We start from the raw sequence: 55,305 nt of genomic DNA on the forward strand, positions 1-55,305 counted from the left end.
GCATGGCGCCGGGCGAGCTCGGCGGCCGATTGCAGTCGTAAATAAGTCGCGAAAAACGCTGGTAGATGAGCGTCGCATCGAGCGCTTCCGATATGCCGCGGGCGACCGAAAGAGCGCCGGGGTCCCAGGCAATATGGCTTAATAGCGCTTCGCTGGGCAGGCCAAGATCGCCGAATTGGATGGGAAGTGTATACGAAGCGTGCTCGCAGACGAGAAGCACCGGGCTCCGGCCGCCGGCGCGCTCGATCCCGACGCAATCACCGTCGGCTTCACTGAGGATTATCGGCCGGGCCAGCACCAAAGGCGCCACTCCTTAATAAATTCCTTATAAGAAAAGAATTCTTCAGGTTCAGGCGAGTGTCAAGCATTCTCTGAAAATTTCTTTTCACGACACCAGTTGACATGGATTGTGACAGCGTTGTTAACTTCGATTGGGAAAATGGCGCCAGACCATCCCGGGGAGCAGATTAGGTGACAGTTGCGTCGAAGACGGTTTCGGACGTCATACACTCGCATTTCGGGGTGCTGACGCGTGCTGAAAAGCAACTGGCAGAAAGCCTTCTCGACAATTATCCAGTTTCCGGCCTCGGCAGCATCACCACCATCGCCGAGAATGCCGGCGTCTCGACGCCGACTGTGGTGCGCATGGTGCAGAAGCTGGGCTTCAAGGGCTATCCGGACTTTCAGGCGCATCTGCATCTGGAGGTCGAGGCGACGATATCGAACCCGATCGCCAAACATGACCGCTGGGCGCAGAACGCCCCGGGCACCCATATTCTCAACCGTTTCGCCGATGCCATTATGGGCAATCTGCGCCAGACGCTGACTGATCTCGATACCGCGACCTTCGACAGCGTCGCCTCGCTGCTCTCCGACCGCAAGCGTGGCCTCTATTTCGTCGGCGGCCGCATCACCGGCGCGCTTGCCGAATATTTCTTCACCCATATGCAGGTCATCCGACCGGCGACGACGCTTCTATCGGCGAATTCCAGCAGTTGGCCGCAATATGTCCTCAACATGAATGCCGGCGACATCCTGATCATCTTCGACATCCGCCGCTACGAGCAGGAAATGGTGAGCCTTGCCACCGCCGCCCGCAAGCGCGGCGCCGAAATTGTCGTCCTCACTGACCAATGGGGCTCACCGGCCGCCAAACTCGCCCGCCACGCCTTCCGTGTTCGCATCGAGGCACCGTCGGCCTGGGATTCCTCCGTCGTCACCCTGTTCATCGTCGAGGCGCTGATCGAAGCCGTCCAGAATTCCACCTGGGACGAGACAAAGGAACGCATGAAGACACTGGAGGGTCTGTTCGAGCAGAGCAAACTCTTCCGCAAACCGGGTTAGGAGGACAAGACCAAGAGGGAGAAAAACAATGGCGGATTTTTGGGAAACAGACCGCGCTGTCGCAAATGGAACATCTGCCACAAGCGCCTGCTATTCATGAAAAACCACCGTCATGCAGCCGTCACACAAGCTTCATGTAAGCTCATTAACAGCATCGCCAGACACTGAAAACCCGAAGGAGAACAACAGTGATCTCTAACATTTCTCGACTTCTGTCGCTTTCTACTGCGATGATCGTGGCTTCAACCGCGATTGCCGCTGCAGAACCGAGCGCAGAACTTATCGCTGCCGCCAAGAAGGAAGGCACGCTGACCACAATCGCTCTCCCGCACGACTGGTGCGGCTATGGCGACGTCATTGCCGGCTTCAAGGCCAAATATGGCCTCGAGGTCAACGAGCTGAACCCGGATGCCGGTTCGGGCGACGAAGTCGAAGCCATCAAGGCCAACAAGGGCAATACCGGCCCGCAGGCTCCTGATGTCATCGACGTCGGCCTCTCCTTCGGCCCCTCTGCCAAGAAGGACGGCCTGATCCAGCCTTACAAGGTCTCCACCTGGGATTCGATCCCGGATACGGCCAAGGATCCGGAAGGCTACTGGTACGGTGACTATTACGGCGTTCTGTCGTTCCTCGTGAACAAGGACCTCGTCAAGCAGTCGCCGGCCGACTGGGCCGATCTGAAGAAGAGCGACTATGCAAACACCGTTGCGCTCGCCGGCGATCCGCGAAGCGCCAACCAGGCTGTTCAGGGCGTCTACGCCGCTGGTCTTTCCGCATCGGGCGGTGACGCAGCCAAGGCAGGCGAAGAAGGCCTGAAGTTCTTCGCCGAGCTGAACAAGTCCGGCAATTTCGTGCCGGTTGTCGGCAAGGCTGCTCCTTTCGCGCAGGGCTCGACGCCGATCATCGTCGCCTGGGACTACAACGCCTTGTCTTGGGGCCAGAGCCTCAAGGGCAATCCTCCGTTCGAGGTCGTCGTGCCGAAGACGGGCGTCGTTGCCGGCGTCTATGTTCAGGCGATTTCCGCTTTCGCTCCGCATCCGAACGCCGCCAAGCTCTGGATGGAATATCTCTATTCCGACGAAGGTCAGCTCGGCTGGCTGAAGGGCTATTGCCACCCGATCCGCTTCAACGATCTTGCCAAGAACAACAAGATCCCGAAGGATCTGCTCGACAAGCTGCCGCCGGCAGCAGCCTATGAAAAGGCTGTCTTCCCGACGCTCGAAGAGCAGGCCGCCGGCAAGGAAACCATCACCAAGAACTGGGATTCCGTCGTCGGCGCCAGCGTCAAGTAATATTCGATCCTGCCTCCCCGCCCCACGGCGGGGAGGTTTTTCTCACCCCGATGCCCCAGGATGAGCTTTTCATGAGCACGGTTTCAACGCCTATGGTGAGCAGCGCCCCCTTGATCAACCGAGACCGCGTGATCGACTGGCTGGGCATTGCACCCTTCATTATCTTCTCGCTGCTGTTCCTGATCATCCCCACGCTCTATCTGGTCGCGGGCGCGTTTCTGACGCCCGAGGGTAGCTTCACGCTGAAGAATATCGGCGATCTCTTTACGCCGTCGATCATGAGCGCTTACTGGATCAGTATTCGCGTCTCCGTAGCCTCGGCTCTCGGCGGCGCGCTGATCGGCTTTTTCCTCGCCTGGGCCGTGGTGCTCGGCGGCCTGCCGAATTCGGTGCGCTCGACGCTTCTGACCTTCTCCGGCGTCGCCTCGAATTTTGCCGGAGTGCCCCTCGCCTTCGCCTTCCTCGCAACGCTCGGTCGCACCGGCCTCGTCACGGTTTTCCTGCGCGAATGGTTCGACTTCAACCTTTACAGCACCGGCTTTAATCTGCTGTCCTTCTTCGGCCTCACCATCACCTATATGTATTTCCAGATCCCGCTGATGGTCCTGATCCTGACGCCGGCCCTCGACGGCATGAAAAAGGAATGGCGCGAAGCCTCGCAGATTCTCGGCGCCACTAACCGCCAATACTGGACGATGGTTGCGCTGCCGATTCTCTGGCCGAGCCTGCTCGGCACGACGCTGCTGCTCTTCGCCAACGCTTTCGGCGCCATCGCCACCGCCTTCGCACTGACCGGCAGCTCGCTGAACATCGTACCGATCCTGCTCTACGCGCAGATCCGCGGCGACGTCCTGCACAACGCCAATCTTGGTTACGCCATCGCGCTTGGCATGATCGTCATAACAGGCGTCTCCAACGTCCTTTACCTCATGCTGCGCATGCGCGCCGAACGGTGGCAGAAATGAAGACACAACGCCTCGGCGCGTGGATCGCCATTATTCTGGGCGCATCCTATTTCATAATTCCGCTGATCGGCACCATCGAGTTTTCGCTGCGCATGCGCCGCGGCGAATATAGCTTCGATGCTTACCAGTCGGTCTTTTCCGATGCCCAGTTCCGCGAGACCTTCGGCTACTCCATGCTTATGGCGCTGCTGACCATCGTCTTCGGCATGCTGCTCGTCGTCCCCACCGCCTACTGGGTGCGGCTGCGCCTACCGCAGATGCGCCCCGTCGTCGAATTCATCACACTACTGCCGCTCGTCATCCCGGCGATCGTCATTGTCTTCGGTTACCTCAGAATGTACAATTCGTCGTCCTATCTGCCGCTGACGGGTTCGACGACCGGCACCAACGCCCTGCTGGTCTTCTCCTATATCACGCTGTCGCTGCCCTATATGTACCGCGCCGTCGATACCGCCATGCGCGCCATAGACGTCCGCACCCTGACGGAGGCGGCCGAAAGCCTCGGCGCCCGCTGGACGACCATCATGTTCCGGTGCATTTTCCCCAATGTCATGAGCGGCGTGCTCTCGGGCGCCTTTATCACTTTGGCGATCGTCATGGGCGAATTCACCTTCGCCGCCCTGCTCAACCGCCCGGCCTTCGGCCCCTACCTGCAGCTTGTCGGCGCCAACAAGGCCTACGAGCCTTCGGCGCTCGCCGTCATCGCCTTCTCGATCACCTGGCTCAGCATGGGCCTGCTCAACCTCGTTTCCCGCTTCGGCAAAGCCCGCCCGGCAAAGGCTTAAGGTAACCGGCTCATGTCTTTTCTCACATTGAACAACATTCAGAAATCCTTCGGCCCGGTACAGGTCGTCAAGAACTTCAACATGAACATCGAGAAGGGTGAATTCGTCTCCTTCCTGGGACCGTCGGGCTGTGGCAAGACGACCGTTCTGCGCATGATCGCCGGCTTCGAGACGCCGACAGGTGGCACGCTGACCATCAACGGCAAGGACCAGAGTTCGCTCAAACCGAACCAGCGCAACATCGGCATGGTTTTCCAGGCCTATGCGCTATTCCCGAATATGACGGTGCACGACAACGTCGCCTTCGGCCTGAAGGTCGCCGGTGCCTCGAAGCCTGAAATCGACGCTCGCGTCAAGGAAATGCTCGGCCTGATCAAGCTCGATCACCTGGCCGACCGCTTCCCCTATCAGATGTCGGGCGGCCAGCAGCAGCGTGTTGCGCTGGCCCGCGCGCTCGCCGTCAAGCCGCAGGTACTGCTGCTCGACGAGCCGCTGTCGGCCCTGGATGCCAAAATCCGCGTGTCGCTGCGCGAGGAAATCCGCCAAATCCAGCAGCAGCTCGGCATCACGACGGTTTTCGTTACCCACGATCAGGAAGAGGCGCTGTCGATCTCCGACCGCATCGTCGTCATGAATGCCGGCAAGGCCGACCAGATTGGTTCGCCCTTCGAGATTTACAACACGCCGGCAACGCGCTTCGTCGCCTCCTTTGTCGGTACGCTGAACCTCATCGAGGCCAAGGTCGTCGATCCCGATACCAACCGCATCCAGATCGGCGATCAGGGTATAACGTTGAAGCAGTCGGTCGCCTCCCACAAGGCCGGAGAAACCATTTCGCTGGCGCTACGTCCGGAAGCTGGCTCCCTCTCCGACAGTGTTAAGAGCGACACGGCGTTGACCGGTCAGGTTGTCTCGGCCCACTTTCTCGGATCAGTCATCCGCACCCGCATGAATGTCGGTGGCAATGTCATCTCCTTCGACATGTTCAACAGCCCGGGCACCACCCCGCCGCAGGCCGGAGAAACGGTGACGCTGCGCTTCATGGCAGCCGACCTGCTCATCATCCGCGACTAGTCGGCGTAGCGCGATCTCGCCCGGAAGGCGCCGCCGACGCGGCGCTTTTTTAATTTCAGGCCGGCCGACCTGTCAGCAAACGTGATGCAGCCATCACCGCAAAGCACTTGAACTCTGCCGGCTCAGTGCCAGAAGTTGAGTAAACCAAATGAGCAGGTAGCTTCCGCCTGGCATTTACGCGATGGGATATGTCGATGATTACCTGCCACCTGCGTTATGTGATCGATCCGTACAAGCTTGCCGAATTCGAGGAATATGCCCGACTCTGGATTCCGATCGTCAACAGGATGGGCGGCACCCATCACGGTTATTTCCTGCCATCCGAAGGCGCCAACAACATTGCCGTTGCCTTGTTTTCCTTCCCGAGCCTTGCCGCCTACGAGGACTATCGCACGCGCATGGCAAGCGATCCGGAATGTCAGGCCGCTTTCGAACTCGACAAACGCAACCGCAGTATCGTCAGCTATGAACGCAGCTTCATGCGGCCCTTGCTCGGCTGATCGAACCGCGCACGACGGGAAATGAAAAAGCCCCGCCAGACTGGCTGGCGGGGCTTTTCGTTCTGTCATACACTTACCGGATCGCCTGGTCGTCTACATCGAAGCGATGCACATGCGCCTGGTCCGGGGTCGCATAGACGATCTCGTCCGGCTCATACTGGTGTTCGCCGAAAAGACGCGCCGTCAACAGGCCGCATTGATCAGATTCCAGATAGATGATCGTGTCGGCGCCGAGATGCTCGACATGCACGACCTTGGCAGCCCAGGCTCCCTGCTCCCGCGACAGCGTCATATGTTCGGGGCGCACGCCGATGGTCTTGGCGCTGTGATCGCCGACCTTCTCGCCTGCGATGAAATTCATCTGCGGCGAACCGATGAAGCCTGCGACGAAAACATTGGCCGGACGATTGTAGAGTTCCATCGGCGAACCGATCTGCTCGATCGCACCGGCATTCAGCACCACGATCTTGTCGGCAAGCGTCATCGCCTCGACTTGATCGTGGGTGACATAGATCATCGTCGCCTTCAGACTGCGGTGCAGCCGTGCGATTTCGAGGCGGGTCTGGACGCGCAACGCCGCATCGAGGTTCGACAGCGGTTCGTCAAACAGGAAGAGTTCCGGTTCGCGCACAATGGCGCGGCCGATCGCGACGCGCTGGCGCTGTCCGCCGGAGAGCTCGGCCGGCCGCCGCGCCAGATAGGGTTCCAGCGAAAGCATGCCGGATGCCTTGCTGACACGCTTGTCGATCTCGTCCTTGGCGGTGCCCGCCTGTTTGAGACCGAGCCCCATATTGTCCTTGACCGTCAGATGCGGATAGAGCGCGTAAGACTGGAACACCATGGCAATGCCGCGCTTTGCCGGCGGCGTCAGCGTCTCGTCGCGGCCATTGATGACGACGGCGCCCGAGGTGACGTCTTCGAGGCCGGCGATGCTGCGCAACAGCGTCGATTTCCCACAGCCCGACGGGCCGACGAAGATGACGAATTCACCGTCCTTCACTTCGAGGTCGATGCCCTTCAGCACCTCATGCGTTCCATAGGTCTTGCGGATGGATTTGAGTTGAAGCGATCCCACTATCTTTTCCTTACAATCTGACCGGCTGGCCGGTGCGCACGCTCTCGTCGGCGGCAAGGCAGATGCGCAGCGACGCCACCGCATCCGCCATATGGCGATCGAGGTTCAGATCCTCTCGGATCGCCCTCAGCATGAAGGCCTGTTCCAGGTCGCAGAGCGCCTGATGACCGGGCTCGCCCGTCATCCTCATATCCTGGTCGGGCCGGATGAACTTGCCGTCAGCGCCGGTTTCGGCCGTGTGCAGACGGATCACTGATGTCTTGGTGTGAGTGTCGATATCATCGGACTTAGCGTTCGGATCCATGACGATCGACACCGCGCCCTTCGGTGACATCACGTCCTTGACGAAGAAGGCGGTCTCCGAAATCATCGGTCCCCAGCCGGCCTCGTACCAGCCGACCGAGCCGTCCTCGAAGAGCACCTGCAACTGCCCGTAATTGTACATGTCTGCGGCGATCTCGTCGGAGAGGCGCAGCCCCATGCCGCGCACCTCGACGGCCCTGGCATCGGTGATCTGGCACATGACGTCGACATAATGCACGCCGCAATCGACGATCGGCGAGGTCGTGCGCATCAGCGACTTGTGCGTCGCCCAGGTGGGGCCGCTGGACTGTTGGTTGAGGTTCATGCGGAAGACGTAAGGCGGGCCGAGCTTGCGCGCCTCCTCTATCAGTTTCGTCCAGGAGGGGTGATGGCGAAGGATATAGCCGATCACCAGCTTGCACCCCGCCGTCTTCGCCGCCGCCACGACCCGCTCGGCGTCGGCCACGGTGGTCGCCAGCGGCTTCTCCACGAAGACATGGCAGCCGGCCTCGAAGGCGGCGACGGCATAATCGGCATGGCTGTCGGAATAGGTGTTGATCGAGCAGAGATCCGGCTTCAGTTCGGCGAGCGCCGTCATGAAGTCGGGATGAACCTTATAGGCCTGCAGATCGGGCTCCAGCTTCGCCGGCGAGCGGTTGACGAGACCGATAATCTCGAAACCCGGATTGTTGTGATAGGCGAGCGCGTGGCTGCGACCCATGTTGCCGAGGCCGGCAACAAGGACACGGATCGGTTTCTCCTGGCTCACTTGACGGCTCCTGATGTAATGCCGCGGATCAGTTGCCGCGAAAAGATGACGTAGAGGACGAGGATCGGCAGGATGGCCAGCGACAGCGCTGCCAGCACCGCGTTCCAATTGGTGACGAACTGGCCGATGAATATCTGCGAGCCGAGAGTCACCGTCTTGGTGGCCTCGGCGGGCGCGAGGATCAGCGGGAACCAGAGATCGTTCCAGATCGGGATCATCGTGAACACCGCGACCGTCGCCATGGCCGGGCGCACCAGCGGCAGCACCAGGCGGAAGAAGATCGCATATTCCGACAACCCGTCGATGCGCCCGGCATTCTTCAGATCGTCCGAAACCGTACGCATGAATTCCGACAGGATGAAGATCGCGAGCGGTATGCCTTGCGCGGTATAAACAAGGATCAGCGCCGTCAGCGTGTTGACGAGGCCGGCCGCTACCATGCCCTGCAGGATCGCCACCGTGCCGAGACGGATCGGGATCATGATGCCGATCGCCATATAGAGCCCGAGCAGCGCATTGCCGCGGAAGCGGTATTCCGACAGTGCGAAGGCCGCCATGGCGCCGAAGAGCAGCACCAGCAGGATCGAGACGATCGTCACGATGAAGCTGTTCTGGAAATAGGTGGCGAAATCGCCCTGCCCAAGCACCGTCTGATAGCCGACGAGGCTGAAAGTCGACGGCGTCGGGATCATCAGCGGCTCGCGGAAGATCGAGGCGCGATCCTTGAACGAGTTGACGATGGTGAGGAAGACGGGAAACAGCGCGACCAGCGTATAGGCGGAGAGCGCCAGATGCACGAGGCCGGTACGGATGGGAGATGTGCGTGCCTTGGACATACGCGCTCCTCAGAACTGGTAGCGACGCATGCGCCGCTGGATGACGAAGAGATAAAGCGAGACGCCGACGAGGATGATGAGGAACATCACGGTCGCGATCGTAGCGCCCATCGAGCGGTCGCCGAGCTGAAGCTGAAAACCGAAGAAGGTGCGGTAGAGCAACGTGCCGAGAATATCTGTCGACATGTCAGGCCCTGCAAGCGCGCCCTGCACCGTGTAGATGAGGTCGAAGGCATTGAAATTGCCGACGAAAGTCAGGATCGAGATGATGCCGATCGCCGGCAGGATGAGCGGCAGTTTGATCTTCCAGAACTGCGCCCAGCCCGTGATGCCGTCGCATTCGGCCGCCTCGATCACCTCTTCGGGGATGCTCAGAAGCGCGGCGTAGATCAGCATCATCGGAATGCCGATATATTGCCAGTTGGAGATCAGCGACACGGCGATCAGCGCCGAGCCGGGCTTTCCGAGCCAGGGCGCGAACAGGAATTTGAGCCCGATGAGATCGAGCATCCAGGGCGCGACACCCCATATCGGCGACAGGATCAGCTTCCAGATGAAGCCGACGATGACGAAGGAAAGCAGCGTCGGCAGGAATATCGCCGTGCGGTAGAAGGCCACCCCGCGCAGCTTCGGCACCGAAAGCAGGGCCGCCAGCGCAATGCCGATCGGGTTCTGCACGCACATGTGGATGGCGAAGAAGATCAGGTTGTTGACGAGCGCATTCCAGAAATCATGCGCCCAGCGCGGATCGCCGAACAGCACCTTGAAATTCGCCAGTCCCACGAAAGCCGGCTGCCCGTCGATCGTATTGTAGAGCGAAAGCCTGAGCGTTTCGATGAGCGGCAGCACCATGACGGCGGAATAGACGATCACCGCGGGCAGCATGAAGACGAAGATGTGCCAGCGCACCGGGCGCTTGATCGGGACGATATCGATCGCGTTGTCGGTTTCGCTCATGGCTTTTGCCTGTTCTTGTCGACTGGCCGCAATCGTGCGGACGCAGATGGAAAACCTTGCGCCTCACCCGAACTCTCTGCCGACGGGGAGAGAGGCAACGCCCTGCAGGGATGTTAAATCGGGCTGGGAGGTCGCTGCGAGTCTCCTTCTCCCCGCGAGCGGGGAGAAGGTGGCCGGCGGGCCGGATGAGGGGCCGCAAACGCCGCCCCTGATCGCATCACTTGGCCGGCTTGTACCAGCTGTCGAGGCCCTTCTGGAGCTTTTCGGCAGCAACCTGCGGCGTATCGGTGCCGTTGATCACGTTGGCCGATTCAACCCAGGTCTCGTTTTCGAGGTTCGGCGTGCCACGCGACAGGATCTGATAGGTCGAGCGCACAGTCGACTTGTACGGGCCGCGCCAGGAAACGAATTCCTGAGCGAGCGGATCGGACATCTTCACGGGGTTGGAGTTCAGGCTGAAGAAGCCCGGCAGTGAATTTGCGTAGATATCGGCGAACTCAGGCGAAGCGACCCAGCTGAGGAATTTCTTGGCTTCCTCGGCATGCGTGCTCTTCGCGTTCAAGGCGACGCCGATATCGGGATGGTCGGAGATGTAGCCCTGGTCACCGGCCTTCGGAACCGGCGGCGGGAAGGCGCCCATCTTGAACTGGGCCTGCGTATTGAAGAGCGCAATTTCCCAGGAACCGGCCGGATAGATCGCGGCGCGGCCGAGCGTGAAGAGGTTCTGGCTGTCCGAATAGGTCTGGGCTTCGAAACCGTCACCGAGATAAGGCTTCCACTTGGCAAGCTCCTCAAACGGTTTGACCCATTCCGGATCGGTCAGCTTCTGCTTGCCCGCGATCAGGGCTTCGCGGCCGTCTTCGCCCTTCCAGTAGTTCGGGCCGATGTTCTGGTAGCCCATGGTGGCGGCTTCCCAGAGGTCCTTCGTGCCCATGGCGAGCGGGATGTATGTACCGTCGGCCTTGATCTTGTCGAGTGCTGCGTAGAACTCGTCCTGCGTCTTCGGCACGGAGATGCCGAGCTTGTCGAAGGCATCCTTGTTGTAGATGAAGCCGTGGATGACCGAAGCCATCGGCACGCAGAAGGTCGACTTGCCGTCGTCGGTCGTCCAAGCGGCCTTGGCGACCGGCGAGAAATTCTCCATGCCAGGCAGGCTGGTGAGGTCGACGAGTTGCTTCTTGTTGAAAAGTTCGAGCGAGGCGTCGAACGGACGGCAGGTGATGATGTCGCCTGCCGAGCCGGCATCGAGCTTGGCGTTCAGCGAGGCGTTGTATTCGGTCGGCGCGGTCGGCGAGAAGACGATCTTGATGCCCGGGTTCTTCGCTTCGAAGGCCGGGATAATCTTCTCCTGCCAGATCTGCAGGTCGTCGTTACGCCAGCTTTCGACCGTCAGCGTAACGTCGGCGGCATGCACGAGACCTGCTGACGTCAGCAGGCTTGAGGCAAGCAGCAAGGTTTTCAGAGCAGTGTTTTTCATTTCCCTCTCCTGTGTTTTGAGCGCCGCAAGGCGCTTTTCGATCTGAACAAGCAGTTGGTGTGTTTGAGGAAACACCCAACGCCTCTTGGAGGGCCGCCATCAACTGCCGGCCCCGAAAGCTCGACGGACGCAAAGGCGGATCGCCTGCGGCCGGACTGTGCGCTGCCCCATGACCTGCATCGGGCGCGGCAAAATCGATCGGGAAAAGCCGATGGATGCCGAACTTCGCCACCGGCCTGACAGGCGGCGGGTCGTTCTCTCGATCATCCTCGAAGCGGATCCGGCTTGGCTTTGCTGCCGATTTTCGCGGGCTTCGATGTGCTGTTCCCTTTTGCCGAATTAAGTCCAAAAAAATACCAATTGTCCAGTCGATTTTAACTTTTCGGGCTCTAAAAATTCAATAAAAAATTTTATCAAATAAAATCAATTAGATAAAAAGGCGAATTTTCTCCACCATTCCCACTTGGTAAATGGTATTTTTTTGGTATTGTAGTAAAAACATAGGGAACGGCGTATTCGGAGGCCCGATGACGGAGCTTGCAATCGGCATAGACGGCGGCGGAACGAGCTGCCGCGCCGCGGTCGCAGACAGAAACGGAAAGATCATTGGACGCGGCAAAGCGGGCCCGGCCAATATCCTGTCCGACCTGGAAAACTCTCTTCTCAACATCGTCGAATCTGCCCAAGAGGCGCTGCGAGATGCCGGGCTTGCCGCTGAAGCAATCTCCTCTGTCGCTGCTGTCGTCGGCGTCGCCGGCGCCAATGTCACCGATTACGGCGAGCGAATCGAAAAGGCCCTGCCCTTTGCCGAAGGCCGGGTCGTCACCGATGCGCTGATCGCCCTGCAGGGTGCGCTCGGCGACGACGACGGCATCGTCGGCGCCTTCGGCACCGGCTCGGTCTATAATGCCCGCAGGAATGGCCGGCTGAAAGGCATTGGCGGCTGGGGCTTCGTCGTCGGCGACCAGGCAAGCGGCGCCCGCCTCGGCCGCGACCTCATGGAAAGATCACTGCTCGCCCATGACGGCGTGCGCCCGGCTTCTGCAATCACCGAAGCGCTGATGACAGAATACGGCAACGACCCTGAACGCATCGCCGAATTCGCGCATTCGGCAAGGCCCACGGATTTTGCTCGCTATGCGCCCGTTGTCTTCGAACATGCGGCCAGGGGCGATGCCGTCGCGGTCGGCATCGTCACCGATGCGGCAACGGCGATCGGCGAAAGCCTGGACGCATTGCTTTGGCCCGAATGCCCGTCGATCTGTCTGCTCGGCGGCCTGGCCGGAGCCTATGAGCCGTGGCTTTCCGAACACTACAGATCGCGGCTTGCCAGCCCCAAGGGCGATGCCCTGCAGGGTGCGGTAGAACTTGCCGTCAAGCTTTTGAACGATCGGCTGAGAGGTGCGGCGTGACCGACGATCTCGCTAGTCTTCTTTCCCTGCAGCGGCTGCAGGCCGCCGGCACCGGCCCGCTCTATGTCAAGCTGCGCCGCACGCTCGAAGAGGCCGTGCGCACCGGCACGCTCGGTCACGGCGATGCGCTGCCGCCGGAACGCGACATCGCCGAATTCGCCGCTGTCAGCCGCGTTACCGTGCGCAAGGCGATCGACGAACTCGTCGCCGACGGCCTCTTGGTGCGCCGCCACGGCTCCGGCACCTTTGTCGCCAAACCGGTGTCCAAAGTTGAGCAGCGCCTGTCGCAGCTCACCTCCTTCACCGAGGACATGGCGCGCCGCGGCATGTCTTCCCGCTCCGAATGGCTGCACAAAGGCGTACACACACCCTCGCCCGACGAGATGATGATCCTCGGCCTCGGCACCGACGTGAAGGTTTCGCGCCTCTCCCGCCTGCGCATTGCTGACGATCAGCCGCTGGCGATCGAGAATGCCAGTGTGTCCGGTGAATTTCTGCCCGATCCGTCAGTCGTCACCAATTCGCTCTACGCCGAACTCGAACGCCTTCAGGTCCGCCCGGTGCGCGCCGTGCAGCGCATTTCCGCAACCAATATGAAGGAAGCCGACGCCCAGCTTCTCGGTGTCCCCGTCGGTGCCGCCGGCCTCTCGATCGAGCGCATCTCCTATCTCGGCTCCGGCCGCGCCGTGGAATTCACCCGCTCGCTCTATCGCGGCGACGCCTATGACTTCGTCGCCGAGCTGACGATCGGGGTGACGTGAGCCCTACCGGACGCGGGCGATCCAAAGTTGGTTTCCGGCGAGTTCGTCGAAGATCGCATCGGCGGAGATAATCGGTATCCCATTCTGCATGGCGGTCGCGGCAAGAAGCCGGTCGAACGAATCGCGGTGCGTCCGGTCCATTATGGCTGCAGCCAGAAGATGTCCGGTGTCAGGCCCGCGGCAATGCCACCCTGCTCCTGCAGCAGATCCGGCAGCCGGCCGATGATAGGTTGCATCTTTGGCCATCTGCCGAGACTAACCTTCTGCCCGATTTCAAACAGAGATATCGGAGCTGACGAGAATAGTCTCGGCCTTTTCGATCAGAGCGACCGCCATGGCCGAGAGCCGCTCGTCGCCGGTCAGCAACCATGCCCAGGCCTGGGTGTCGAGCAGAAGCGAATTCACTCGATCCCCTCCCTCACTTCCCGGCTTTCATTCATTGAATCAGTTCCTCAGTGCGCCGGCTTAAGCTACTGCCAACACTCGCCAAATCATGCGGCGTCCTCGATCTCCTCGTCCGCCTTGCGCGGCACGTAGTTGAGCACCGGTCCGAGCCATCGCTCGACTTCGGAAATCTCCATGCCCTTGCGCTTGGCATAGTCTTCCACCTGATCGCGCTCCACCTTGGCGACACCGAAATAATAGGAGTCAGGGTGGCCGATATAGAGGCCGGATACGGACGAACCTGGCCACATCGCATAGCTTTCCGTCAGCTTCACGCCTGCGGCATGTTCCGCGTCGAGGAGCTTGAAGAGCGTCTTCTTCTCGGTGTGGTCTGGCTGAGCGGGATAGCCGGGCGCCGGGCGGATGCCGGCATAGGCTTCGCCGATGAGATCCTCGTTGCTGAGCTGCTCATCCCTCGCATAACCCCAATATTCGCGCCGCACCTGCTCGTGCATGCGCTCGGCGAAGGCTTCGGCAAAGCGGTCGGCCAGCGCCTTGACGAGGATCGAGGAATAATCGTCGTTCGCCCGCTCGAAGCGTTCGGCAATGGCGACCTCCTCGATGCCGGCCGTGACCACGAAGCCGCCGACATAATCCTGCACGCCGCTTTTGACAGGCGCGACGAAATCCGAGAGCGCCACGTTCGCCCGCCCGTCCCGCTTCGAAAGCTGCTGGCGCAGCGTGTAGAAGGTGGCAAGTTCCTCGCTGCGGCTCTCGTCAGTAAACAGGCGGATATCGTCGCCGACGGCACCGGCCGGCCAGAAGCCGATGACGGCGCGCGGACGGAACCACTTTTCGTCGACGATCTTCTTCAGCATCGCCTGCGCGTCGGCCCACAGCGCCCGCGCCGCCTCGCCTTGCTTCTCGTCCTCGAGAATGGCGGGGTAGCGGCCGCGCAGCTCCCAGGTCTGGAAGAACGGCGTCCAGTCGATGTATTTCGCAAGCTCGGCCAGATCGTAATCCTCGAACACCCGCGTGCCGAAGAATTGCGGCTTGGTCGGCTGGTAGGCCGCCCAGTCGACCTTGTGGGCGTTCTCGCGTGCCCGCGGCAACGGCAGGCGCACCTTCTCGGCTTCGCTGCGCGCATGAGCAGCCGCCACCTTGGCATATTCGGCTCTTATGTCGTCGACATAGCCCTGGCGCGTTTCCGGCGACAGCAGCGCCGAGACGACGCCGACGGCGCGGCTCGCGTCGGTAACGTAGATCGCCTGGCCCTTGCTGTAGCCGGGATGAATCTTCACCGCCGTATGCACCCGGCTGGTCGTCGCCCCGCCGATCAGCAGCGGGATTTCGAAGCCCTGCCGTTCCATTTCGGCCGCGACATGCACCATCTCGTCGAGCGACGGCGTGATCAGGCCGGAAAGGCCGATGATGTCGACCTTTTCGGCGATCGCCGTTTCGAGGATCTTCGTCGCCGGCACCATGACGCCAAGGTCGACGATCTCGTAATTGTTGCAGGCGAGCACGACGCCGACGATGTTCTTGCCGATATCGTGCACGTCGCCCTTAACTGTCGCCATGAGGATCTTGCCGGCCGACTGGCGATCGTCGCCTCCGGTGAGGCGCTTTTCCTCTTCCATGTAGGGCAGCAGCACGGCGACCGCTTGCTTCATGACGCGCGCCGACTTGACCACCTGCGGCAGGAACATCTTGCCCGAACCGAACAGGTCGCCGACGACGTTCATGCCGGCCATCAGCGGCCCTTCGATGACATGCAGCGGCCGGGCGGCCTGCTGGCGCGCCTCCTCGGTATCGGCTTCGATAAATTCGGTGATGCCGTTGACCAGTGCGTGCTCGAGGCGCTTTTCGACACTCCATTCACGCCAGGAAAGGTCCTGGACCCGGCCTTCCCTTGCGCCGGCGCCACGGAAGCGCTCGGCCACTTCCAGCAGCCGCTCGGTGCCGTCGGGACGGCGGTTTAGCACCACGTCCTCGCAGGCCTCGCGCAATTCGGGGTCAATGTTGTCGTAGACGGCAAGCTGACCGGCATTGACGATGCCCATGTCCATGCCCGCCTGGATGGCGTGGTAGAGGAACACGGCATGCATAGCCTCGCGCACCGGCTCGTTGCCGCGGAACGAGAAGGACAGGTTCGAGACGCCGCCGGAAATATGGACGAGCGGCATGCGCTCGCGGATCGTCCGCGTCGCCTCGATGAAATCGACGCCGTAATTATTGTGCTCTTCGATGCCGGTCGCGACCGCGAAGATGTTCGGGTCGAAGATGATATCCTCCGGTGGGAAACCGATCTTTTCGGTCAGAAGCTTATAGGCGCGGGTGCAGATTTCCACCTTGCGCTCGTAATTGTCGGCCTGCCCCGTCTCGTCGAAGGCCATGACGACGACGGCGGCACCGTAATTGCGCAGGAGCCGCGCCTGGGCGAGGAAATTCTCCTCCCCTTCCTTCAGCGAGATCGAGTTGACGATCGGCTTGCCCTGGACGCGCTTCAGGCCGGATTCGATGATCGAGAATTTCGAACTGTCGATCATGACGGGCACGCGGGCGATGTCGGGCTCGGCAGCGATCAGATTAAGAAACTCGACCATCGCCTTTTCGGAATCGATCAGGCCCTCGTCCATGTTGATGTCGATCACCTGCGCGCCGTTCTCGACCTGGTCGCGCGCCACATCGAGTGCAGCCGTGTAATCGGCATTGGTGATCAGCTTGCGGAACTTCGCCGAGCCGGTGACGTTGGTGCGCTCGCCGACATTGACGAAGGGAATGTCCTTGGTCAGCTCGAAGGGTTCGAGGCCGGACAGCGACATGAAGGGGCGATGCTCGGGAATCGGACGCGGCTTGTACTTGGCGACGGTCTCGGCAATCGCCCGGATGTGCTCCGGCGTCGAGCCGCAGCAGCCGCCGACGATGTTGACCAGGCCTTCGCGGGCGAAGCTGTCGATCTGCGCCGCCATCAGCTCCGGCGTTTCGTCATACTGGCCGAACTCGTTCGGCAGGCCGGCATTCGGATAGGCGCAGATGAAGGTGTCGGCGACACCGGAAAGCTCCTGCAGATGCGGGCGCATCGCATTGGCGCCGAGCGCGCAATTCAGCCCGATCGTGAAGGGATTGGCGTGGCGCACCGAATTCCAGAAGGCCGACGGCGTCTGGCCGGACAGCGTGCGGCCGGAAAGGTCGGTGATGGTGCCAGAGATCATCACAGGCAGGCGCACGCCCTTGGCCTCGAAGCGCTCCTCACAGGCGAAGATCGCCGCCTTGGCGTTCAGCGTGTCGAAGATCGTCTCGATCAAGATGATGTCGGCGCCGCCGTCGATCAGACCGTCGATCTGCTCGCCATAGGCGGAGCGCAGATCGTCGAAGGTGACGGCACGGAAACCGGGATTGTTGACGTCGGGCGAAATCGATGCGGTGCGGTTGGTCGGGCCGATGGCGCCGGCGACGAAGCGGCGGCGGCCGTCCTCGCGCTCGGCCCGCAGAGCCGCGCGGCGGACGATCTCGGCACCTTCCTTGTTCAGGTCGTAGACGGCATTTTCCATCTCGTAATCGGCCTGCGCGATGCGGGTCGAGGAGAAGGTGTTGGTCTCGAGAATATCGGCGCCGGCCTTGGCGTATTTGTAGTGGATCTCTTCGATCGCATCCGGCTGGGTCAGGATCAGAAGGTCGTTATTGCCTTTCTGGTGGCAGGCGCAGCCGATGAAGCGGGTGCCGCGGAACTGGTCTTCGTCATAGCCGAGCCCCTGGATCTGCGTGCCCATGGCGCCGTCGAGGACGAGGATGCGCTCACTGGCGGCTTTGCGCAGCGCTGCGAAAACTTCATTGCCGTCACGCTTGCCCGTTTCCGGACCAAAGAGGTTGTCAAACACGGGAGGCTCCTTGACGTCGTAAGACCAGATTGTCCAAATCACATAAAGATATCTTTATGTCAATATATGCCTATCGATTTCGTGGTTTGCAAGCCTCGCCAGATGACAGGCTTGAACGGCCTCTATATAGGCAATTGATACGCATTGCCCACCGATCGGAGGAGTATCATGGCACCCGCAACCGGCAACGCCGCGCTTGGAAACTGGACGAGCCGCGCCTATCATCGCGCCTGGCTGCTTGCCCAGGCAAACGGCCTCTTCGATTTCTTCCAGCACAACTCGGTCAACCCCAAGGGCGGCTTCTACGACCTCGACGACACCGGCAAGCCGCTCGACGCCGAGGGTCAGGTCCGCAGCATCCATATCGCCGCGCGCGCCGTGCACTGTTTTGCCATCGGCGCCCTGCTCGGCCGTCCGGGGGCTGCCGACCTCGTCGACCACGGCATGGACTATCTCTGGAACCATCACCGCGACCGCAAGAACGGCGGCTATTTCTGGTCGCTCGACAAGAATGGTCCGGTCGACAGCAACAAGCAGGGCTATGGCCACGCCTTCGTGCTGCTCGCCGCCTCGTCGGCCAAGACGATCGGCCATCCGCTCGCCGACGGCATGCTGGCCGACATCACCGAAATCCTCAACACGAAGTTCTGGGAACCGCGCCACGGCGCGATCGCCGAGGAATTCACTGCCGACTGGCAGCCGCTCGACGGCGGCACCTATCGCGGCCAGAACTCCAACATGCACTTGACGGAAGCGCTGATGGCCGCCTTCGAAGCGACCGGCGACAAGGAATACCTGACCAAGGCCGAAAGCATCGCCGATCTCGTCATCCGCCGCGCCGCCGGCTCGGTCGACTGGCGCGTCGCCGAACATTTCGACGCCGAATGGAAGTTCGACAAGCAATACTATCACCCGAACGAAATGTTCCGCCCGGCCGGCACGACGCCCGGCCACTGGCTGGAATGGGCCCGCCTCATCCTGCAGCTCTGGGTGCTCGGCGGCAAACGCATCGAATGGATGCCGGATGCGGCCAAGGCCCTGTTCGAGCAGTCGATGGCGCTCGGCTGGGACAGCGACAAGGGCGGATTCTTCTATACGCTCGACTGGAACGACAAGCCCGCCAAGCGCAACAAGCTCTGGTGGCCGGCCTGCGAGGGCGCTGCCGCCGCGCATTTCCTCAACGAGCATCTGCCGAGCGACTACCACGAGGAATGCTACCGCAAGATCTGGAGCGTCATCGAGCGCGCCTTCATCGACCACAAGAACGGCGGCTGGCACGAGGAACTGACCGAAGATCTCGTTCCCTCGCATTCGCTCTTCCCCGGCAAGGGCGATATCTATCACGCCCTGCAGGCCTGCCTCATTCCGCTCTTCCCTGCAACCGGCAGCCTGACAAAGGGCATCGCAGAGGCCGGCGGCAGGCTCTGAGGTTCAGTAACCCGGCGCCGGCAATCGGCCGCCGGGGTGCACTGGAACCGTTCGGCAGGGCCCGGAAGGCGGTCAGAGCGGCGCAAGCCTCAGCGTATCCAGATCCTTCGCCAACATTAAAGCCAAGGCTTCGACGACAAGATTGTGGTCGTCGCGCTGCGGCAGCCCGGAGACGGTGACGGCGCCGATGCAGCCGGTGCCCTTGACGTTGATCGGGAAACTGCCGCCATGCGGCGCGTAATCGTCGCCGGAAAGCCCGTTGTCCTCGACGGTCTTGCCGTCTTTCCTCAGCTTCAGACCGGAGGCATAGCTGCTGCGGAAATAGCGCAGCACCATGTTGCGCTTGCGGCGAACCCAGTTGACGTTGTCGGGGGTCACGCCGGGCAGCGCCGCATAGAAGACCGGCATCGAATGCAGGGTGACGTCGATCGCAATGCCGAGGCCGCGCTCGGTGGCGAGTTCCTGCAGGAGTTTGCCGAGCTGCCATGCCGTCGTCAGGTCGAAGGCGTCGAAGCTCAGCGCTTTTTCCTGCTCCGCGATCCGGTTGAGATCGTCGTCGAGTGTCATGATAAGGCGCTCCTCTGCCGCAATGATCCGTTGCAGACCATTCTCGCCAGAGCCGGAAAAGTAAAGCAAAACTTGGATCTGCCACGGCTCAGAGTTTCGGCGTCAGCATCTCGAAACGGTCGCGTATTGTGGCGCAGGTATCGCCGCCGAGCCGCGCGATGGCATCGATCGCGGCCGGATCGACATGCAGCCGTTCCGGATCGACGACGCCGTCGCGGTAATGCGCAAAGACGATCTCGCCCATGATGATCTGCCGCGAGCGGCCGAGCTCCAGCGTCACATGCCGCCGGCATTCGAAGGCGGCCGGTGCCTCGGCGATATAGGGCGAAGCCACCTTCTCGCCCGGCATCGCCGTCAAGCCGGCCTCTTTCAGTTCATCGACGCCGCGCGGGTAGCGGGCGCCGCAGACATGCATGGCTTCGGCGATCGCGAAGGAGACGATGTTGACCGTGAAAACCTCGGTCATGCGGACATTGTGGCCGGTGTCCTTGAAAGACATGTCGGCATGATTCTCGACCCCGATCGCCAGAATCGGCGGATCGGCCGACAGGCAGTTGAAGAAGCTGAAGGGGGCAGCGTTGATCCGGCCGTGTTCATCGACCGTCGTCACCAGCGCGATCGGCCTCGGTATGATCGTGCCGATCATCAACTTGTAACGCTGGCGCTCGGAAAGCTCTTTGAAGTCGAAGGAAACGACCATGGCTCAGCCGAGCCTCCCGGCCGGCGAGAAGCCGCTCATCGCGCCGGTGAAGGGTTTCGGCAGTGGCGAGGCGTAGGAGCCGCGCTTGCTGGTCGAAAGCCCGAGCGAAATCAGCGCCTCGGCCTGTTTGACCGCGGCCGAGACACCGTCGATAACCGGCACACCGTAGATCGCCTGCAGTTGGCGCGCCAGATCGGTCATGCCGGCGCAGCCGAGCACGATCGCCTCGGCGCCGTCTTCGCCAAGCGCCCGCTCGATCTCGGCCCTGAGCTTGCCGATCGCGCCCGATGCCGCATCTTCGAGCTCCAGCACCGGAATGTCGGAGGCGCGCACCTTGGCGCGCTCACCCATGCCGTAGCGGCGCAGCAGATTGTCGATCAGCACCCGCGACCGTTCGAGCGTCGTCACCACGGTGAACCGCTGCGCCAGGAAGCCCGCCGTCGCGACCGCGGATTCGCAGAGCCCGAGGATCGGCACATCGGCAAAGCTTCGCGCCGCTTCGAGCCCTGTATCATCGAAGCAGGCGATAACAGCCGCGTCATATCCCGTCGCTTGCCGCTCCTTCAGTTCGGCAAGCAGGCCGGGAAGCGCCAGCGCGCCGTCATAATGGCCCTCGATCGAAACCGGCCCCATGCGCGAGGTGGCGGCGATGATCTCGGTGCCGGATGCGGCCACCGCGCGCGCCGCGATCGCCGCCTTCTCGGTCATGGAGGCGGTGGTATTGGGATTGACGATGAGAATGCGCATGTCAGTGGATCTTTGCCTGTCGCCGGCTGAGCATGGTCATGATGCCGAGCGCAATGAGAATGATGGTGAAGGAAAACAGCGTTGTCACCGTGCCGAGCGCATAGAGCACCGGCGTCGTGACATTGGTCGTCATGCCGTAGATCTCAAGCGGCAGCGTATTGTAAGTGCCCGACGTCATCAGCGTGCGGGCGAATTCGTCATAGGACAGCGTGAAGCCGAACAGGCCGACGCCGATTAGGCTCGGCGCGATCATCGGCAGCACGACATGGCGGAAGGTCTGCCAGGAGCTGGCACCGAGGTCGCGCGCCGCCTCCTCATAGGCCGGCGAGAAGCGGTTGAAGACCGCCAACATGATCAGCACGCCGAAAGGCAGCGTCCAGGTGAGATGCGCCCCGAAGGCGGAGGAATACCAGGCGGGCTTCAGCCCACCTTCCTGGAAGACCACGCCGATGCCGAGCGATACGATGATCGACGGCACCACGAGGCTTGCGACCGTAGCGTAAAACAGCACGGTCGAACCGCGGAAACGGCGGCGGAAGGCAAGGCCGGCAAGCAGCGACACGACCACCGTCACGACCATGACCATCAGCCCGAGCGAGAAGGAGCGCCGGAAGGAGGCGCCGAAATCGCCGACCGCCTGCTTTTCGAACAGATTGAAGAACCAATGAGTGGAAACGCCGTTCATCGGGAAGGTCAGGCCGCCGTCCGGCCCCTGGAACGACAGGATGAGGATCGCCGAGAGCGGGCCGTAGAGGAACAGCACGAAGACGACGAAGAAGATCGCCAGCAGATAGAATTCGAGGCCGCGTTTTTCGTGGTTCATCTCAAAGCTCCTTGCGGATGTCGACGACACGAAGGATCGCCGCGACCATCAGCAGCACGACGGCAAGGAGCACCACGGCATTGGCGGCCGCCGCCGGATATTGCAGCAGCGACATCTGGTTTTTCATCATCAGCGCCACCGAGGCGCTCTGGCCGCCGGACATCACCTGCACCGTCGAAAAATCGGCCATGACGAGGGTGACGACGAAGATCGTGCCGATCGCCATGCCGGGCTTGGCGAGCGGAATGACGACGTTCCACAGCACCTGCCAGCCGGAGGCGCCGGCATCGCGGGCCGCCTCGAACAGCGACCGGTCGATACGCATCAGCGTGTTGAAGATCGGCGTCACCATGAACAGCGTGTAGAGGTGCACCATGGCGAGCACGACGGCGAAATCGGAATAGAGCAGCCATTCGACCGGTTGCGGAATGATGCCCATCTCGATCAGCGTCGAATTGACCAGCCCGTTGCGCCCGAGCACCGGGATCCATGAAATCATGCGGATGATGTTCGAGGTCATGAACGGCACGGTGCAGACGAGGAAGAGGATCATCTGCGTCGAGGTCTTGCGGATGTGGAAGGCCAGGAAATAAGCGACCCAGAAACCGATGACGAGCGTCAGCGCCCAGACGATGGCAGTGAATTTCAGCGTGTTGAGATAGGTCTTCCAGGTTACCCATGAACCGAGCGTATCGGTATAGTTCATGGTGAGGAAGTCGGGATAGAGGCCGGCGAAATCATAATCCCAGAAGCTGACGACTGCGATCATGGCGATCGGCAGCAGGAAGAAGAAGCCGAGAATGGCGATCAGCGGCGTCGCCTGGAGATAGGAGATGGCTGAGGGGGAGATACGGAAAGAACGCCTGCCGCGGGCGCCGCTGCCCTCTTCCGTTTCTGCTGCGATGGTCGCCATGTCAGGTTCTCCGATCTGATTACGTCAGGTTGAAGGAAGGCGCGTGCAGCCCCTCATCCGCCTGCCGGCACCTTCTCCCCGCTGGGAAGAAGAGAATCGTGGTAGCGTCCCCGCCGCCACAACGTCGCTGTCGTCACGCGGTCCAGCCGCAATCCCCCGCTTCTTCCCGGCTGGGGTGCGAAGGACGGGCGAGACCAGTGGCTCGCCCTGGTCGATGCCCGAAGGGCAGATGAGGGGACGGGAGCGACGCGACGTCTTGAGCGATAGCGAAAGACAGCGGCTCTCCGCCCTCCCGACCGACCTTTACGCCGCGATGAACTCGTTCCAACGGCGGACCATGTAGCGGTCTTCGTCCATGACCGAGTTCCAGCAGGCAACGGCGCCCATGCGGGCTTCGAAGGCGCCGCCGTCGCGCACGGCTCCGGCCTTTTCCATGACCTTACCCTCCGGAGACAGGATGTCGCCCTGCGCCGGCTTGCCCTCGATCCAGTAGCCCCATTCATCGGCCGTCATGAAGTTCTTGGCGGTTTCCATGCAGGCGGAGTAGTAGCCCTGGCGGTTGAGATAGCCGCCGACCCAGCCGGACGTGTACCAGTTGATGTATTCATAGGCAGCGTCGAGTTCGGCGCCCTTCAGATGCGAGGCGAGGCCGAGGCCGCCGCCCCAGGCGCGGTAGCCTTCCTTGAGCGGCTGATACTTGCAGGCGATGCCCTTGGAGCGGACAGCGGCCACAGCCGGCGACCACATGGACTGGATGACGACTTCGCCCGAGGCCATCAGGTTGACCGACTCGTCGAAGCTCTTCCAGAAGGCGCGGAACTGGCCGTCGCCCTTGGCCTTGATCAGGAACTCGATCGTCTTGTCGATCTCTTCCTTGGTCATGTTGCCCTTGTCGGCATATTTGATGTTGCCCATGGCTTCCATGATCATCGCCGCATCCATGATGCCGATCGACGGGATGTTGAGGATCGAGGTCTTGCCCTTGAATTTCGTGTCCATGATATCGGCCCAGCTGGTGATGTCACGGCCGACGAGATCCGGGCGGATGCCGAGCGTATCGGCGTTGTAGATGGTCGGAACCATCGTCATCCACTGCGTTGGCTCCTTGGCGAACTTCTTGGAATCCTGCCCCTCGACGAAGCCGACCGTGTGCGGCGCCGTGCCCTGGGCGATGACGCTGTCTGGCTTCATCTTGCCGTTGATGAACAACGGCACGATCTTGTCGTAATATTTCAGTTTTTTGACGTCCATCGGCTGCAGCACGCCCGTCGGGAACACCTTCTTGGCGATCCAGTATTCGATGTCGGCGATGTCGTAGCTGTCGGGCTGGGTGACGGCGCGCTGGGCGGCGGCATCGGAATCGGTCGCCGTCATCTCCAGCGTGATGCCGAGATCGGCTTTGCACTTCTCGGCGATGGCATTGATGTTCGAAACGCCGGTGCCGAACTGGCGAAGCGTGATGTTCGTCTTTGCCCAGATGGTGGGAAAGCCGGTGAGCGCGCCGGAGCCGGCGATGGCGCCGACGGCTGCAGCACCCGTCTTCAACAGGGTGCGGCGGGAAAGACCATTCGCGGCCTTGGTCGATGTCGTTTCAGTCGTCATGTCAGTTCCCCTTTTTGTTGACGCGGAAGGTTGGTTGTCGATGCTGATGGTTCATGCGGAAGAGCGGCCGAGAAGCACGGCATCCTCAAGCGCCCAGCTGAGCGAGACGGTCTCGCCGACGGCGACCGGCCGGGAGAAATAATCGCTGTCGTCGGCAATGACCGTGAAGTCGTCGCTGCCGGCGCCGAGAACGGTGATCTTCACGGAAGAGCCGCGATATTCGACGTTGGAGACGATGCCGTTGAAGCCGAGCGTCCATTCGCTCGCCACCTGCAGGCGCACGCGATCGGTGCGAATGCCGATGTCGACGGGTTCGCCGACGTCCCTGCCCGCCCCGCGCACGGAAAAGCTCTGCCCCTCCGGCACGGTCATGACGAGCACGCCGTTGTCGCTCGATGTCACCCGGCCGCTGAGCACGTTGTGATCGCCCATGAAGCGGGCGACGAAGGCAGTCGCCGGCTTCTCGAAGACCTCGCGCGGGGCCGCCGCCTGCTCGATCCGGCCATCATTCATGATGACCATGATGTCGGCGAGCGCCATCGCCTCTTCCTGGCTGTGGGTGACATGCACGAAGGTGATGCCGAGCGACTTCTGCAGCTTCTTGAGTTCGGCGCGCATGCGGATCTTAAGGAACGGATCGAGCGCCGACAGCGGCTCGTCGAGCAACAGCGCTTCCGGATCGGTGATCAGCGCGCGCGCCAGCGCCACGCGCTGCTGCTGGCCTCCGGAAAGCTGGGCCGGCCGCCTGGAGGCATAGGGCTCCATCTGCATGAGCTTGAGCATCTCAAGCGCCTTGGCCCGCCGCTCGGCCTTGTCGACGCCCTTCATCTTCAGGCTGAAGGCGACGTTGTCGATGAGGTCGAGATGCGGAAATAGCGCATAGGACTGGAACATCATGGCCGTGCCGCGTTTGGCCGGCGGAAAATCGGTGACAACAGTATTGCCGAGCCGGATATCACCCGAGGAAATGCTCTCATGGCCGGCGATCATGCGCAGCGTCGAGGTCTTGCCGCAGCCGGAGGGGCCGAGAAAGCAGCAATAGGAGCCGGCCGGAATCTTCAGGCTGATGCCATGGACCGCCGTCGTTGCCCCATAGACCTTCGAAACGGATACTATATCGATTTCTGCCGCTTTCGACATCATGCCTTCCCCTGTTCGAAGAAGATGATGCATCTGCCGTGCCAATCGGGTTTCAGCGGGACAAAGCGTTGTAAATAAAAGGCCTTGCCAAGAATGAGCCCGCAAGGACAAATTATGAGCATCCCATCGTCTGCACATCATTTAGGCTATTGTTCGCAATTTACGCAAAAAATTGTATACGATATTGCCGCCATTTCGGTCACAAATTCTGTTTAACTTTTGCCGCGAAGCCGGATATGGTTTGCCCGTCATCAGGGAACAAATTTCATGAAATCCGCCGCCAAGGCTGCGCAAGCCGAAGACTCCGCCGAAACCGGCGCGCAGCAGATCCGCGACGCCATTCGCGAGGCGATCGTCGAGCGCAGGCTTTCGCCCGGCACGAAACTCTCCGAGAGCGATGTCGGCAGCCTGTTCAACGTCAGCCGCACGCTTGCCCGCGCAGCGCTCCAGGCGCTCTCTTATGAAGGTCTCGTCAGCGTCGAGAAGAACCGCGGCGCCTTCGTCGCCTATCCCTCCCCCGACGAGGCCCGCCAGATCTTCGCCGCCCGCCGCCTGGTCGAGCCGGGCATATTGCGCGAGGCGGCGGCGCGGATCACCCCCGGCGACATCGCCCAACTGAGACAGCTGCTGCTCGAGGAAGGCCGGCTGATGAGCGAGCGCGGCCAGACGGCGCGGCGCGCCGAGATCAAGGCGTCAGGCGATTTCCATCTGATGCTGGCGGAAATCTCCGGCAATGCAATCATGCAGCGTTTCATGGAAGAGCTCGTCGCCCGCTCGTCGCTGGTGATCGCCCTCTACGGCCAGTCGACGGCCTCAAGCTGCGGCCACTCCGAACACGGCGACATCATCGCGGCGATCGAAAACGACGAACTCGACCGCGCCTGCCAGCTGATGCTGCATCACATCACCCATATCGAGGCCGATCTCGATCTGCGCGAACGCAAAAGCCTCGGCCTCAAGGAAGCCTTCGAACTCTGACGGCAACGCCGGCGACTGCCTATGCCACGCTGGGCACAGTCACCAGGGCGTCGTCTTCGGCAGGCTGTCCAGGGCCTCGAAAATCTCCTCGGCCGGGCGCGGTTCGCTGGAGCGCAGCTTCACCGTTCCGTCGCGCCCGATCAGGATCAGCCCGAACTCGCCCGACGGCGGTCCCTGCAGCCGCTCTCTCACATCGTCGGCATCAAGCTCCCAGGCATCGTCGAACAGCGAAAAGGCGCCGCCGCCGGCAATGATGAATATTTCGACATCTTCCTCGATGAGACGCATATGGGCGTTTCGCAGCCATTCGTCTTGGATCACCGCGCGATCGTCCTGCGCATCGGCGAAGATGATCAGCACCCGCTTGCTGTCGCGAAATTGTTCGAGCGATTGCGGAAGTTCCGGCTCACGCCGCGGTGTACCGATGATTTCTTGAACGATGGATTTCAGCATGGTGCAATTCCTCGCCCGTCATCTTGCGACGGACTGTCTGTCGCATTCGGCGCCCGCGCGGAAGACGCGCAGAGAACGCCGTTTACGCGCTGAATGCCTGAATATTTCCCAATCCGGTGCGAATTGGAAACACGGAAATAAACGGCTGGGGATAAGGGAGGTTCCGTCGAAATAGAAAAGGATCGCAGCCCGAAAGCGTGTCGCGATCTTTCAGATTCGCTTGCAACGCTTCAAGGTTTTCTCGCATGCCGTTATCGCAAACCGTTGCACAGTTTTTGCGACATGCTTGAACCACGATCCTTTTCCTGTCAGTCGCGGCTTTGGTCTTTGGCCGCATGCGTGGAAACGGCGACGAGGTCCGCCGTGCCGTTGGCGAGAAGACGTTTGCGCACCAGCACGCGCATGACGCGTGCTGCCGTCGAGAAGGTCATCTGGTCGAGCGGACCTTCACCTTCCCACGGCTTGGTCAGCCGCTCGGTGACGGCGCCGACGATATTCATCGGCACGATGTCGGTGCATTCGCGCATGGCTTCGAAAACGAAGCTGATCGGGATGACCCGTCCTTCATAGGTCACGATCGGTTCGGTCAGTTCACTATCCCACTCCTCGAAGGCGTAAAGTGCTTCGCGGAACAGCTGCTGGAGGGTAAACGGCGCATGGCCGTCGTGAAGTGGCGGCAGGGCATTCATCATGTCTGTCTCCTCTTGATGGAATGAAACCAAAGTCCTCCTGGATCGGTCGGCATCGACGCGGGAACGCAGCTATTTTGCCCCTCGCAGACCGAATAACACGATTGATTCTATAGAGTAACAAGCCAGGGATAAAGCCATTTCTCCGCCAAAACGGAAGCCATTTGCTTAAGAATATGAAATTCCTGCATGTTTTAGGCGAAATTTTCTCGCCACGCAGCCTTCCTGGAATTCCATGCCAGCGGCGCCGCAATGGTGCAAAAGCCGGAAAAAACCGAGAAAAATCACGGAACTTTTGTGGCTGTAATCTGTTTTGTTCTCACTTCGCAGAACGCAGATGGGGTTTCCACAATGACGCAAATCCGTGAACCGGAGCGGCGGGCCAGGGTCCTGCGCGGCCGTCCGTATAGTCTTGACGAATTCGCCTCCAAATATGGCCTGCGCAGCGAGCAGGCCGAAAGCCTGTTCACCCGTTTCGGGCCGTCCTCGATCGAACTCGATTTGCTGATGGCAGCCAAGCGCCGCGCGCCTGTCCTGCCGGACAGAATTGCCGAATAACGCTCTTCAGCGACGGAACGGACAAAATGACCGACAGACGCCACGAATGGATCAGCAAGCGGGCCTATGCGATCTGGGAAGAACAGGGCCGCCCTGACGGCCGCGACGACGAACACTGGCGCCAGGCGGTTGCCGAGCGCGCCGCGCTGGAACGCACGCAGGCCTCGATCGACGGCCGCGAGGTGCTGGTCAGATTCCGCCCGAGGCCGCCACGACCGGAACTGCCGAGCCAGGACTGGATCAATCCCTCGACGAAGGTCGGTTGAGCCGGTCGCATGGCCTGACGATCACCTCCCCTGCCACGCGACACCACAATCAGCCCTCACCCTTGGGCACGCAGGCAAGGGCCGGAGCCTCGAAGGACTGGGGCGGGTGGCTCGACGTTTCCAGCCATTTCCATTGCCGAGGGATACCCTCGTCCTTCGAGGCCCCTGCGGGGCGTCTCAGTATAAGGACGGAGAGCGGCCAGCCTGCCTCAACGGAGCGCGGAGGGGCGTTGCGAGCGCTGCTGTTGCGGCGCAATGCTTTCCAGGCCGACCGATGGAGCGCTCGCATCTTGGCCAGGACGTGCCCGTAATGGTACAGTGCAGTCGCTTGCTGGACCGCCAACTGTTCCGGCTCTAAACGCTTCATCAAGCATATTGGCACAAAGACCGGGGATAAGGGCTATCCCCCTCCCCGCTGGCGACATTGCCGCTCGACACCCTCTTTGCAAAATCGGAAACGGGTGGACATGAAAACGGCTCATGGGCGGAGCCTGGGTTTCATCTCGCCGGGGGGGGCCGGTATCGATCGGAGAAAAGACGGAAATTATGCGCCGGGGCAGACTTGTCAGAAAGCCTTGTGTTCCTGGCAAAGCGCCCGATGGACCTCGGTCCAGAACAGCGCCAGCGGGCTGTCGCCGTTGCGTTCGGCAACGAGGGCGCGGATCAACGCTTCGGAACCTGCCATGTCCTGCCAACTGGATTTCAGGCCTTTGGCGGCCTGTTGGCATTCGGCAATCTCGAACGGTCTCTTGCTGTCCATATGAGGCCTCCTCATGAAGGCGCTAGCAGGTGGGGCCCGGATTGTCATTCCCCGCATATGTGGGGATGCCTTGTATTTATGACGGTCCTCACGGTAGGATTGAGGCAATCGGGACGATGGAAATGATCGAGAACAGTTACAGCGAGAGGTTCGAACCTGCTTTCGAACAGATCAAGGCTGCGCCCAATGTGGATGCCGCCATCCGTATTCTCCAGGCGGAATATGGCCTCGATTTCGTCACCTACCATCTCGCCCAGACGATCGCGAGCAAGATCGATTCGCCCTTCGTGCGCACCACCTATCCCGATGCCTGGGTCTCGCGCTACCTCCTGAACAGCTATGTAAAGGTCGATCCGATCGTCAAGCAGGGCTTCGAACGCCAGCTGCCCTTCGACTGGAGCGAAGTCGAACCGACGCCGGAGGCCTATGCCATGCTGGTCGACGCCCAGAAGCACGGCATCGGCGGCAACGGCTATTCCATTCCCGTTGCCGACAAGGCGCAGCGCCGCGCGCTGCTGTCGATGAATGCCCGCATCCCGGCCGACGAATGGGCCGAACTCGTGCGCCGCTGCCGCAACGAATGGATCGAGATCGCCCATCTGATCCATCAGAAGGCCGTCTATGAACTGTACGGCGAAAACGATCCGGTGCCGGCCTTGTCGCCGCGCGAGATTGAGTGCCTGCACTGGACGGCACTCGGCAAGGATTACAAGGATATTTCGGTGATTCTGGGCATTTCCGAGCACACCACCCGCGACTATCTGAAGACGGCTCGCTTCAAGCTCGGCTGCGCCACGATTTCGGCCGCCGCCTCGCGGGCGGTGCAACTGCGTATCATCAATCCCTAGGGTATTCTCGTTTTCCTCGATCCGCGACCCAATTTTCGTAAGCCAGATTCAAGGCGTTGAAGCGTTGCCGCGCTTCAGCGCCCTGCTGTGCGCAGGGCATGGCCCCAATCCTCATACTTTTGGGCTAATCCCCCCATCTGGGGGGGCCCATCTGTGGGAATTTCCGATGCGGCCCGCCTGAACCATTCTGCGCTCCACGAACTGCAAACGCTGGAGGGCAAGATGTTTGTTATCATTCAGGCGCATGAGTATCAGAAATACGCTGCCGTACTCGACCAGATGTTCCGCCTGCGCAAGAAGGTGTTCTCCGATACGCTCGGCTGGGACGTTCCCGTCATCGGCCCCTATGAACGCGACAGCTATGATGCGCTTTCGCCCGCCTATCTCGTCTGGTGCAACGACAGCCGCACGCGCCTTTATGGCGGCATGCGCCTGATGCCGACGACCGGCCCGACCCTTCTCTACGACGTCTTCCGCGAGACGTTTCCCGCTGCCGCCGATCTCGTCGCCCCGGGCATCTGGGAAGGCACGCGTATGTGCATCGACGAGGAGGCGATCGCCAGGGATTTCACCAATATCGATGCCGGCCGCGCCTTTTCGATGATGCTGCTGGCGCTGTGCGAATGCGCGCTCGACCACGGCATCCATACGATGATTTCCAACTACGAACCCTATCTCAAGCGCGTCTACAAGCGCGCAGGCGCCGAAGTGGAAGAACTCGGCCGCGCAGACGGCTACGGCAAGTTCCCCGTCTGCTGCGGCGCCTTCGAAGTGTCGGACCGCGTGCTGCGCAAGATGCGCGCCGCCCTCGGCCTGACCCTACCGCTTTATGTCAGACATGTTCCGGCCCGCTCGGTCGTGACGCAATTCCTGGAGATGGCAGCATGAACCGCCTCGCTGAAACCACGACGCAGAAAGATATCAGCGCCCTGGAGCGCCACGTGCTCGCATCCCGCGACATCGCCACGCAGATAGGAGATCCGTTCCTCTCCTATCTGCTCTCGATGGCGCTGTTTACGATCTACGAGAAGAAGGCCCAGCACGAGAACGAGGCGCTGAAGAGCAGCTTCAGCTGAGGGTGCGGTTCCCCTCCACCCCGCCTGAAGAGGAGCATGTCTCCCGGCGCCTCGCGCGCAGCTGCAAAATCCGTCCCCGTTTTGCGGCTGCGCGCCCCCGTCTTGTCGACAGGCAATCCGGTCACGTCATCAGGGAATCGATCGTCGAGATCAGCGTATCGTGCACGTAAGGTTTCGGCAGGAAGGCTGCTTTGGCGGGCAGCGCCATCGGATCGAGCCGCACCATGCCCGAGGTGATGATGATGCCGATATTCGGCCGCATCGCCCTCACCCGCTTGGCAAGCTGGATCCCATCCATCGAACCGGCCATGTTGACGTCGGTGAACAGGATATCGACATCCTGCCGGCCCTTCAGCACCACCAGCGCCTCATCCGCATTCGCCGCCTCCAGCGCCACATGCCCGACATCCTCCAGCACATCGAGGATATTGAACCGGATCAGCGGCTCATCCTCCACGATGAGCACCACGGCACTGTTCGAAGCCATCTGCAATCGCCCTTTCCATGCGGAATATGATTCGAATAAGTGTATCCGCCGTGCGAAGGTTCCAGTGCCTCTGCCCACGAAATGTGCATCATCCACAGATGTTGCCCTGCCCGCTTGTGGCTCCCTGCGATTTGGGCTAGAGCGAACCGATGCCGTGGGAACCATTGCCCCGGCAACCAGGCGTCGGACATCCGACGCTGAGGGCCTGTAGCTCAATGGTTAGAGCCGGCGGCTCATAACCGCTTGGTTGGGGGTTCGAGTCCCTCCGGGCCCACCATTGCTCTTTCTGGGCTCAGCACGCCGGTTCACGAAAGCGTCACAAATCGATGAGTGCTTCACTTCTTGACGGCGCAAAGCCGCTTATTTTCGCCGAGCTGCGAGTGGCTTCATCGGCGGCGCAGAACGCCATAGACTCAGCGTCAAGTTCGAACAACGCTATATTGAGAGTGGCAAGTCGCGACGGTCGGGTGCGACGGGTCGGGGGCCGACGCATCTGAGCGATCGGAGGACTTTGCTGACATTGTCATGAAACGCAAAAGCCCCGTATTTTTGGCGGACCGCATTTTTGGTGGGGCTTTCTCACTGCTGATCCAACGGCCAGTTCTTAGAACTTCACGCCGATTCCGAACTTGAGTTCGTGCTGGTTGAGGTCGACATCGACACCGAGAATGTCTTTCTCGCTGAAGTCATTATACCGATACTCTCCGCGGGCGAAGATGTTGTTGGTGATGGCGAAGTCGACGCCCGCGCCGACGGTGTAGCCGTTGAAGGTCTCCGTTTCCTTGTCTAGCCCCGGCAGGTCCACATATCCGCGCGTGGCGGTCCATCCGGCCGCGCCATAAAGCAGCGCTCTGTCAAAGGCGTAGCCGACACGACCACGGACAGCGCCGGCCCAATCGGTGCCGACATCCGCCCCGAGCGCTTCCTCTTCGTTCCAGTTGTATTCGAGGTTGCCTTCGATGCCGACAACGATGTTGTTGTCGAACTGGAAATTGTAACCCGCAAATGCACCGAAGACGCCGCCGTTGAAATCCTGGGAATCGCTGGCGCCGCCGGCGCTGAAGTCACCGTTTAGCCAACTGGCGCCGCCATCGATTCCGAGATACGGGCCTGACCAGGTGAACGCTGGCGCAGCCGCAACAGGTGCGGCCGGGACGTCCTGCACGGCATCCGCGGCGAAAGCGCTCGTTGCGACAAGTGCCAGAAAAGTAGTGGCGATCGTGAGCTTCATGTTCGTGACCCCATGTCTTGCAACACAACTGGAGGGTACAGCCTCGTTCAACAAGCAGCTGTAACGTCAAAGACACACTCGCATAACTGCACGGTAGAGAACATATCCGCCGAAGCGGTCATGGCAAGTAGCGCGCCTTCTCAATAGCTGCAGGACCGCCCATCACTGGGCCTGAACCCATCCGCGCAGGCAGGGTTCAGGGGGCGACTCTCCTGATAGTAACCGCCGCTGATCGACGAGGTCTGATCGACGCTTCCTGATGACGTGCAGGCCGAAGTGATCGTGGCAAGGCTGATCAGCGTTCCGGTCGCGAGAAATGCGAAAAATCGGTTCATCCGAGCTTCTCCTTCGGAGGGCGTGGCTTTTGGCCGAAGCTGGCAATTTACCACGCCCCGGCGAGAGACCGGCGTTGATTTATAAGGTCGGTGGGCCTGCCTGCCCTATGTAACGCTAAAGTGATCGCCTTTCCGCCCATCTTTTCAAGACTATGCGCTGTCACATAACTGTCATGCAAAATTGCCCGTTGTTAAGGCAGCCTGCGCAAAATATATGCCGCCAGCTAACAAAAAAAAGAATGAGTGAACTCCCATGAGCCTACAGAAACTTTTCAATCGCAATCTCCTGACCCGTTTTGTTGCCGGTCTCGGTGCGGTTCCCCAGCGCATTCGCGAAGCCCGCGAAGAGCGCAAGCCCGCGATCCATCCCTCCTTCATGGATGATTTCGGGGCTTAGTTCAGCACTGCATCCTTCAGCGGTCACGGCAAATCCGGTCCGGATGATGTAAGGCTTTTCCGCCAGGGATAGCGAAGTAAGGACCGCAGGAAAGAATGCGCTCCACCACGCGGTTGCGGTCCTAGTCACACAAGCTCACCACCCCTCGTCCTCCTCGGGCTTGACCCGAGGACCCATAGCCCTAGGCACTGCGTTGGCGATCATAGCCCAATGGTTCGAACCAGGCGCATGCGGCATGGATACCCGGGTCAAGCCCTGGTATGAGAGAGGGTGGGGGATGCGATTGGCAGGAAGAGGGACGTCGCGCCCAATTCCAGGCCCACTCCGCACCCGCAGATTATTTCTCTCCATGTGTCCCTGGCCGTCCCTTCCGCCGCAATAGCTTCACAATCAACCGACAGAAAGCTCTTCCGGGAAACGACAACTAGGGAATGAAACATGGCGCCGATTCTGTCGAAGACTGTTCTGATAACTGCCCTTCTGGCCTTGCCGCTGGCGGCCGCAGCGCCTGCATTGGCGCAGGAGGCGAAGCCGCGCGAGGCGGTGATTTCCGTGACGGGGGATGGCGAATCGTCCGTGGCGCCCGACATGGCCATCGTCACGCTTTCCGTCGTCAAGCAGGCGAAGACCGCGCGCGAGGCGCTCGATGAGAACAACAAGGCGATGAAGGATGTGCTCGACGCGCTGAAGAGCGGCGGCATTGCCGAGCGCGATCTGCAAACCTCCGGTTTTTCCATCCAGCCGCAATATAATTATCCGCAGCCGGTCGATGGCCAGCAGCAGCAGCCGCAGTTGATCGGCTACCAGACGATCAATGCGGTCACTGTCAGGCTGCGCGACCTCGCCAAGCTCGGCCAGGTGATCGACCAGTCGGTCACGCTCGGCATCAACCAGGGCGGCGACATCCAGTTCATCAACGACAAGCCGGAAGCCGCGATCGAAGAGGCGCGCAAGGACGCCGTTGCCGAGGCCGTCAAGAAGGCGAAGACGCTGAGCGAAGCGGCCGGCGTCAAGCTCGGCCGTATCCTCGAGATCAACGAGAATGCGCCGCGCCCGCTGCCCCAGCCAGCCTATCGCGCCACGATGATGAAGGAAGCCGACGCCGCCGTTCCCGTCCAGGCCGGCGAGACCACCTACAATGTCAGCGTCACCGTGACGTTTGCGATCGAGCCGTGAAATCAGGCACCGCGCGTCCTACCGACGTGCGGCGTTCAGACCGCTGACGAAGTCGGTCAATTGCGTTTTCGACACGTTCGGGCTTCTGGCGTCAGCACCTGTCTTTGGTTGATCAGCATCAAATTTCGGGTCGAGCCACGAGTCTCCACCCGTCCTCCGGACTCCTGCAGGCGGGGCGCGAAGGGACCAAGCCGCAACCTTTGCGTTTCCCACCAACCTATCGCAGGGCACGTCCCCTTTCCCCGCAAAACGGTGAGAGGGTCAGGGTGAGGGGCAGCCTTGGTCCAAAGCTGAGGAAGAGCGCGCGGCGTCATTAGCTAATCTGAACACAAAAAACCGCCCTTGCCCATCGGGGAGACTGGCAAAGGCGGTACTTGCAGCGCCGCTGCGTCTTTCAGACGTGCAAAGGACGCTGCAACACTTTCAGCTGCTGTACAATTTCATCCTTGAACCGATTCCGATCCAAGGAATTGTACCGCATCGGGGCGACGAGGCGGTATTTCAGCTGAGATCAGCGGCGCAGCGCCGGGCAGCCGCGGACGTTGGCGAAGCTCATTTGGTCGGGGCCGCGGCGGGTCCAGCCCTGGACGATGACGCGGCGTGGGGTGATGTCGACGACGCGGGTGCGGCGGAAGCCGTAGTCGCGGGCGAGATCTTCGGCAAGCCTCGGATCGCAGCCGCGCGGACGGCGATCGAAGCCCGGAGGCGGGCGGCGGTAATCGCGCGGCGGCTCGCGCTCGGGATCGCCGATAATGATACTGAACTGCGCCGCGGCCGGGGCGGCCGTGCTGGCAAGTGTGCCTGTTATCAGCATGGCGGCAAGACCCGCCTTTGCCAGGAACTGTATCATCGAAAAACCTTTCGTTTCAAAGTCGGTGCGGCCAAGCCGTCGTCCCCCATCACGCAGGAGCGTCGCCGGGAATCAGTTGTACGCAGCAGAGAAGAGACGGCTGAAAGTGTCGCCGTCAAGGCAAAACGGGCGGCAAGCCTTCCATCGGCGCTTGCCGGCCGGGTTCCGAAAGCGCCACGTGTCTTTTGTGAAACAGACAATGGACGCTGCGGCCCTTTCGGGCCGGTTGGTCAGCGGCGGATCAGCGGGCAGCCGCGGACATTGGCGAAGACCATCCTGTCCCAGCCGCCGCGGTCGCGGCCGGCGACGACAACGACGCGCGGCGAGATGCGGGTGATCTGGGCTCTGTGCAGGCCGAAATAGCGCGCCTTGCGGACTGCATGCATCGGCGAGCAGCCGCGGATCGGGTTATGATATTGCGCCTCGACGACGAAACGCGTCTGCGGCCCTGCGGCAGACGCCGTCGAAGTGGTCGCGGGAATGGATGCAAGGGCGAGCACTGCGGCAAGGCAAGCCTTGGTGAGGAAATGTGTCATCAGCTGTCTCCGACGATCGGTCTCTGTTTTTTCAACCTCCCGCTGAGGGGATTGTCTCGACAGTACACACCGCAAACTGAATGGCGTTCGAACCGCCCGTTCAGTTTGCATTCACAAGAGATGAGCGGTTTTCGGCGCCATGTTGCGATGGGATTGGCGCGATCACCTCGATCTGCAGCGCCGATCTCTCAGAGCCCGAGATGCAGCACGATTTCGCGCCGGTGTGGCCGGTCGCGATGTTCGAAGAGGTAGATGCCCTGCCAGGTGCCGAGCATCAGCCGGCCGCGCGCGACGGGAATGCCGATCGACACCTGCGTCAGCGCCGCCTTGATATGCGCCGGCATGTCGTCCGGTCCCTCGGCCCTGTGCACCACCCAACCCATCGACGGATCGGAGGCCGGCGGCACGATGCGGCGAAAGAAGGAAAGAAGGTCGGTGCGCACATCCGGATCGGCATTTTCCTGGATGAGCAGCGAACAGGAGGTGTGGCGCACGAAGACGGTGAGAAGCCCCTCCTCCCGGCCGGCGGCATTGACGAAGGCTTCAGCCTGATCGGTGAATTCGTATAGACCCTGGCCGCGGGTGGCCAGGGTGAGGATTGTCTGGGGCACAGGCGCTCTCCGTCTCGCGATGATTTCCCCGGCGAGTTGGCGCGCCACGGCGGCCAAGTCAATGCCCGGCTAGGCCAGCGGCCGGCAATCAGGGCCCGTTCACCAGCTTGAGGATGAGCTGCTGGATATTGCCGCCGTCGCCCATTTCCACCTTGTCGAAGTCGCGGCCGCGCTGGCGCTGCCTTGCGGAGATTTCGCCGAGGCGCCGCGTCAGCTCGACCCTGATCTTCTTGCAGTCGGGGTCGTCGGCAACGGTCAGGCCGATGCTCGTCTCCTCGATTTCGCTGACCATCTCCTTGATGGTCTCGCCATGCACCCGCTCATGCGCCGCAACGCCCGATATGAAGCTCTCCCAGCTGCTCTTGACCGCCGGCGGCAGCGCGGCCGAGGGCCGGGGCAGCGTATAGGTGATGATGAGCTTCGGCTTGTTGGTGACGATCACGCAGGCATTGCCCTGCGCTTCGTATTTGCGGGTCCAGGTCAGCTTGAACGTCGTATGCGCGATCACCCGGCTGATTACCCCGGCCTTCGGCCCGTTCTCGCCGATCGATTCGTAGAGCGCAGCACCCGACATGCCCGAGATCGCATAAGGCCGTACCTCTTCCACCGCCTGCCATCCCTCGGCCAGTGCTGGCGCGGGCAACGAGGCGAAAACCGCCCCCAACATGCAAGATGTGAATTTTGCCCTCACGCCCATCCCCGCCGAAGAAGTTTGGCGCGACCCTAACGGGAGCGGTCGAAGCTTTCAACGCATCTGCCCATGGAATGTCTTGCCTCGGTCGAATCGGAGGCGAGCCGCATTCACGGGAGCGCGGCCGACCGGCATCATTCATTCGGCAGGCTCTACAAGGGTCAGCGGCAGGACGGCCGAACCATGTCGATCCGGCCGGTATTTTCCATAGCAATCAATGGCAAGCCTCGGGAACAATTGACTTCATCGGTAATTTCTCCTCCGACGCGCAGGAAAGAACATGGCTCGCTACTATTTCGATCTGCACAACGGGGAAGGTCCGACGCGCGACGAGCACGGCACCGAACTCAAATCTCGTGAAGACATTCCGAAAGAGGTCACGCGAATCCTCCTGGATGTGGCCCGAGACGAACTGCCCGCAACCGATCGCATGACGATCGCCGTCACCGTCCGCGACGAACGCGGCGAACCGCTCACGGTCGCCAGCCTCGTCTTCAGCAATGAATGGCTCCTGCGGTAACGGCCGCCATTCACGGACTGCCGCCGGTTGAAGCCGGGCCCGCCTCAGAAGCTGCCGGCTTCCGGAGAGGCCATTTCCTCGATGCTGTCGACGCGGTCGGGATAGAAGGCGAGATGATCCTTGATATTGCTGACGGCGGCATTCGGCGCCTCATAGGTCCAGACGGCATTCTCAGAGCGTTCGCCGCCCGGAATGATGCTGTAATAGGCGGCGTCGCCCTTATAGGGACAATGGCTGCTGTGGTCGGTGCGCCGCAGCAGCGACATGTCGACATCCTTGCGCGGAATATAGTGCACCGGCGGATAGGAGGCCTCGCGCAGCGTCAGCGCATCGTGGCTGTCGGCGATCGTCCTGCCGCCGAGCGTGACGACGACGCGGCAAGGATTGTGCTCGACGGTGATCGGGTGATCCGGCCCGGGGATCCTGATCGATTTGTCTGACATGGGTTGGTCTCCAGAAGCGATCGATCCAGTGAAGATAGGGCGGGCATGCCGCCAGCCCAAGATGTGAACGCTTCCTTCCTGGGCGTCGTCCGCTTCAGAACTCGAAACGCGGCGATGCTGCACTGAGCAGCGCCGCTTTCGTCGCCGCCGGCCAGGCCTTCGCCAGCCGATCCGCGAGCGTTGCCACCAGCCTGCCGATATCCGCCTCGGCCGACGCATGCAGCGCCTCGGCAACGATCAGCACCGACCGCGTCCTCTGCCGCACCGCCGAAAGCCCGCTCTGCCGGTTCGTCCAGCGCCGCGCATGCGCCCTCGCCGCGCCATCGACGAAGATTATCTCGTTCGGTTCGGGATGCTCGATGTCGCCGGCGAAGGTCAGATAGGTCTCACCGCCCGTCGCCCGCCGGACCTCGAGATCGCCGTCGATCTTTTCGACGTCGAAGACGGCAATGGGAATGGCGAAGGCGAGCGAGACCGCATTGCAGAGATCGACGAGCGGATGCAGGCGCGGCAGCGCATGTTCCTGACGGAAGCGGCGCAGCAGCGCCTCGGAGGCCGAGCGATATTGCGTAGGCTTCAGCCCCATGCGGGAAAAGCCGCGCCGCCAGGCCTGTATTTCCGGAAATTCGCCTTCCTGCGTTGCGGCCAGCCGGGCCTCGGCAATCGCGCTGAAGCCTGCTATCGCCGCCTCGACGTCGACATCGGCATGGATGCCGGTGGCATGGAGGGCGCCGGCGCGAAGCTCGGGAAAGGTCTGCCACAGGGCGGCGGAATGGTTGAAATGCATGGCTTATCTCCCCTCGGTCGGTTGGGTTGCGATGCGATTGCCAGCCAGGCCAAGGCCGAGCACCGCCGCCAGCACGCAGACAATGCCGGCAAGCTGGTGCAAGCCGACCGGCTCGCCGAGGATGACGAAGGCGAGCAAGACGGCGGACACCGGCGCGAGCGCGGTAAAGAGCGAGGCTTCCGTGCCGCTCACCCGTTTGGCCCCGGCATACCAGAGCAGGAAGCCGGTGACGGTCGGCACCAGCGCATAATAGACGACGGCCGCCGCAGCGCTTGCGGAATGGCCCTGGGCGGAAGGCGCCTCGAAGACGGCCGGGATGACGGCGACGGCGAAGCCGATGCCGGTCATCAGCGTCGACTGGGCAAGCGGCGGGATATCCACCGTCAGCCGCTTGTTCAGCAGGATGAACAGGCCCTCGCAGACGACCGCGAGCAAGATCAGCATATTGCCGGCGAGCGACCCGCCGGCCGCACCCGGCGTGAAGGCGATCGACAGCACGCCAGCCGTCGCCAGCGCCACCGCCAGAAGCAGGGCGGGCTGCGGCCGCTCGCCGAGCAGCACGATGGAGATTGCTGCCGAGACCACCGGCAGCGTGCCGATGATGACGCCGGCATCGGCGGCCGAGGTCCTGACGAGACCGGAGATCAGCAGCGTCGTATAACCGACGCTGCCGGCGCCGGCCTGGATGACGAGGATCAGGCGATCACGGCGCAGAAGCTTCGGCAGCCGCACGTCGGTCACCCGCATCAGCACGAGAAAAACCGGAAAGGCGAGCGCGAAGCGCAGGGCGGTGGCGGAGAATGGCGGCAGGCCGGCGGCGATGAGTTTGCTCGCAATGACGGTGCTTCCCACCGTCAGCATGGCCAGCGTCAAATAGACATAACCTTGAACCTGTCTCGACATTCCGCGTCTCCTGTTGGATGCGCCAAGGAAACAACAGGGGCCGCTCGAGGTCTTGAACGAAATTGCAGGACCTCGGCCAGCCCCGTCCTTCGAGGCCCTCAGGATGAGGCTGGAGAGAGGTCGCAGCCCGCGGCACGCACAATCAGCCCCGATCCTGAGGTGCTCGCAGCGGCCTTGAGGAGCACCTCAGGATCGGGGCGATCCCGGTGGCGAAGCTCGACGTCCCCGCTCAGACAAAGGGCCGGCATAGAGCCGCGGCGACAGGCCGTATTTGCGCACGAAGACGCGGGTCATGTGGCTCTGGTCGGCAAAGCCGCTGGCTAAGGCGGCTTCGGCAAGCGGCGTGCCCTCAGCGATCAGCCGGCGGGCGCGATGGATGCGCGCCTGGAGGAGATAGGCATGCGGCGTCAGCCCCGTCGCCCTGGCGAAGCCGCGCAGCACCTGGAAGCGGCTGAGGCCGCTTTCCCGGGCGAGATCGGCAAGCGAGACGGCGGCAAGCGGATCGTCGTCGATCAGATCCCGTGCCGCGCGGATGGAGGCCGGCACCGGCGGCCGCTCCCCGCGATCGCCCCGTTCCCGCATGACATCGGCGACGAGATGCAGAAGCAGTTGCTCTGAGAGCAGGCCGTCGGCTGCGCTGGCGGTCACCGCGCCAAACAGCATCTCGAAGCGGGCAGCGACCGCGCCATTGCGGATGACCGGATGGGGGATCTCCTGCCGCCCCGCTCCACCCGCGCCGATATCCCGCGACAGGCCGGTGACGATCTCGGGATCGAAATAGAGGATGCGCCACGATCTGCCTGCGCCAATCGGCGCGCCGTCATGCACCTCGTTCGGATTGACGGTGATGATGTCGCCGGCCGCGGCCTCGACCATGCCGCGCCCGCTCAGCGACTTCTGCGCCCCTGCTGAAACGAGGCCGATGCCGAACTGCTCATGCGTGTGCCGGCTGAAGCTGTGATGGGTTTCCGCCTCCACCGCTTCGACGCCCGCCAGCGCCGAGCGCAGCATCCTGAACTGGTTTTTCGCCATTATCTGCCCGCAGATCCGATTGCCGGCCACTTTGCCAGCCGGACAGGGAGGGCGCAATGCTTAGAAGAACTCGTCGAGCAACTGGAAATAATGGAGCTTTGCCGCATCCGGAGCTGCCAGCCCGTAGCGATCGAGGAAGGGCCGGATCAGCGCCTCGCCGAGATTAGAAGCGATGCTGCGGCAGGCGAGCGCGATATCCTGGTGACGGTCGGCGACACCGAGGCGGCTGCAATCGATATAGCCGGAGAATTGCCCGTCGGACGCAACGAAGTTCGGCAGGCAGGCGTCGCCATGGGCGACGACGAGATCCTCGTCGCCGGGCCGCAAGCGCGTGAGTTCGGCAAAGAGTGACGCGGCGCTTTGTCCGAGCCGCGCCGCGTCGAAATCCTCTTCATCGACAATTCCCGCCTGCATGCGCGCCTTGGCGACCGATAAACGTTTTTCCAGCCGGTGATCGAAGGGGCAGGAGGCAATCGACAGGTCATGGAGATCGGAAAGTGCCGCCGCCAGCAGTTCGACGCGCGTGAGCGGCGTCAGCGCCGATGCGCTGGCAAGATCGGTTCCCGGTAGCGCACTGATCAGCAGCCAGTCGCGCTCGCCGTCGCTTTCCCGGGCGATGACCGCGGGGCACGGCAGGCCGACGGCCTTGAGCCAGGAGAGCCGGGCGGCTTCATCGGCAAGCTCGCCGAACGGCCCGGCCGCCTCGACCTTCAGATAGAGCGCCGGCAGGCCTTCGCCTTCCAGCCGGAAGACGCTTGCGGCGGAACGGCCGAGCGCATCGCGTTCGAACCGGTAGCCGGAGAGCCGCTCGCCAAGCGCTGCCGGCAACGCCTTGGGAAATGTCAATGCAGCGTTTCGGCGGGGGCAGCTTCGAGCAGGATCTCGAAGGCCTCTTCGAGCGCCGCCACCAGAATATCGGTCAACTCGTCGCCCTTGTTTTCCAGGAACAGCGCGCTGACGGCTTCATCCTGACGCTCCAGAAAACGCTCGATCTCGTTCGACATATCATTGTCCCTTCTTGACCGTACCATCACGGCCATAGGGAGAGGCTAGATGCGGTTGCTTGCGTGTGGCTGGTTGCGGGCGCTAACCGATGCTGAGCACTATCGATCACGGATAGTGATACCTCGCCCACTCGCTTTTGGGAATTGCATTCCCGACACTGAACTCGAACGATACAACCTTCGTCGCGTTATCATTCACTTCGCAATTGAAAGCCAAATTGAACAATTGCTTACCGTCATAGAACGCACCACGCCTATGAGTGAGGAAATTACCGTCCGGCAGATCGTATAGGGGCACTTCAATAAGATTAGGATTATATCCGGCAGAAGAATGGAGGAGCTGCTCTCTAAGCTCGCTCCAGCAAAGCTTACCGCCACGCTTTTGGCGCGACAAATTGTTCATGGCCGTCTTGACCGTGGGATCGGAGACGAGTTTGTCGGTAAACAGCGTCTTCGCTTTCGTGAGCTTGTTCGATTCCTTGGCTTTGACGTCTGGTGGCGTTGAGGGGGGCGCTGTCGTTGAATTCGCCCGTGGTTTTGCCTGCTCGAAATTCGTCTTTGCCTCGTCTTGTCCTGTGGCAGCCGGCCCGTTCTTTTCCGGATTTGCCTCGGCAGTCTCCACCTGAGGAAGTTCGATATCCTGAGGCACGGGATTGGCCGCAGGCATCGCCTCCGCAATCACGGACTTTTGGGGCTGCGGCGGCTCGACCGGTGCCTCTTCCGGCTTTACGTCCGCAATCGGCGGCTTTGGTGCTTCCGCTTGTTGCGGCAATCCCTTTTCCATTTGCTCTGGCGCAGAATCCTTCTCGGCAAATTCAAGGACCGGACGAGCGGTACGCGGCGCGCTCGGCGCCTCCGGCTGAGGCTTTGCAGTTTCCGGTGGGGGCGGAGGGGGCGGAGGTGGTGGTGGCTGCTTCTTGGCCTGTTCCGGCGGCTTCGGCGCCGGCTGCTTCTCCTCGGGCTTCTTTTCTTCCGGCTTCCTCTCCTCCGGCGGCGGAACGAGTTCCACCTTCACGCTCTCGTCCTCAGCCGGCTTCGGCTCGATCTTCGGCAGGCCGAAAATCAGAAGGGCGATGAGCGGCACGTGCAGAAGCACGGACGCGCCAACGCCCCAGCGGATTTCAGGCCGCTGTTTTGGCGCTTCATGCGCTTCTGCCGGTTCGACGTCTTCTTCGGTCACAGCAGCGATGTGGCCTTTAAAACCGGCAGCATCAAGCCACAAATGCAAAAAACCTCGTGATCGCGCCGAAGCCATCCGCTGGCCGGTGCGCCATCCGTTGTCTCCTCAGACCTTGGGAGACGCGACACCGACGAGCGGAGCCGAGGCCGCGCCCTTAATAGGGAGAGGCGCTGAACTCTTGCATGCGTTAGCTGAGCGAGCCGATGATCTCTCGATAGGCGGCCTCCGGGAACGCCTTCAGTGTCTGGGTGCGGACATTGCCGCCCATCGCCAGCGATAGGCCAAACCGCGCCATGACGGCATCGTCAGGCGCTTCGCAGACAGCCACCATGTCGTAGCCGCCCATCGTCAGAAAGAACTGGTTGAAAGAGCCGCCCATGTCGCCGAGCAGTTTCTTCGCCGCATCCAGCCGTTTTGACGAGTCGCGAACATTGCGCACACCTTGGTCCGTCCAGTTGATCAACACAATGTAAGTGGTCATTTTGCACCTCCCAACGGAGGATTCTCCCGACACGGGCATGCGTCGGTCCTCGCTCGCGCATCGCGATCGATTTCTTCCCCCGTGGCCGGACTATAATCTTGTCACCATAGAGGGACAACAAAGGCGTCGGGATCATTGGTATTAATCACAAAAGCAAAAGCCGGGCACAAAGCCCGAGGCACGAAGCCCGGCTTTCCGATCATGACGGCAATTGTCGAAGCCTCAGCTGTCGAGGAGCGAGCGCAGCTTGCAGGTTCTTAGCTGTCCAGAAAGCTTCTCAGCTTTCTGGAGCGGCTCGGATGCTTGAGTTTGCGCAGCGCCTTCGCCTCGATCTGGCGGATACGTTCGCGGGTGACCGAGAACTGCTGGCCGACTTCTTCGAGCGTATGGTCGGTGTTCATGCCGATGCCGAAGCGCATGCGCAGCACGCGTTCCTCGCGCGGCGTCAGTGAGGCGAGGACGCGGGTCGTCGTCTCGCGCAGGTTCGCCTGGATGGCGGCGTCGATCGGCAGCAGCGCGTTCTTGTCCTCGATGAAATCGCCGAGATGCGAATCCTCTTCGTCACCCACAGGGGTTTCGAGCGAGATCGGTTCCTTGGCGATCTTCAGGACCTTGCGGACCTTTTCGAGCGGCATGGCGAGCTTTTCGGCCAGTTCTTCCGGCGTCGGCTCGCGGCCGATCTCGTGCAGCATCTGACGCGAGGTGCGGACGATCTTGTTGATCGTCTCGATCATGTGCACCGGAATGCGGATCGTGCGGGCCTGGTCGGCGATCGAGCGGGTGATCGCCTGACGGATCCACCAGGTCGCATAGGTCGAGAACTTGTAGCCGCGGCGGTATTCGAACTTGTCGACCGCCTTCATCAGGCCGATATTGCCTTCCTGAATGAGGTCGAGGAACTGCAGGCCGCGGTTCGTGTACTTCTTGGCGATGGAAATGACGAGGCGAAGGTTCGCTTCGACCATTTCCTTCTTGGCGATGCGCGCTTCGCGCTCGCCCTTCTGCACCATGTGCACGATGCGGCGGAATTCCGAGATCGAAATGCCCGTCTCGGTCGCCAGATTCTGGATCTCCTGGCGGATGTCGCGGATCGTCGTGTTCTCGCCCTTGGCGAATTCCTTCCAGCCGCGGGCGGCCAGATTGCCGATCGACTTCATCCAGTTCGGATCGAGCTCGGCGCCCTGATACTGCTCCAGGAAGCTGTCGCGCTTGACGCCGTAGGATTCGGCCAGGCGCAGCAGGCGGCCTTCGTTGGAAACGAGGCGCTTGTTGATGTCGTAGAGCTGCTCGACGAGGGCGTCGATACGGTTCTGGTTGAGCGACAGCGACTTGACCGCCTTGATGAGCTCGTCCTTGAGCTCCTTGTAGCGGCGCTCCTGGGCTGAAGACAGCGTGCCGGATGCCGACAGGCGCTGCTCGACCTGCTGGTCCTGCAGCTTGCGCAGCTTCTTGTAAGTCTCGGCGATCGTATCCAGCGTCTCCATCACCTGCGGGCGAAGCTCGGCTTCCATCGCCGCCAGCGAGAGGTTGGATTCGTCCTCGTCCTCTTCCTCCTCTTCGGGAGGCAGGCCTTCGCCGCCGACATCGGTGATATCGTCGTCACCGGAGCGGGCGCGGCGGGTCTTTTCCTTCTCTTCCGCAGCCTTGCGGTCGGCCTCGATCTTCTCGGGGCTCTGGAACTGCGGCGCAGCCTTGGCCTCGGGACCGGAATAGGTCGTTTCGAGATCGATGATCTCGCGCAGCAGCGTCGTGCCTTCGTTGAGTTCGTCGCGCCAGATGATCAGCGCCTGGAAGGTCAGCGGGCTCTCGCAGAGGCCTGCGATCATCGTCTCGCGGCCGGCCTCGATGCGCTTGGCGATCGCGATTTCGCCTTCGCGGGAGAGCAGCTCCACCGAGCCCATCTCACGCAGATACATGCGCACCGGATCGTCGGTACGGTCGGTCGGTTCTTTCTTCTTGGCGGTCGCAAGGGCGGTGCCGCCGGAAGGCGCGAGTTCGCCGCCGTCGCTGTCCTCGTCGCCGCCGGCATCGTCGTCATCGCCGCCGCCGGAAGCGCCCGCTTCCTCGGCTTCTTCGTCCTCGATGACGTTGATGCCCATGTCCGACAGCATCGACATGGTGTCTTCGATCTGCTCGGACGTCACTTCTTCGGACGGCAGAACGGCGTTCAGCTCATCCATCGTCACATAGCCGCGCTTCTTGGCGGCCTTGATCATCTTCTTGACCGCGTCGTCGGAAAGATCGAGAAGAGGGCCGTCGCTTGCGCCGTCGCGTTCGACTTCCGCGTCTTCGTTCTCTTTGACCTTGGTTGCCATTTATATCGTCGCCTTCCTGACGCTATCCAATCTCGCTACGGTGAATGGGCCGCCTCAGGGCCGGACGCGTCGCTCGCGCCGCCCTAGAATCACCTTTGCCCACCTAACGGGATGACATTTAAAGCCTGATTAACCATGATCGCCGGCACCGGACAGCAAAGCTTTTTTTGCTTTTGGAGTTCCGGCCATGGTTGCGCGATCCGCCTTGACCCAGTTCACCGTTTCAACAAGTCGAACGGTGATTCCTACATTTTTTGTTCTCGTCAAGCTTTTCCAGAAAAAAAGCTCACGAAATATCGGAAAAAGCCTTATCCACAGGCTTCGAACCGCGACTGCGATTGCGAACCTTATTTAAGAAGCGTCGAACAAAAGACAAGGGCAGCTTAGATTTTGCCCATCGCAGCAGTTGTTTCGGCCGTTTTTGCAGTTTTGCGGCGATATATTCGCCGGTTCCCGGCAGGCGCCATTCTCTGTTTCTAATGCGCGGCCCCGTCATAGGCCGTCACCTTCAGCGCGCCGAGATCGATCGCCGGGATGCAGCGCAGATTGATCGACGCCATGGCAGCGCCGTTCGGCGCCGCCCCCTCGCCGAAGGGCGCAATACCGCACCTGGGGCAGAAGTGATGCCGGATGACATGCCTGTTGAAAGTATAGGTGGAGATATTCTCCTCAGGCGTCTTCAGCACCAGATTCTCACGCGGCACGAAGGCCAGATGTCCGCCGCGCCGGCGGCAAAGCGAACAGTTGCAGTCGAGCGCCTCGGTGAACTCGCCTTCGACTTCGAAAGCAATATTGCCGCAATGGCAGCTGCCTTCATAAATCATCGCGTCCTCCTCACATCCAATCCATGACGACTTTGCCGGAATTGCCTGACCGCATCGCCTCGAAGCCGTCGCGGAAATCGTCGATCTTGATGCGATGGGTGATGATGGGTGATAGATCGAGGCCGCCCTGGACGAAGGCGATCATCTTGTACCAGGTCTCGAACATCTCCCGGCCGTAGATGCCCTTGAGATTGAGCATTTTGAAGATCACCTTGTTCCAGTCGATCTCGAAGCCCGCCGGCGCAATGCCCAGAATGGCGATCTTGCCGCCATTGTTCATCTTGTCGATCATGTCGCGGAAGGCGGGTGCGGCACCTGACATTTCAAGCCCGACGTCGAAACCCTCGGTCATGCCGATCGTCTTCATCACGTCGGCGAGATTTTCCTTCGACGCGTCGACGACATGGTCGATGCCGAGCTTGCGCGCCAGGTCGAGTCGATGCGGATTGATATCGGTGATGACGACCTTGCGGGCGCCGGAACGTTTGGCGACGAGCGCGCCCATGATGCCGATCGGTCCGGCGCCGGTGACAAGGACGTCCTCGCCGACGAGATCGAAGGAGAGTGCCGTGTGCACGGCATTGCCGAACGGATCGAAGATCGCGGCGATCTCATCGGAAATATCATCGGGGATCGGCACGACATTGCTTTCGGGAATGCAGACGAACTCGCCGAACGAACCCGGACGGTTGACGCCGACGCCGAGTGTGTTGCGGCAGAGATGCCCCCTGCCCGCCCGGCAGTTGCGGCACTTGCCGCAGACGATATGCCCCTCGCCGGAAACCCGCTCGCCGACATGATAGCGGGTGACGGCAGAGCCGATCTCGGCGATCTCGCCGCAAAATTCATGGCCGACGACCATCGGCACCGGAATCGTCTTCTGCGCCCACTGGTCCCAGTTCCAGATATGCACGTCGGTGCCGCAGATCGCCGATTTCTTCACCCGGATCAGCACATCATTCGGCCCGACCTCCGGCACCGGCACATTCTCCATCCAGAGCCCGACCTCGGGCTTCGATTTGACCAGCGCCTTCATCATGTTCGACATCGACTATATCCTGCCCTTGTTCTAGTGCCGGACCTTGCGACTCCCTCTTCTGCCCAGCGGGGAGAAGGTGCCCGTAGGGCGGATGAGGGAGCGACACGGCACACCATAGAGACCTTACTTTATTTCCCACTTACCGCTCGAACGTCGCTTCGCTCCTTCCCCCTCAGCTGTCCTGTCGGACTAACCAGCGGCGAGCCGCCGGTCTCGCCCAGTCCTTCGGACCCCCGCTGGGAGAAGAGGAAGAGTGAGCTGCGCTCAAATCACACCCAACTCCCGCCCGGCCTCGGCAAAGGCCGCAATCGCCCGCTCGACATCCGCCTTGGAATGCGCCGCCGACATCTGCGTGCGGATGCGGGCCTGCCCCTTCGGCACAACCGGGAACGAGAAGCCGATCACATAGATGCCCTTCTTCAGCATCAGGCCCGCCATATCCTGGGCAAGCTTGGCGTCGCCGAGCATGACCGGGATGATCGGATGGCCTTCGCCGGCGAGCGTGAAGCCGAGCCTGGTCATCTCGCGGCGGAAAAGATCGGCATTGTCGGAAAGGCGCTTGCGCAAGGCGTCGCCGTTTTCGATCAGGTCGAACACTTTGAGAGAGGCAGCGGCAATAACGGGCGCCAGTGTGTTCGAGAACAGATAGGGCCGCGAGCGTTGCCGCAGCCATTCGACGACCTCGGCCTTCGCCGAGGTATAACCGCCCGAGGCGCCGCCGAGCGCCTTGCCGAGTGTGCCGGTGATGATATCGATCCGGCCCTCGACGCCGCAATGTTCGGCCGAGCCGCGGCCGTGCCTGCCGACGAAGCCGACGGCATGGCTGTCATCGACCATGACCATGGCGCCGTATTTCTCGGCGAGATCGCAGACCCCGCTCAGATTGGCGATGATGCCATCCATCGAGAAGACGCCGTCAGTGGCGATCAGCTTGAAGCGGCTACCTTCGGCCTTCTTCAATTCCTCTTCGAGCGCCGCCATGTCGTTGTTCGCGTAACGGAAGCGCTTGGCCTTCGACAGCCTGACGCCGTCGATGATCGAGGCATGGTTCAGCGCATCCGAAATGATCGCGTCCTCTTCGGAAAGCAGCGTCTCGAACAGGCCGCCATTGGCGTCGAAGCAAGAGGAATAGAGGATCGTGTCTTCCATGCCGAGGAAGGAGGAAATGCGCGCTTCGAGCTGCTTATGCTCCTCCTGCGTGCCGCAGATGAAGCGCACCGAAGCCATGCCATAGCCGTAGCGGTCGAGCGCCTGCTTGCCCGCCTCGGCCAATTCCTCATTGTCGGCAAGGCCGAGATAATTGTTGGCGCAGAAATTCAGCACCCGCTCGCCGGTCGAAATCGCAATCTCGCCCCCTTGCTTGGAACTGATGACCCGTTCGGATTTATAGAGCCCGGCATCCTTCAGCGCCGAAATCTCGGCGCGGAGATGGGAGAGAAATGGCGAGGTCATGGGCGGCCCTTCCTGATGTTTTTATAGTTTTCGGGTTAGCATATCGCCATCGCCTTGTCTTGTTCAGCGCTGGGCCGAGATCGGCAGGAACATCGGCCGATCCGCTCAATCGTCATGCGCCAGGATGATCTCCAGGAAGGCGTCGCCATAGCGTTCGAGCTTCGCCTGCCCGACGCCCGATATGGCGAGCAGTTCCTTGCGGCTGCGCGGCCGTTCCGTGGCGAAGGCGATGAGCGTCGTATCGGGAAAGACGACATAGGGCGGCACGCCAAGCGATTTGGCGATCGCCATGCGCTCGGCCCGCAACGCCTCGAACAGACTGCCGTCGGCGCCCGACAGCGCCGATTTGCGCTCGCTGCGCTCCGCTTTCTTCGCGCGCCGTTCCGAGGCAGGCCGGTCCTTGCGGAAGAATACCTGTCGCTCGCGCTTGAACACGGCGCGCGCTTCCGGCTCCAATTTAAGCGCCCCATAGGCATCGTGATCGACCCGGATCAGCCCCATGGCGAGCAATTGCCGCCAGACAGACTGCCAGGTCCGCGCCGGAATGTCCTTGCCGGCGCCGAAGACGGGCATATCGACATGGCCGAAACGCTCGGTCTTCTCGTTGACATTGCCGACGAGCACGTCGATGACGTGGCCGGCGCCGAAACGCTCGCCGGTGCGATAGATGGCAGCCAGCGCCTTGATCGCCGCTTCCGTGCCGTCCCAGGTCTCGACCGGCTTCAGGCAGGTGTCGCAATTGCCGCACTGGCCGGCGTGGGCCTCCCCGAAATGGGCCAGGATTGCCTGCCGCCGGCAGGAGGCGGTCTCGCAGATCGCCAGCAAGGCATTGAGCTTGGCGCGCTCGACCCGCTTGATCTCCACGGCGGCATTGCCCTCGTCGATCATCCGGCCGCGCTGAATGACGTCGGCCATGCCATAGGCCATCCAGACCTCCGACGGCAGGCCGTCGCGGCCGGCGCGCCCGGTCTCCTGGTAATAGGCTTCGACCGAACCCGGCAGGTCGAGATGGGCGACGTAACGCACATTCGGTTTGTCGATGCCCATGCCGAAGGCGACGGTGGCAACCAGGCAGAGGTTCTCTTCCTTCAGGAAGGCATCCTGATGGGCGTCACGAAGCGCCCGGTCCATGCCGGCATGATAAGGCAGTGCGCGAATCCCCTGCCCGTTCAGCCAGTCGGTCGTATCCTCGACCTTGGCGCGCGACAGGCAATAGACGATGCCGCTGTCGCCCTTATGGTCTGACAGGAAGCGCAGAAGCTGCTGGCGAGGCTGATCGCGCTCGACGATCTCATAGCTGATGTTGGGACGATCGAAGCTGGTGGTGAAGATCTCGGCAGCGTCGAGCCCCAGCCGCTCGACGATATCGTCGCGCGTATGCGGATCAGCCGTTGCCGTCAGCGCAATCCTGGGCACACCGGGATATTGATCGCCGAGCCGGCCGAGCTCACGATATTCCGGCCGGAAATCATGCCCCCATTGCGAAACGCAATGGGCCTCGTCGATCGCAAACAGCGCGATCTTCTCGTTGGCGATCAGCTCGCGGAAGCCGTCCGTGAGGATGCGCTCCGGCGTCACATAGAGAAGGTCGAGCCTGCCGCCCGAAAGCGCGCGGCGGACCTCGACGAATTCTTCGCGCGACAGCGACGAATTGAGTGCGGCGGCGCGAATGCCGAGCTGCTTCATCGCCTCCACCTGATCGCGCATCAGCGCAATCAGCGGCGAAACAACGATGCCGACGCCTTCGCGGCAGAGCGCCGGGATCTGGAAGCACAGTGATTTGCCCGCGCCTGTCGGAAAGAGCACCACCGCATCGCCGCCCGACACGACATGCTCGATCACCTGCTGCTGCTTGCCGCGAAAGGAGGAGTAACCGTAGATCTGCTGCAAAACCCCGAGCGGCGAGCGGCCGGCGGAAAACAGCGCATCGGCAGCGGAAAAGCCGGCTTCGTTCCGTTCGGTCAGCGACATCAGTGGTTCGCCGCCCCTTTGACGCGGCCGGAAAGCACGCCGAAGCCGTCGATGATCGCCTCCTGGTTCTCGAGGCGCACGCCTTCCAGATGCACTTCCTGCTGGGCCCGTATCAGCTGAACGATCGCCTCGCCGTCGCCGGCTTCAGTGGCCAGCGCAATCTCGCGTTCGAGCTCCATCTTCTGTCGACGCAGCGCCTTTGCCCGTTTGTGGAAGGCGAGCGCCTGGCGGTAACCCTCACGCGCATCCTCCATCGCCGCCTCCTCCGTCGCCGTCCAGAGCCTGGCATTGCGCACTTGCTGGTCGAGGCTCTTGATCAGCGGACCGAAGCCTTCGAATTCCAGCCGTTCGGTCAGATAGTCGCGCGTCAGATGCGGGCCGGCAACGGCGGCCGCTGCCCCAAGCACCGCCGACCACAACCGTTGCAGCTCGCGGCTGTCATATTCGATCGCGGCGATCTCGTCATAATCGTCGATCATCAGCGCCGGATGATTGACGATGGTGAGCGCCAGCACGCTTTCGCGCAGCGCCGTATTGTCCCGGTGGCCACGCACGGGGCCCGAGCGGGCAAGCCGGTCGGAAATCAGGCTCGGGCTTTTCGGCCCTGCCTTGCCGGCATTGTCGCGGCCGGCCCGGGAATTGCCGCCGAAACCGCGCCGCTCGCCATTGTTGCGGCTTTGGAACTGCGGCTGGAAGAAGGCGTTCAGCCGGTCGCGAATATCCTGCTGGTAATGACGGCGCACATTCTCGTCGGCGATGACGGCCACGAGCTGCTTCAGCCGCGCCTCGAGCTCGGCGCGCGCCTCGGGCGTGTCGAATTTGCCGGTGTTGATCTCCCGGCTCCACAGCATCTCCGAAAGCGGCTTTGCCTGGCTCATCACCTTGTCGAACGGCGCGCGGCCCTCATCGCGCACGAGATCATCAGGGTCCTTGCCGTCGGGCAGAAGCGCGAAGCGGACCGAGCGCCCGGGCTTCAGATGCGGCAGCGCCAGTTCGGCGGCGCGATTGGCGGCGCGGATGCCGGCGCCGTCGCCATCGAAGCAGAGCACCGGCTGCGGCACCATCTTCCAGAGCAGCTCGAGCTGGTTCTCGGTGAGCGCCGTGCCGAGCGGCGCGACCGCGTTCTCGATACCCGCCTGGTGCAGCGCGATCACGTCCATATAGCCTTCAACGGCAATGATCGTGCCGCTCGCATTGTCGTTCTGCTGATCGCCGCGGCCCGGCCCCTGGATGGCGCGGCGCGCGCGGGCGAAATTGTAGAGCACATTGCCCTTGTGGAAGAGCTCCGTCTCGTTGGAGTTCAGATATTTCGCCGGCGCATCTGATGACATTGCGCGTCCGCCGAAGGCGATCACCTTTTCCCGCGACGAGAGGATCGGGAACATGATGCGGTCGCGGAAGCGATCATAGGAAACCGGCACGTCCTCATGCACAACAAGGCCGCAGGCTTCGATCTGCTCCTTCGAGACGCCCTTGCCGGCGAGAAATTCCTTGAGCGCATTGCGGCTGTCGGGCGCATAGCCGAGGCGGAAGGTCTCGATGGTGCGCCCGGTCAGCCCGCGATCGCGCAGATAGGCGCGCGCCTTCGCGCCATTGGCTGTCTGCAGCTGGTCCTGAAAGAAGGCCGTCGCCATTTCCATGACGTCGAGCAGCGAGCCGCGCTCCTTCTCGCGCTTTTCCATGACAGGATCGGCAAGCGGCATCGGCACGCCGGCCATATCGGCGATCTGCTGCACCGCCTCGGGAAAACTCAGGCCTTCGAGCTCGGTGAGGAAGCGGAAATGGTCACCGGTGACGCCGCAGCCGAAGCAGTGATAGCGGCCCTTCCGGTCCTCGCAGTGGAAGCTCGGCGACTTCTCGCCGTGGAACGGGCAGCAGGCCCAGTAATCGCCGCGCGACACATTGGTCTTGCGCTTGTCCCAGCTCACACGGCGCGCGATCACGTTCGAAATCGGAACGCGGTCACGGATCTCATCGAGAAAGGTGTTGGAAAAGCGCATTTATACCTCTTGGCCAACCTCCATATAATCTGCTTTGTCGTACCATGCCACGAAACTTGTCACGAAAACCCGCTATTCACAGGCAAGGGCACCCGTCTCCGATTGCGTCGGTTATCCAATCAAAAACACGTTATCGCCCCTGCGACAGGGGTGCGACATTATTGTCCTCGCAACGCCGAAATTCAGCCCACGCCAAAGCCAGAGTAACGATACCCGCCTTTTGCCTGACTTGAATAAATCGTTTTAAAACAAATTATTGTCGCCGGCTGTAACCGGCGGCGCTCATCCCCGCGCCGCCTGTCGAGCCTCCCCTTCGGCACCTCCAAAACCGACATTTCCGGCAATCATTATATTTTTGTAATTTGAATGGGCTGCCGCACCGCAATAAGTTCGATCTCAACAAAGCGATCCCCGAGCGAAGCACCATCCCTACCCCCGGCGCCGCTTCGCAAGGGTGCCTTTGCAAATACCCTCCGGCTTGGGCTTCGGCCCTGCGTGCCGGCGGAAGCAAAGTGCAAGAAGGCAGGAGCGCCCCCAGCTCCTGCCTTCTTAAATTTTTGGCTTTTCCTGATACAAATTCCCTTTTAAAATTAACCGACTATTGACAAACCCGTTGACATCAAGCGCTTGCGTGGAGGAAGTATGGGCCGACTTTCCTGGACCCCTTCCCCATGGCCTTTACCGCTGAAACTCTCACAGCGGACGATCGCTTTTTCGCGGCGATCCTCCACTGCGCCGATCAGATGCTCGCGATCTATCGTGAGAGCCCGCGCATCGCCTCGATTTTCGCTGCACAGCAACGCTGGCTGATGGCCCATGCCGGCTTCGCGCTTCATTATGGCCACCCCGACTATGAGAAGAGCGGCCTCTATTCCGGCCGCTTCGTCGATTTTGCGGTCAAGAACGACATCGCCAGCCGCAACACGGCCGCCGCCTTCATGCAGGAAATGCTGGCCTATCGCTTCCTGCGTCCGGCGCCTGGTGCAAACAAGCGCACACGCTATCTGGAACCCACCGAAATCGCCGAGCAGCACTTCACCCGATGGCTCGTCACCCACATGATGATCCTCGACCACCTCGACGGCGGCGAGCGCGCCGAGAAGATCGCTGCCGCCCCCGCGGCGATGATGGCAGCGATCCAGCCGCGCATCGCAAAAGCGATCATCGGAAGCCAGGCGGTGCGTAGTCCAGGCCCCACCTTCAACCTCTTCAACTGGGCAAATTCCGGCGGACTGGTGATGGACTACCTGATCTCGCGCCTTCCGGGTTTTCCCCCGACAGCCGAGCGCGTCGCGATCGGCCCCCTGTCGCTGCGGGAACTCCGCGAACGGTTCATGATATCGAACACACATCTGAAGCGGCTTCTGACGCAGGCCGCGACCATGGAAAGCGTCGGCTGGACCGAACCTTCCCGCAAGGGCGACTTCTGGCTGTCACGCCGCTTCATCCTTGAATATTGGAATTATCAGGCGTCGAAATTCGCCATCGTCGATGCTGCCGCCGAGGCGGTGCTGGGGCCTGCGGTCCTCGACGAACCGCAGGCGAGACGGGTCTGAATTAGTTCAGCAGTTCCTTGACGGTCGCCGACGCCTTGGCGAAATCCATCTGGCCGGCATAACGCTCCTTGAGCGCTGCCATCACCTTGCCCATGTCCTTGGCGCCGACAGCACCAGTCTC

60 protein-coding genes and 1 tRNA gene (2 of these 61 only partly in view) are annotated in these 55,305 nt (G+C 61.6%); 20 read left to right on the forward strand and 41 right to left on the reverse strand.

The window, feature by feature from the left end; all coding sequences use genetic code 11:
• Window positions 1-301: the start of an N-formylglutamate amidohydrolase gene (locus J2J99_RS15215; RefSeq protein ID WP_168296855.1), read on the reverse strand. Its footprint begins 470 nt before the window's first position; only the first 301 of its 771 coding nucleotides appear in the window; it begins with the start codon at window positions 299-301; its stop codon lies beyond the left edge, outside the window.
• Window positions 302-471: 170 nt separating this feature from the next.
• Between J2J99_RS15215 and J2J99_RS15220 the strand changes: the two genes are divergently transcribed.
• The 6 genes from J2J99_RS15220 to J2J99_RS15245 all read left to right on the forward strand — a co-directional run bounded on the left by J2J99_RS15220 (window position 472) and on the right by J2J99_RS15245 (window position 5,960).
• The gene (locus J2J99_RS15220; protein WP_168296767.1) at window positions 472-1,344 is read left to right on the forward strand and encodes a MurR/RpiR family transcriptional regulator; all 873 of its coding nucleotides are present in this window, start codon (window positions 472-474) and stop codon (window positions 1,342-1,344) included.
• A 188-nt stretch (window positions 1,345-1,532) separates the two neighbouring features.
• Complete coding sequence (locus J2J99_RS15225) at window positions 1,533-2,636, forward strand: ABC transporter substrate-binding protein (RefSeq protein ID WP_168296766.1); 1,104 nt, start codon at window positions 1,533-1,535, stop codon at window positions 2,634-2,636.
• Window positions 2,637-2,707: 71 nt separating this feature from the next.
• Window positions 2,708-3,601: an ABC transporter permease gene (locus tag J2J99_RS15230; RefSeq protein WP_168296765.1), complete on the forward strand. Its 894-nt coding sequence runs from the start codon at window positions 2,708-2,710 to the stop codon at window positions 3,599-3,601.
• Window positions 3,598-4,386: an ABC transporter permease gene (locus tag J2J99_RS15235; RefSeq protein ID WP_168296764.1), complete on the forward strand. Its 789-nt coding sequence runs from the start codon at window positions 3,598-3,600 to the stop codon at window positions 4,384-4,386. The genes J2J99_RS15230 and J2J99_RS15235 overlap by 4 nt, the downstream gene beginning before the upstream one ends.
• A gap of 12 nt (window positions 4,387-4,398) precedes the next feature.
• Window positions 4,399-5,460 carry an ABC transporter ATP-binding protein gene (locus J2J99_RS15240; RefSeq protein ID WP_168296763.1) on the forward strand — a complete coding sequence of 354 codons (1,062 nt, stop codon included), beginning with the start codon at window positions 4,399-4,401 and terminating at the stop codon, window positions 5,458-5,460.
• Between the two features lie 194 nt (window positions 5,461-5,654).
• Window positions 5,655-5,960, forward strand: coding sequence for an NIPSNAP family protein (locus J2J99_RS15245; protein WP_003541496.1), 306 nt, complete (start codon window positions 5,655-5,657; stop codon window positions 5,958-5,960).
• A 73-nt stretch (window positions 5,961-6,033) separates the two neighbouring features.
• Here the strand turns inward: J2J99_RS15245 and J2J99_RS15250 are convergent, their stop codons facing one another.
• From J2J99_RS15250 to J2J99_RS15270, 5 genes are all read right to left on the reverse strand, one after another.
• Window positions 6,034-7,035 (reverse strand): ABC transporter ATP-binding protein, encoded by a 1,002-nt coding sequence (locus J2J99_RS15250; RefSeq protein ID WP_168296762.1) that lies wholly within the window; start codon window positions 7,033-7,035, stop codon window positions 6,034-6,036.
• A gap of 10 nt (window positions 7,036-7,045) precedes the next feature.
• Window positions 7,046-8,107: a Gfo/Idh/MocA family protein gene (locus J2J99_RS15255; protein WP_168296761.1), complete on the reverse strand. Its 1,062-nt coding sequence runs from the start codon at window positions 8,105-8,107 to the stop codon at window positions 7,046-7,048.
• Window positions 8,104-8,943 carry a carbohydrate ABC transporter permease gene (locus tag J2J99_RS15260; protein ID WP_168296760.1) on the reverse strand — a complete coding sequence of 280 codons (840 nt, stop codon included), beginning with the start codon at window positions 8,941-8,943 and terminating at the stop codon, window positions 8,104-8,106. The genes J2J99_RS15255 and J2J99_RS15260 overlap by 4 nt, the downstream gene beginning before the upstream one ends.
• A 9-nt stretch (window positions 8,944-8,952) precedes the next feature.
• On the reverse strand, window positions 8,953-9,900 hold the full coding sequence (locus tag J2J99_RS15265; protein ID WP_168296759.1) for a carbohydrate ABC transporter permease: 948 nt from the start codon (window positions 9,898-9,900) through the stop codon (window positions 8,953-8,955).
• Window positions 9,901-10,117: 217 nt separating this feature from the next.
• A complete protein-coding gene (locus J2J99_RS15270; RefSeq protein WP_168296758.1) occupies window positions 10,118-11,377 on the reverse strand; it encodes an ABC transporter substrate-binding protein in 1,260 nt (419 codons plus the stop codon).
• A gap of 527 nt (window positions 11,378-11,904) precedes the next feature.
• On the opposite strand from J2J99_RS15270, the gene J2J99_RS15275 reads away from it, so the two are divergent.
• Together J2J99_RS15275 and J2J99_RS15280 are read left to right on the forward strand one after the other, a co-directional pair.
• Window positions 11,905-12,789: a glucosamine kinase nucleotide-binding domain-containing protein gene (locus J2J99_RS15275; protein WP_168296757.1), complete on the forward strand. Its 885-nt coding sequence runs from the start codon at window positions 11,905-11,907 to the stop codon at window positions 12,787-12,789.
• Window positions 12,786-13,550 (forward strand): GntR family transcriptional regulator, encoded by a 765-nt coding sequence (locus J2J99_RS15280; RefSeq protein WP_168296756.1) that lies wholly within the window; start codon window positions 12,786-12,788, stop codon window positions 13,548-13,550. The genes J2J99_RS15275 and J2J99_RS15280 overlap by 4 nt, the downstream gene beginning before the upstream one ends.
• A gap of 3 nt (window positions 13,551-13,553) precedes the next feature.
• Here J2J99_RS15280 and J2J99_RS34715 read toward each other — a convergent pair whose 3' ends face one another.
• From J2J99_RS34715 to metH, 3 genes are all read right to left on the reverse strand, one after another.
• The gene (locus J2J99_RS34715) at window positions 13,554-13,691 is read right to left on the reverse strand and encodes a PIN domain-containing protein (protein ID WP_246638831.1); all 138 of its coding nucleotides are present in this window, start codon (window positions 13,689-13,691) and stop codon (window positions 13,554-13,556) included.
• A gap of 132 nt (window positions 13,692-13,823) precedes the next feature.
• Window positions 13,824-13,955 (reverse strand): PIN domain-containing protein, encoded by a 132-nt coding sequence (locus J2J99_RS34720; RefSeq protein ID WP_259664641.1) that lies wholly within the window; start codon window positions 13,953-13,955, stop codon window positions 13,824-13,826.
• Window positions 13,956-14,041: 86 nt separating this feature from the next.
• Window positions 14,042-17,815, reverse strand: a complete 3,774-nt coding sequence (metH, locus tag J2J99_RS15290; protein ID WP_168296755.1) for a methionine synthase — start codon at window positions 17,813-17,815, stop codon at window positions 14,042-14,044.
• Window positions 17,816-17,983: 168 nt separating this feature from the next.
• Between metH and J2J99_RS15295 the strand changes: the two genes are divergently transcribed.
• Window positions 17,984-19,243: an AGE family epimerase/isomerase gene (locus tag J2J99_RS15295; RefSeq protein ID WP_168296754.1), complete on the forward strand. Its 1,260-nt coding sequence runs from the start codon at window positions 17,984-17,986 to the stop codon at window positions 19,241-19,243.
• A gap of 72 nt (window positions 19,244-19,315) precedes the next feature.
• Here J2J99_RS15295 and J2J99_RS15300 read toward each other — a convergent pair whose 3' ends face one another.
• The 7 genes from J2J99_RS15300 to J2J99_RS15330 all read right to left on the reverse strand — a co-directional run bounded on the left by J2J99_RS15300 (window position 19,316) and on the right by J2J99_RS15330 (window position 25,735).
• The gene (locus J2J99_RS15300) at window positions 19,316-19,810 is read right to left on the reverse strand and encodes a heme-degrading domain-containing protein (protein WP_038692717.1); all 495 of its coding nucleotides are present in this window, start codon (window positions 19,808-19,810) and stop codon (window positions 19,316-19,318) included.
• Between the two features lie 88 nt (window positions 19,811-19,898).
• Window positions 19,899-20,510, reverse strand: a complete 612-nt coding sequence (locus tag J2J99_RS15305) for a flavin reductase family protein (protein ID WP_168296753.1) — start codon at window positions 20,508-20,510, stop codon at window positions 19,899-19,901.
• Between the two features lie 3 nt (window positions 20,511-20,513).
• Complete coding sequence (locus J2J99_RS15310) at window positions 20,514-21,257, reverse strand: aspartate/glutamate racemase family protein (RefSeq protein WP_168296752.1); 744 nt, start codon at window positions 21,255-21,257, stop codon at window positions 20,514-20,516.
• Between the two features lies 1 nt (window position 21,258).
• On the reverse strand, window positions 21,259-22,080 hold the full coding sequence (locus J2J99_RS15315; RefSeq protein WP_168296751.1) for an ABC transporter permease: 822 nt from the start codon (window positions 22,078-22,080) through the stop codon (window positions 21,259-21,261).
• Window position 22,081: 1 nt separating this feature from the next.
• Complete coding sequence (locus tag J2J99_RS15320) at window positions 22,082-22,993, reverse strand: ABC transporter permease (RefSeq protein ID WP_168296750.1); 912 nt, start codon at window positions 22,991-22,993, stop codon at window positions 22,082-22,084.
• 303 nt (window positions 22,994-23,296) lie between these two features.
• The gene (locus J2J99_RS15325) at window positions 23,297-24,595 is read right to left on the reverse strand and encodes an ABC transporter substrate-binding protein (RefSeq protein ID WP_168296749.1); all 1,299 of its coding nucleotides are present in this window, start codon (window positions 24,593-24,595) and stop codon (window positions 23,297-23,299) included.
• Between the two features lie 51 nt (window positions 24,596-24,646).
• Window positions 24,647-25,735: an ABC transporter ATP-binding protein gene (locus J2J99_RS15330; protein WP_168296854.1), complete on the reverse strand. Its 1,089-nt coding sequence runs from the start codon at window positions 25,733-25,735 to the stop codon at window positions 24,647-24,649.
• 267 nt (window positions 25,736-26,002) lie between these two features.
• Here J2J99_RS15330 and J2J99_RS15335 point away from each other — a divergent pair, with 267 nt between their 5' ends.
• Window positions 26,003-26,713: a GntR family transcriptional regulator gene (locus J2J99_RS15335; protein WP_168296748.1), complete on the forward strand. Its 711-nt coding sequence runs from the start codon at window positions 26,003-26,005 to the stop codon at window positions 26,711-26,713.
• Window positions 26,714-26,752: 39 nt separating this feature from the next.
• Here J2J99_RS15335 and J2J99_RS15340 read toward each other — a convergent pair whose 3' ends face one another.
• Window positions 26,753-27,166 carry a DUF4174 domain-containing protein gene (locus tag J2J99_RS15340; protein ID WP_168296747.1) on the reverse strand — a complete coding sequence of 138 codons (414 nt, stop codon included), beginning with the start codon at window positions 27,164-27,166 and terminating at the stop codon, window positions 26,753-26,755.
• Window positions 27,167-27,474: 308 nt separating this feature from the next.
• A complete protein-coding gene (locus J2J99_RS15345; RefSeq protein WP_168296746.1) occupies window positions 27,475-27,858 on the reverse strand; it encodes a BRA0787 family protein in 384 nt (127 codons plus the stop codon).
• Window positions 27,859-28,206: 348 nt separating this feature from the next.
• Here J2J99_RS15345 and J2J99_RS15350 point away from each other — a divergent pair, with 348 nt between their 5' ends.
• Both J2J99_RS15350 and J2J99_RS15355 read left to right on the forward strand, forming a co-directional pair.
• A complete protein-coding gene (locus J2J99_RS15350) occupies window positions 28,207-28,413 on the forward strand; it encodes a hypothetical protein (protein WP_168296853.1) in 207 nt (68 codons plus the stop codon).
• Window positions 28,414-28,439: 26 nt separating this feature from the next.
• Complete coding sequence (locus J2J99_RS15355; RefSeq protein ID WP_168296745.1) at window positions 28,440-28,679, forward strand: DUF2934 domain-containing protein; 240 nt, start codon at window positions 28,440-28,442, stop codon at window positions 28,677-28,679.
• A gap of 565 nt (window positions 28,680-29,244) precedes the next feature.
• Here the strand turns inward: J2J99_RS15355 and J2J99_RS15360 are convergent.
• Window positions 29,245-29,439 carry a hypothetical protein gene (locus tag J2J99_RS15360; protein WP_004677738.1) on the reverse strand — a complete coding sequence of 65 codons (195 nt, stop codon included), beginning with the start codon at window positions 29,437-29,439 and terminating at the stop codon, window positions 29,245-29,247.
• Window positions 29,440-29,561: 122 nt separating this feature from the next.
• Here J2J99_RS15360 and J2J99_RS15365 point away from each other — a divergent pair, with 122 nt between their 5' ends.
• The 3 genes from J2J99_RS15365 to J2J99_RS15375 all read left to right on the forward strand — a co-directional run bounded on the left by J2J99_RS15365 (window position 29,562) and on the right by J2J99_RS15375 (window position 31,363).
• Complete coding sequence (locus J2J99_RS15365; RefSeq protein WP_168296744.1) at window positions 29,562-30,287, forward strand: LuxR family transcriptional regulator; 726 nt, start codon at window positions 29,562-29,564, stop codon at window positions 30,285-30,287.
• Window positions 30,288-30,509: 222 nt separating this feature from the next.
• Window positions 30,510-31,175: an acyl-homoserine-lactone synthase gene (locus J2J99_RS15370; RefSeq protein ID WP_168296743.1), complete on the forward strand. Its 666-nt coding sequence runs from the start codon at window positions 30,510-30,512 to the stop codon at window positions 31,173-31,175.
• Entirely contained in the window at window positions 31,172-31,363 is a 192-nt protein-coding gene (locus J2J99_RS15375; protein ID WP_004677735.1) for a hypothetical protein, read from the forward strand. Before J2J99_RS15370 ends, J2J99_RS15375 begins: the two co-directional genes overlap by 4 nt.
• Before the next feature lie 121 nt (window positions 31,364-31,484).
• Here J2J99_RS15375 and J2J99_RS15380 read toward each other — a convergent pair whose 3' ends face one another.
• The gene (locus tag J2J99_RS15380) at window positions 31,485-31,850 is read right to left on the reverse strand and encodes a response regulator (RefSeq protein WP_168296742.1); all 366 of its coding nucleotides are present in this window, start codon (window positions 31,848-31,850) and stop codon (window positions 31,485-31,487) included.
• Window positions 31,851-32,051: 201 nt separating this feature from the next.
• Between J2J99_RS15380 and J2J99_RS15385 the strand changes: the two genes are divergently transcribed.
• Window positions 32,052-32,127, forward strand: a tRNA-Ile gene (locus tag J2J99_RS15385).
• A gap of 327 nt (window positions 32,128-32,454) precedes the next feature.
• Here the strand turns inward: J2J99_RS15385 and J2J99_RS15390 are convergent.
• Both J2J99_RS15390 and J2J99_RS15395 read right to left on the reverse strand, forming a co-directional pair.
• Window positions 32,455-33,081 carry an outer membrane protein gene (locus tag J2J99_RS15390; protein ID WP_168296741.1) on the reverse strand — a complete coding sequence of 209 codons (627 nt, stop codon included), beginning with the start codon at window positions 33,079-33,081 and terminating at the stop codon, window positions 32,455-32,457.
• A 140-nt stretch (window positions 33,082-33,221) separates the two neighbouring features.
• Window positions 33,222-33,416, reverse strand: a complete 195-nt coding sequence (locus tag J2J99_RS15395) for a hypothetical protein (RefSeq protein WP_168296740.1) — start codon at window positions 33,414-33,416, stop codon at window positions 33,222-33,224.
• A 253-nt stretch (window positions 33,417-33,669) separates the two neighbouring features.
• On the opposite strand from J2J99_RS15395, the gene J2J99_RS15400 reads away from it, so the two are divergent.
• Window positions 33,670-33,813 carry a hypothetical protein gene (locus J2J99_RS15400; protein ID WP_168296739.1) on the forward strand — a complete coding sequence of 48 codons (144 nt, stop codon included), beginning with the start codon at window positions 33,670-33,672 and terminating at the stop codon, window positions 33,811-33,813.
• 438 nt (window positions 33,814-34,251) lie between these two features.
• Entirely contained in the window at window positions 34,252-34,989 is a 738-nt protein-coding gene (locus J2J99_RS15405; protein WP_168296738.1) for an SIMPL domain-containing protein, read from the forward strand.
• 511 nt (window positions 34,990-35,500) lie between these two features.
• On the opposite strand, the gene J2J99_RS15410 is transcribed toward J2J99_RS15405, so the two are convergent.
• The 4 genes from J2J99_RS15410 to J2J99_RS15425 form a co-directional block, all read right to left on the reverse strand.
• On the reverse strand, window positions 35,501-35,839 hold the full coding sequence (locus J2J99_RS15410; protein WP_168296737.1) for a hypothetical protein: 339 nt from the start codon (window positions 35,837-35,839) through the stop codon (window positions 35,501-35,503).
• Window positions 35,840-36,069: 230 nt separating this feature from the next.
• Window positions 36,070-36,375, reverse strand: coding sequence for a hypothetical protein (locus J2J99_RS15415; protein ID WP_168296736.1), 306 nt, complete (start codon window positions 36,373-36,375; stop codon window positions 36,070-36,072).
• A gap of 188 nt (window positions 36,376-36,563) precedes the next feature.
• Window positions 36,564-36,986 (reverse strand): secondary thiamine-phosphate synthase enzyme YjbQ, encoded by a 423-nt coding sequence (locus tag J2J99_RS15420; protein WP_168296735.1) that lies wholly within the window; start codon window positions 36,984-36,986, stop codon window positions 36,564-36,566.
• Window positions 36,987-37,074: 88 nt separating this feature from the next.
• On the reverse strand, window positions 37,075-37,683 hold the full coding sequence (locus J2J99_RS15425) for a DUF922 domain-containing Zn-dependent protease (protein WP_168296734.1): 609 nt from the start codon (window positions 37,681-37,683) through the stop codon (window positions 37,075-37,077).
• A 274-nt stretch (window positions 37,684-37,957) separates the two neighbouring features.
• Between J2J99_RS15425 and J2J99_RS15430 the strand changes: the two genes are divergently transcribed.
• Window positions 37,958-38,197: a DUF6894 family protein gene (locus J2J99_RS15430; protein ID WP_168296733.1), complete on the forward strand. Its 240-nt coding sequence runs from the start codon at window positions 37,958-37,960 to the stop codon at window positions 38,195-38,197.
• A 44-nt stretch (window positions 38,198-38,241) separates the two neighbouring features.
• Here the strand turns inward: J2J99_RS15430 and J2J99_RS15435 are convergent, their stop codons facing one another.
• The 14 genes from J2J99_RS15435 to dnaG form a co-directional block, all read right to left on the reverse strand.
• Complete coding sequence (locus J2J99_RS15435) at window positions 38,242-38,640, reverse strand: DUF427 domain-containing protein (RefSeq protein ID WP_168296732.1); 399 nt, start codon at window positions 38,638-38,640, stop codon at window positions 38,242-38,244.
• Between the two features lie 94 nt (window positions 38,641-38,734).
• The gene (locus tag J2J99_RS15440) at window positions 38,735-39,427 is read right to left on the reverse strand and encodes a B3/B4 domain-containing protein (protein WP_168296731.1); all 693 of its coding nucleotides are present in this window, start codon (window positions 39,425-39,427) and stop codon (window positions 38,735-38,737) included.
• A gap of 3 nt (window positions 39,428-39,430) precedes the next feature.
• The gene (locus J2J99_RS15445; protein ID WP_168296730.1) at window positions 39,431-40,330 is read right to left on the reverse strand and encodes a DMT family transporter; all 900 of its coding nucleotides are present in this window, start codon (window positions 40,328-40,330) and stop codon (window positions 39,431-39,433) included.
• Between the two features lie 186 nt (window positions 40,331-40,516).
• Window positions 40,517-41,362 (reverse strand): AraC family transcriptional regulator, encoded by an 846-nt coding sequence (locus J2J99_RS15450; RefSeq protein ID WP_168296729.1) that lies wholly within the window; start codon window positions 41,360-41,362, stop codon window positions 40,517-40,519.
• Between the two features lie 60 nt (window positions 41,363-41,422).
• On the reverse strand, window positions 41,423-42,208 hold the full coding sequence (locus tag J2J99_RS15455) for an APH(3')-II family aminoglycoside O-phosphotransferase (RefSeq protein WP_168296728.1): 786 nt from the start codon (window positions 42,206-42,208) through the stop codon (window positions 41,423-41,425).
• Window positions 42,205-42,366: a hypothetical protein gene (locus J2J99_RS15460; RefSeq protein WP_004677707.1), complete on the reverse strand. Its 162-nt coding sequence runs from the start codon at window positions 42,364-42,366 to the stop codon at window positions 42,205-42,207. The genes J2J99_RS15455 and J2J99_RS15460 overlap by 4 nt, the downstream gene beginning before the upstream one ends.
• A gap of 106 nt (window positions 42,367-42,472) precedes the next feature.
• Window positions 42,473-43,588 (reverse strand): DUF930 domain-containing protein, encoded by a 1,116-nt coding sequence (locus tag J2J99_RS15465; protein WP_207600969.1) that lies wholly within the window; start codon window positions 43,586-43,588, stop codon window positions 42,473-42,475.
• 145 nt (window positions 43,589-43,733) lie between these two features.
• A complete protein-coding gene (locus J2J99_RS15470; RefSeq protein ID WP_168297491.1) occupies window positions 43,734-44,027 on the reverse strand; it encodes a GYD domain-containing protein in 294 nt (97 codons plus the stop codon).
• 257 nt (window positions 44,028-44,284) lie between these two features.
• Window positions 44,285-46,342: an RNA polymerase sigma factor RpoD gene (gene rpoD, locus J2J99_RS15475; RefSeq protein ID WP_168297492.1), complete on the reverse strand. Its 2,058-nt coding sequence runs from the start codon at window positions 46,340-46,342 to the stop codon at window positions 44,285-44,287.
• Between the two features lie 476 nt (window positions 46,343-46,818).
• On the reverse strand, window positions 46,819-47,166 hold the full coding sequence (locus J2J99_RS15480) for a GFA family protein (RefSeq protein WP_168297493.1): 348 nt from the start codon (window positions 47,164-47,166) through the stop codon (window positions 46,819-46,821).
• Window positions 47,167-47,176: 10 nt separating this feature from the next.
• Complete coding sequence (tdh, locus tag J2J99_RS15485; protein ID WP_168297494.1) at window positions 47,177-48,214, reverse strand: L-threonine 3-dehydrogenase; 1,038 nt, start codon at window positions 48,212-48,214, stop codon at window positions 47,177-47,179.
• Between the two features lie 255 nt (window positions 48,215-48,469).
• Entirely contained in the window at window positions 48,470-49,657 is a 1,188-nt protein-coding gene (locus tag J2J99_RS15490) for a glycine C-acetyltransferase (protein ID WP_168297495.1), read from the reverse strand.
• Between the two features lie 105 nt (window positions 49,658-49,762).
• Complete coding sequence (gene recQ, locus J2J99_RS15495; protein ID WP_168297496.1) at window positions 49,763-51,628, reverse strand: DNA helicase RecQ; 1,866 nt, start codon at window positions 51,626-51,628, stop codon at window positions 49,763-49,765.
• Complete coding sequence (gene dnaG / locus J2J99_RS15500) at window positions 51,628-53,628, reverse strand: DNA primase (RefSeq protein WP_168297497.1); 2,001 nt, start codon at window positions 53,626-53,628, stop codon at window positions 51,628-51,630. Before dnaG ends, recQ begins: the two co-directional genes overlap by 1 nt.
• Window positions 53,629-54,299: 671 nt before the next feature.
• Here dnaG and J2J99_RS15505 point away from each other — a divergent pair.
• Window positions 54,300-55,184 carry a hypothetical protein gene (locus J2J99_RS15505; RefSeq protein WP_168297498.1) on the forward strand — a complete coding sequence of 295 codons (885 nt, stop codon included), beginning with the start codon at window positions 54,300-54,302 and terminating at the stop codon, window positions 55,182-55,184.
• Window position 55,185: 1 nt separating this feature from the next.
• Here the strand turns inward: J2J99_RS15505 and J2J99_RS15510 are convergent, their stop codons facing one another.
• Window positions 55,186-55,305 carry the 3' end of a GatB/YqeY domain-containing protein gene (locus tag J2J99_RS15510; protein WP_077991780.1) on the reverse strand. Its footprint extends 333 nt past the window's final position, so only the last 120 of its 453 coding nucleotides appear in the window; its start codon lies beyond the right edge, outside the window — the gene reads right to left on this strand; its stop codon occupies window positions 55,186-55,188.

Origin of the sequence: Rhizobium binae, assembly GCF_017357225.1 — a bacterium.
Lineage (GTDB): Bacteria > Pseudomonadota > Alphaproteobacteria > Rhizobiales > Rhizobiaceae > Rhizobium > Rhizobium binae.

Bases quoted from the DNA above. Each gene is read 5' to 3' on its own strand.
- J2J99_RS15230 (WP_168296765.1), top strand. From the start codon at position 2,708: ATGAGCACGGTTTCAACGCCTATGGTGAGCAGCGCCCCCTTGATCAAC.
- J2J99_RS15235 (WP_168296764.1), top strand. From the start codon at position 3,598: ATGAAGACACAACGCCTCGGCGCGTGGATCGCCATTATTCTGGGCGCA.
- J2J99_RS15240 (WP_168296763.1), top strand. From the start codon at position 4,399: ATGTCTTTTCTCACATTGAACAACATTCAGAAATCCTTCGGCCCGGTA.
- J2J99_RS15245 (WP_003541496.1), top strand. From the start codon at position 5,655: ATGATTACCTGCCACCTGCGTTATGTGATCGATCCGTACAAGCTTGCC.
- J2J99_RS15260 (WP_168296760.1), bottom strand. From the start codon at position 8,943: ATGTCCAAGGCACGCACATCTCCCATCCGTACCGGCCTCGTGCATCTG.
- J2J99_RS15265 (WP_168296759.1), bottom strand. From the start codon at position 9,900: ATGAGCGAAACCGACAACGCGATCGATATCGTCCCGATCAAGCGCCCG.
- J2J99_RS15270 (WP_168296758.1), bottom strand. From the start codon at position 11,377: ATGAAAAACACTGCTCTGAAAACCTTGCTGCTTGCCTCAAGCCTGCTG.
- J2J99_RS15275 (WP_168296757.1), top strand. From the start codon at position 11,905: ATGACGGAGCTTGCAATCGGCATAGACGGCGGCGGAACGAGCTGCCGC.
- J2J99_RS34715 (WP_246638831.1), bottom strand. From the start codon at position 13,691: ATGGACCGGACGCACCGCGATTCGTTCGACCGGCTTCTTGCCGCGACC.
- J2J99_RS15295 (WP_168296754.1), top strand. From the start codon at position 17,984: ATGGCACCCGCAACCGGCAACGCCGCGCTTGGAAACTGGACGAGCCGC.
- J2J99_RS15300 (WP_038692717.1), bottom strand. From the start codon at position 19,810: ATGACACTCGACGACGATCTCAACCGGATCGCGGAGCAGGAAAAAGCG.
- J2J99_RS15305 (WP_168296753.1), bottom strand. From the start codon at position 20,510: ATGGTCGTTTCCTTCGACTTCAAAGAGCTTTCCGAGCGCCAGCGTTAC.
- J2J99_RS15310 (WP_168296752.1), bottom strand. From the start codon at position 21,257: ATGCGCATTCTCATCGTCAATCCCAATACCACCGCCTCCATGACCGAG.
- J2J99_RS15315 (WP_168296751.1), bottom strand. From the start codon at position 22,080: ATGAACCACGAAAAACGCGGCCTCGAATTCTATCTGCTGGCGATCTTC.
- J2J99_RS15320 (WP_168296750.1), bottom strand. From the start codon at position 22,993: ATGGCGACCATCGCAGCAGAAACGGAAGAGGGCAGCGGCGCCCGCGGC.
- J2J99_RS15325 (WP_168296749.1), bottom strand. From the start codon at position 24,595: ATGACGACTGAAACGACATCGACCAAGGCCGCGAATGGTCTTTCCCGC.
- J2J99_RS15330 (WP_168296854.1), bottom strand. From the start codon at position 25,735: ATGTCGAAAGCGGCAGAAATCGATATAGTATCCGTTTCGAAGGTCTAT.
- J2J99_RS15335 (WP_168296748.1), top strand. From the start codon at position 26,003: ATGAAATCCGCCGCCAAGGCTGCGCAAGCCGAAGACTCCGCCGAAACC.
- J2J99_RS15340 (WP_168296747.1), bottom strand. From the start codon at position 27,166: ATGCTGAAATCCATCGTTCAAGAAATCATCGGTACACCGCGGCGTGAG.
- J2J99_RS15345 (WP_168296746.1), bottom strand. From the start codon at position 27,858: ATGATGAATGCCCTGCCGCCACTTCACGACGGCCATGCGCCGTTTACC.
- J2J99_RS15350 (WP_168296853.1), top strand. From the start codon at position 28,207: ATGACGCAAATCCGTGAACCGGAGCGGCGGGCCAGGGTCCTGCGCGGC.
- J2J99_RS15355 (WP_168296745.1), top strand. From the start codon at position 28,440: ATGACCGACAGACGCCACGAATGGATCAGCAAGCGGGCCTATGCGATC.
- J2J99_RS15360 (WP_004677738.1), bottom strand. From the start codon at position 29,439: ATGGACAGCAAGAGACCGTTCGAGATTGCCGAATGCCAACAGGCCGCC.
- J2J99_RS15365 (WP_168296744.1), top strand. From the start codon at position 29,562: ATGATCGAGAACAGTTACAGCGAGAGGTTCGAACCTGCTTTCGAACAG.
- J2J99_RS15370 (WP_168296743.1), top strand. From the start codon at position 30,510: ATGTTTGTTATCATTCAGGCGCATGAGTATCAGAAATACGCTGCCGTA.
- J2J99_RS15375 (WP_004677735.1), top strand. From the start codon at position 31,172: ATGAACCGCCTCGCTGAAACCACGACGCAGAAAGATATCAGCGCCCTG.
- J2J99_RS15380 (WP_168296742.1), bottom strand. From the start codon at position 31,850: ATGGCTTCGAACAGTGCCGTGGTGCTCATCGTGGAGGATGAGCCGCTG.
- J2J99_RS15390 (WP_168296741.1), bottom strand. From the start codon at position 33,081: ATGAAGCTCACGATCGCCACTACTTTTCTGGCACTTGTCGCAACGAGC.
- J2J99_RS15395 (WP_168296740.1), bottom strand. From the start codon at position 33,416: ATGAACCGATTTTTCGCATTTCTCGCGACCGGAACGCTGATCAGCCTT.
- J2J99_RS15400 (WP_168296739.1), top strand. From the start codon at position 33,670: ATGAGCCTACAGAAACTTTTCAATCGCAATCTCCTGACCCGTTTTGTT.
- J2J99_RS15405 (WP_168296738.1), top strand. From the start codon at position 34,252: ATGGCGCCGATTCTGTCGAAGACTGTTCTGATAACTGCCCTTCTGGCC.
- J2J99_RS15410 (WP_168296737.1), bottom strand. From the start codon at position 35,839: ATGATACAGTTCCTGGCAAAGGCGGGTCTTGCCGCCATGCTGATAACA.
- J2J99_RS15415 (WP_168296736.1), bottom strand. From the start codon at position 36,375: ATGACACATTTCCTCACCAAGGCTTGCCTTGCCGCAGTGCTCGCCCTT.
- J2J99_RS15425 (WP_168296734.1), bottom strand. From the start codon at position 37,683: ATGGGCGTGAGGGCAAAATTCACATCTTGCATGTTGGGGGCGGTTTTC.
- J2J99_RS15430 (WP_168296733.1), top strand. From the start codon at position 37,958: ATGGCTCGCTACTATTTCGATCTGCACAACGGGGAAGGTCCGACGCGC.
- J2J99_RS15435 (WP_168296732.1), bottom strand. From the start codon at position 38,640: ATGTCAGACAAATCGATCAGGATCCCCGGGCCGGATCACCCGATCACC.
- J2J99_RS15440 (WP_168296731.1), bottom strand. From the start codon at position 39,427: ATGCATTTCAACCATTCCGCCGCCCTGTGGCAGACCTTTCCCGAGCTT.
- J2J99_RS15445 (WP_168296730.1), bottom strand. From the start codon at position 40,330: ATGTCGAGACAGGTTCAAGGTTATGTCTATTTGACGCTGGCCATGCTG.
- J2J99_RS15450 (WP_168296729.1), bottom strand. From the start codon at position 41,362: ATGGCGAAAAACCAGTTCAGGATGCTGCGCTCGGCGCTGGCGGGCGTC.
- J2J99_RS15460 (WP_004677707.1), bottom strand. From the start codon at position 42,366: ATGTCGAACGAGATCGAGCGTTTTCTGGAGCGTCAGGATGAAGCCGTC.
- J2J99_RS15470 (WP_168297491.1), bottom strand. From the start codon at position 44,027: ATGACCACTTACATTGTGTTGATCAACTGGACGGACCAAGGTGTGCGC.
- rpoD (WP_168297492.1), bottom strand. From the start codon at position 46,342: ATGGCAACCAAGGTCAAAGAGAACGAAGACGCGGAAGTCGAACGCGAC.
- J2J99_RS15480 (WP_168297493.1), bottom strand. From the start codon at position 47,166: ATGATTTATGAAGGCAGCTGCCATTGCGGCAATATTGCTTTCGAAGTC.
- tdh (WP_168297494.1), bottom strand. From the start codon at position 48,214: ATGTCGAACATGATGAAGGCGCTGGTCAAATCGAAGCCCGAGGTCGGG.
- J2J99_RS15490 (WP_168297495.1), bottom strand. From the start codon at position 49,657: ATGACCTCGCCATTTCTCTCCCATCTCCGCGCCGAGATTTCGGCGCTG.
- recQ (WP_168297496.1), bottom strand. From the start codon at position 51,628: ATGTCGCTGACCGAACGGAACGAAGCCGGCTTTTCCGCTGCCGATGCG.
- dnaG (WP_168297497.1), bottom strand. From the start codon at position 53,628: ATGCGCTTTTCCAACACCTTTCTCGATGAGATCCGTGACCGCGTTCCG.
- J2J99_RS15505 (WP_168297498.1), top strand. From the start codon at position 54,300: ATGGCCTTTACCGCTGAAACTCTCACAGCGGACGATCGCTTTTTCGCG.